Origin of the sequence: Novosphingobium sp. (assembly GCF_049240505.1) — a bacterium.
Classification (GTDB): Bacteria; Pseudomonadota; Alphaproteobacteria; order Sphingomonadales; family Sphingomonadaceae; genus Novosphingobium.
Window position 1 is genome coordinate 1 of record NZ_JBMLSM010000087.1, and the last position, 49,191, is coordinate 49,191.

The window sequence follows — 49,191 nt, forward strand, 5'->3', positions numbered from 1 at the left end:
GGCCGATCTCGATACGCTGCTGGCCAAGGCGGACTTCATCACGTTGCACACCCCGCTGACCGATCAGACCCGCAACATCCTCAGCCGCGAAAACATTGCCAAGACCAAGAAGGGCGTGCGCATCGTCAACTGCGCGCGTGGTGGTCTGATCGATGAAGCCGCGCTCAAGGATGCGCTGGATTCGGGCCAGGTGGCAGGCGCCGCGCTCGACGTGTTCGAAACCGAGCCCGCCAAGGCATCGCCGCTGTTCGGCACGCCGAACTTCATCTGCACCCCGCACCTCGGCGCGTCGACCAACGAAGCACAGGTCAATGTCGCGCTGCAGGTGGCCGAACAGATGGCCGACTACCTCGTCACCGGCGGCGTCACCAACGCGCTCAACATGCCTTCGCTTTCGGCCGAAGAAGCGCCGAAGCTGAAGCCCTACATGGCGCTGGCGGAAAAGCTGGGCAGCCTCGTCGGCCAGCTCGCGCACGACAATCTGACCAAGATCGCCATCGAAGTTGAAGGTGCCGCAGCACAGCTCAACCAGAAGCCGATCACCGCCGCCGTCCTCGCTGGCCTGATGAAGCAGTATTCGCAGACCGTGAACATGGTCAACGCGCCGTTCCTCGCCAAGGAGCGCGGGCTTGACGTGCGCGAAGTACGCCATGATCGCGAAGGCGAATATCGCACGCTGGTGCGCGTCACGGTCAGCACCTCGCAGGGCGAACGCTCGGTTGCGGGCACGCTGTTCGGCAACGGCCAGCCGCGTCTGGTCGAAATCTTCGGCATCGGCATCGAAGCCGACCTTGATGGCGACATGCTCTACATCGTCAACTCCGACGCGCCCGGCTTCATCGGCCGCATCGGTACGCTTCTGGGCGAAAACAGCATCAACATCGGCACGTTCCACCTTGGCCGCCGCGAAGCCGGTGGCGAAGCCGTGCTGCTGCTCTCGCTCGACAACCCGGTTCCGCAGGACGTGCTCAAGCAGGCCTGCGAAATTCAGGGTGTCCGCGTGGTCAAGGCGCTCAAGTTCGCCTGATCCGCAGCCCAAGCGCAAAACGAAGGGCGGGTGCAGCAATGCGCCCGCCCTTTTCATATCTCCCTTCGTCATTGCGAGCGTAGCGAAGCAATCCAGAGCGGTTTGCGGTAGCGCTCTGGATTGCTTCGTCAGCTTCGCCTCCTCGCAATGACGAGGTTCAAAAGTGGCGAGGTGCCACAGGGGTTCGACATTTCCCATCCGTGCAGCTAAGCGCCCACCCATGACCGACGTCGATTCCAGCCTCCTGCCCGAAGGCCTCGAAGACCGCCTGCCTGCCGAGGCAGCGACCACCACGCGCGTGATGCGCAGCCTTCAGGATGTGATGCACGGCCACGGCTATGATCGCGTGCTGCCGCCGATGATCGAGTTCGAAAAGAGCCTCGCCGCGCGCATGGCGGGCATCCAGTCACGCCGCATGTTCCGCTTCACCGATCCGTCCAGCTTGCGGATGATGGGCCTGCGATCAGATCACACCCCGCAGATCGGCCGCATCGCGCAGACGCGCCTTGCCGAAGCCGCGCGCCCCTTGCGCCTGATGTATGCAGGGCAAGTCCTCACCATCAAGAGCGACGGGCTGAACCCCGCGCGTGAAAAGCTGCAGTGCGGTGCCGAACTGATCGGTGCAGACAACCTTGCGGCGGCAACCGAAAGCGTGTCGCTCGCAGTAGAGGCCCTGCAGGCCGCAGGCGCACGCGGCGTCAGCGTCGATTTCACCCTGCCCGATCTGGTCGATACGCTGGCCGCCAAGGCCTTCCCGCTAGACCCCGCCCAGATCGAAGCAGTCCGCCGCGAACTCGATACCAAGGACGCAGGGGGCCTGCGCGATGTGGGCGGCGAGGCTTACGTGCCCCTGCTCTACGCCACCGGCGAATTTGAAAGCGCCATCGAAAAGCTCTTCGCCATCGATGCTGGTGGAGCCTTGGCCAGCCGCATCACCGCCTTGCGCGAAATCGCCGCCAGCCTCAATGGCACCGCCCGCCTGACGCTCGACCCCAGCGAACGCCACGGCTTCGAATACCAGACCTGGTTCGGCTTCACCCTCTATGCCGAAGGCGTGCGCGGCCCCGTAGGCCGCGGCGGCACCTATCGCATCGCCGGTGCCGGAGAAGGCGAAGCCGCCACCGGCTTCTCGCTCTACCCCGACGCCCTGATCGACCTTCTCTCGGCGAGCGAGACGCCAGAAGACCGCGTGTTCCTCCCGCTGGGCCACAACCGCGAGGAGGCAGCACGGCTGCGTTCGATAGGCTGGCGCACGGTTGCGGCGCTCAGTGATGCGGACAGCGCGGAGGCGCTGGGCTGCACGCATGTGTTGGGGGCTAGCGGGCCTGAGTTGGCCAAACTTCCATAGCTGCTAATGTGTTTGTGAGTTAAATCGGACGCAGTTCGCGAGCAAATCAGTATGGTTCACCGTTTGGCGTACCGTTCAAGGAAGTCAATAATCTCATCCATGTTTGGATCACGCGGCGGAACTCCGGGAATCTCATAAACGAGCGTGTCCACTGCATTGCGATCATCGGCAAAAATTTTGTGCACCCCACATGTGAATGCTTCATCTACCTGTGGACACTCGGAACGATAAAACAGCATTTCGCGGGCATAGACTTGGACCGCATAATTGAGTTCGTCAGCTTCCGCCTTGTTTGCGACGAAGGTCACAAGCCGGGGCTCGACAGTATAGCCTCTAGGTCGAGTAAACAGCACACTCATCCAAGGCGTAAGTGGCACAAGCATCTTGGGATGGTGCCAGTGATCACCCTGCACCGTGAGATTGTGAAAAAAACCGTCGCCAAAGATGAATTCTCGCTCCGGCGAGAAAATCACCATCGCTTTGCCGCGACCACCAAGATTCCTCACAGCATTTCGTAGCGTGCGTTGGATATTGGCTCCGATTAGCGCATTTCGCTCCCGCTCCGGGAGCGGTCCGCGGTGTTCTTCAGCCAAGGCGACACCCTGCTCACGATGCTTAGGGCTGCGCGCTGCTAGCGAAATAAGGCATTCGATCATTGTTGCAAATTGCTGATCCTCAACGGGGACGGGGACAATACGCGAGCCGACCGACCGTTCAAACGGTGGACTGCATCGATCTAGAGAATTGAGCCAATCAATGATCATAGGGAAGTTGTTGTCAGCATTCTGGAATTCGGCTTCAAAGCTCGTGTCCCAAACACTTCCTACCGTGGGCTCGTCACCCAACTTTATCGCATGGCCATTTCCGATGACGCCGAAATTTTTCGGGACGGAGCGGCGAACTTTGCCGCTCGGCAAAAGCCAGTGCACTCCCCCCTCACCGTCAGCCCAATACTGCGACACACATTCCGGCCACCAGTGGTGTCGTTCAGATTTCAACTTGGCCATCGCAATAGGGTGCCTTTCAAACTTGGCTTTGGGAAGAGCTTGATCAGCAAGTGCACGATAAGGAATTGAGACATAGCCAGATGATGGCCCAATCTTATCTATTTAGAACTGAAAGCTGCCGTTCCTAAATCCACCTAAATCCAGCCCAAACACCCATCGCCCGCAGGTCGAAAGCATTCATCTCGATCCACCCAAACCTATCCCCCAAACACCCCCTTCAACCAAGCATCCATAACCGGCGTCGCAGCATAGTCCGGCTCGCCCAGCTTGCGGTTGATCTCGGCATGGCCCTGCAGGCCCTTGCCCGGAAAGCTGCCCACTTCCACGCTCGATCCGCCGCGCTTCAGCGCCGCCGCCAGCTCGTTCGCCTGCGCCACGCCATCCTCGCGCTGCACATGCAGCAACAAAAAGCGCGGCGCATTTGGCGCGGCGGCGTGGAGCGTGGGCGAAAGCGCCTTCTGCCGCGCCGGATCGGTGCCGAAGGCCTGTTTGTAGGTGTCCATCATGAACCGCCCCGATTGCGCCATCTGCTTGGGCACGTCATAGGCCGCGCCGTCATTGGGCATCACGCCATCGATATCGGCAAACGATAGCCCCGCCTTGCGCAGGTATTGCTCGTCAGTGCCCACCAGCGCCACCAGATGCGCGCCCGCGCTGTGGCCGGTGATGACCACGCGGCTGCGGTCGATCCCCAGCGTGTCAGCCCGCGCCAGCACGAAGGCCAGCGCCTGCGCCACATCGCTGGCCTGCTGCTCGACCGTGGCTTCCGGCACCAGCCGGTAGTTGATCGAGGCGAAGGCATAGCCCTGGCCCACCAGATGCCCCGGCAGAGCATTGCCCATCGCGGTGTCCTTCGACCCGCGCTTCCACCCGCCGCCGTGGACATAGAGCACCAGCGGGACTTTCGGTTTTGGAGCGATGTCGATGGTGGCCGGCACCCACAGGTCCAGCACTTGCGCCGGATCGCTGCCATAGCTCAGCGTCTGCGCCCCCGGCGCGCGTCGCTGCTGCCCCTCGCCCTGCGCGCGCTGCTCCATGCGCTTGGCTATCCGTTCGCGCAGCCGCCCGCCAGATTGCGCATCAGCCACGCCCGCAGAAAGCACCGCCACGCCCAGCAGCGCGGCCCAGACCATCTTCGCCATAAGATCACCTCACCGTCCCTGACCTCGCCCAAAATCTGCGCGCGGCCAGCTTTATGGACGGTGAACTGATGGCGTCAGAACCCGAAACGCACGCTCAGCCGGAAATCGCGCCCGAACAGCGGGGCCACATCCTTCAGAAAACTGGTGTGCCGCCGCGCTTCCACGTCGAAGATATTGTTGGCCTGCAGCATCAGCGTGGTCTGCGAATGCATGCCGAACGGCTTCCATGAAACGCTGGCATTGACCATCGTCCAGGCGGGCGTTTCCGTCTCGAACGTGGTGATGCGGCGCTGCGCGGTGGCGTGCTCCACTTCCACGCGCCCGCCGATCACGCCGCCGCTGGCCTCCACGCCGCCCAGAAAGCGCAATGGCGGAATGCGCGGAACCGGCCCGCCCCCTGCACCCAGCACGTCGGCGCGGGTATAATCCACCAGTCCGGTCAGTTCCACGCGCGTGTCGCCCAATTGCGCCAGCGTCACCGCGCCTTCGGCCTCGAAGCCATAGAACCGCGCATCGGCCTGATTGTACTGGAACACCGGCAGTTCATCCGCCTCTGCACCTGTCGGGCTGAGGAAGATGTAATTGTCGAACCGGTTGATGTAGCCCGAAAGCTCCACCCGCCAGCCCGCGCCGCGCCCGCGCAGCACCGCTTCTGCGCCAAGCTGGCGTTCCTTGCGGAAATCGGGATTGCCGATCTCCACCGCGCGCGTTGCGGCGTGGGCACCGTTGGCAAACATTTCCTCTGCCGCAGGCGCGCGTTCGCTGCGCGCGCCGCTCAACGCCAGCCGGAAGCCGCCGCCCAGATCCACCGAACCGCCCAGCGATACCGACAGCGAATCGAACGTCCGCTCCCGCCCGATCACGTCGGATTTCACATTGGTGTGTTCATAGCGCGCGCCCGCTTCCAGCCGCGCCACGCCCAGATCGAACTCCTGCAGCGTGAACAGGCCGAACTGCCGCGTCTCGTTGGCGGGGATATAGGCCTCTTCGCCCACCGCGTTGAAATTGCGGCTGAAATACTGAACGCCGCTTGCGCCCTGCCAACCACCCTGCGCCGCCTGCACCAGTTCGGCGCGCGCTTCCCAGCTCTTGTTGAAAAAGCTCGTGCCGATCTCGCCCGTCGATTCGATTTCGTCGTGCCGATAACTGGCCCAGCCGCCGCGCAGCTTCAGTTCCTTGAACGCGCCGCCCAGCGGCACCGCCCCGCGCACATCGACGCGCGTCTGGCGCATGTTCAGCGTGATGTCCTCATGCCCATGCCCGTCTTCGTGCCCGTGACCGTCTTCGTGGTCATGATCACCCTCGGCCAGCGCAGTCGCCTCTTCCTCTTCGTGATCGTGGTCATGCCCCACATCAAGGCTGTTCGGAATGCCATAGCGGTTTTCCAGATGGCTGACCGCAAACCCGAAATTCGCCCCGTTCTGACCGATCCAGCCCAGACCGCCTGCCACATCCCAGCGCCGCGCCGCCGTGTTCTCCAGCCGCCCGCGCGCCTGCGCCTCCTCGGCCACTTCACCGCCTTCTTCCGCCGCTTCCTCGCGCAGATGGTCGCTGAACACTAAGCCTCCGGTGCGATAGTCGCCCGATTCGAAGAAGCTGCCATCCAGATGCGCCACGAACCCGCCACCCAGCGGCGCGTTGACCGATGCCGCAACACTGCGCTCTTCCGCCGCCGATGCCAGCCCTGCCACGGCATCGACGTGCGGCCCGGCTTCCGGCACTTCCAACGGAATGCGCAGATCGCGCATGTTCACCACGCCACCAATCGCGCCAGAACCGTAAAGCAAGGCTGCCGGCCCGCGCAGAATCTCGATCCTGTCCGCCAGCAGCGGGTTCACCGCCACCGCATGATCGACCGAGGTGTTCGAAACGTCGAAGCTGCCGATCCCGTCGGTCAGCACGCGCACCCGTTCGGCATCCAGCCCGCGCAGGATCGGGCGCGAGGCATTGGGACCGAAGAACGTGGCCGAAACCCCCGGCTGCCGGGCCAAAGTCTCGCCAATGGTGGAGCGCTGCTCAAGCTGAAGATCATCGCCCTGCAACACGGTAACAGCGGTCGCCACCACCTGCCGGTCGCGCTGATAGGGCGCGGAAACGACGATTTCAGGCGATGGCAAACTATGCCCATCCCCCGCCTTCACAGCACCTTGCGCCTCGGACGCCTCATCAGCTTCTGCAGCAAACGTCAGGGGCGCCAGAGCCATGACACCAACGGCCGATCCGGCGAGCAAAGCGAACAAACGCATGAAATCCTGTCCTTTCGGAAACCACCATGCCGCGCGCGACAGCGCTGCGGGCTTGCCGGGGCTGATAACGGCAATCCTTAAAGGTGACAAGATATCATAACAAAAAGGGTGACACTGCCGACCGCTGCCAGATTGACCTTGGCCAACCATTGCGTTTACGGCCTGAACGACAGCGGGGGCGCAGACTTGACCAAGACAGATGATATGGGCGCGGTGCAGTCGTTTTCAGCCATGAAAGCTGCGGCCTTCCCGACAATTGTTCTGGCAGCGCTCGCGTGGATAATGGCCAGCGGCGCCACTGGCAGTAAAAGCCTTACCCTCTTTTACGTGCTCCATCAGGATCGCTGGCTGATTACCGCAAGCGCCATCATTCTTTTGATCGCAAGCGCCTGGAAGCTTCGCAGACCGGCCCCGCTTCCCGCCTCACGCTCTATCCTGATTGCCGTGGCGGTCGCGATGGCCGTCGCAGCGTTTGTCGGTCACTACGCCATCCTTTCGGGCCACGATGTCAGCCGCGATGAACAGATGGCCAGCTTCGATGCGACGGTCTTTGCATCCGGCCAGCTTTTCGCGCGCCTGCCCACGCTGTGGCGTGATCATGCAGACGCCCTGAACACCATCTTCATGTATCCCGCAGATCATCGTGCTGGCTGGATATCCAGCTACCTGCCGATGAACGCGCTGCTGCGGGCCGGGTTTGGCCTGCTGGGCAACCCTTATCTGGCAGGGGCTTTGTGGACCCTGCTCGGTGCGGTGGCGCTCTGGAATATCGCCCGAAGGATTTGGCCGGAAAAGCCCGAGGCGGCCACTGTCGCCCTGCTGCTCTACCTTGGTTCGGGCCAGATCCTGATTACCGGCATGACCGCCTATGCCATGCCAGCGCATCTCGCGCTCAATCTCGTCTGGCTATCGGCCTATCTCAGGCGCAGTTTGCGCGGTGATATTGCCGCGCTGGCGGTCGGTTTCGTCGCGATCGGGCTTCATCAACCCTTGATGCACCCGATGTTCGCCGCGCCTATCCTGTTCCTGCTGGTGCTGGAACGCTCATGGGGTCGCGCAGGGTTCTATGCCGTCGGCTATGCGCTGGCTGGCCTGTTCTGGCTCTATTGGCCGAACGTGGCATGGCAGATGCTTCAGGCCGGTCCAGATGCCGTCCGCCCTGCCGGTGTCGATTACGTCACCCGGCTTACCGAAACAGTGAAGCAGAACGGGATGATCGGGATACCGTTGATGGAAGCGAACCTGCTGCGCTTCTTCGCGTGGCAGCACCTGCTCCTTCCTGCGCTGCTGGTGCTGGGCCTCCCCGTTCTGCGCCGGGATCGGCTCGCCGCTGCCCTCGGCGCAGGCTGCCTGCTGACATTCATGGTGATGCTGATCATCCTGCCCTATCAGGGCCACGGGTTCGGATATCGCTATCTGCATGGCCTGATCGGCAACGCCATTCTTCTGGCGGTCTACGGGTGGAACAGCATCGACCGGGAAAAAGACCACTGGCGTGGCCTGATGACAGTCACCACGGCCGCAACGCTCTGCGTGCTTGCACCCATGCAACTGTCGATGGCCCAAGCCTTCTACCGCCCCTGGGCAGACGTATCCCACCGGATCGACCGGATCGATGCAGACTACGCCGTGATCGGTGACCACGACGTGTCGTTCGCCCGCGATCTGGTGCTGAATGCTCCTAATCTCGGCAATCGCCCTATCCGCCTCGTGCGCGAAGCGATCAGGCCGGATCTTGTCCGCAGCCTGTGTGCGTCAAAACCGCGCGTCGCATTCGTCGGCGCACAAACCCTCGCCCCGATCGCACATTACTTTGGCGAAACCGACAGCCGGTCTGCTGCGCAGAACAGCGCAATTCTGGCCCGCTCCATGCAACGCGCGGGATGCCGGATCACCGTGGCAGACTAGCCCATCACACTTTTTGTTAACCATTCCTGCCTACGAATTTCCCAATCCAAACGGTGGGGAATGCGTAATGGAAATGCTCCGAGCCTCGGCCTTCGATACCCGCGAGGCCACACCCGACGTCTCCATCGTCATGCCCTGCCTGAACGAAACGCAATCGCTACCCCACTGCATTGCCAATGCCCGCGATGCGCTGGATCGGATTGCCCTGCGCTATGGCCTCAGCGGCGAGATCGTGATTGCCGACAACGGCTCGACTGACGGCAGCCAGAGCCTGGCTCGCTCGCTTGGCGCCCGCGTCGTAAACGTGTCGCGCAAAGGCTATGGTGCAGCGATCATCGGCGGCTTCGATGAAGCCTATGGCCGGTTCCTCGTCATGGGCGATTGCGACGGCAGTTACGACTTTACCGACAGTGTGGCGATGATCGGTCGCCTGCTTGATGGCGCTGAGTTGTGCATGGGGTCGCGCTTCAAGGGCGGCATCGCGCCGGGCGCAATGCCGTGGAAAAACCGCTATATCGGCAATCCGGTGTTGACCGGCATCCTCAACCTGTTCTTCCGCACCGGCATCAGCGATGCCCACTGCGGTTTGCGCGCCATCCGTGCCGACGCCTATCGCACGCTTGGCCTCGACAGTTCCGGCATGGAATTCGCCAGCGAAATGGTGATCAAGGCCAGCCTCAAGGGCCTCCGCACTGCCGAAGTGCCCGCCACCCTCTCCCGCGATCTGCGCGACCGCGCCCCGCATCTGCGCCCTTGGCGTGACGGCTGGCGGCACCTGCGTTATCTGTTCATGCTCAGCCCCACTTGGGCGTTCGGGGTGCCCGCTCTTGCCCTCATGGGCGTCGGCACGCTGATCCTGCTGATTGCCGCACTTCACGCATTTGGCGTTCTTCAAGGCGAAGCGCGTTTCGGCACGAGTTGGACGATCCTCTCCACCTTTATGGTCACCACCGGCCACTTCGCCGCGCTGATGGCGCTGGCGACACACCTCTACGGTGTCAAAGCGGGCTTTCGCCGGATGCGACCATTGATCCGGAAGCTGGAAAACGTTCTCACGTTGGAAACGGCCTTGCTGTCAGGCGTTGGACTGATGTTGCTCTCGGCCTTGTCTCTCATGGGGGTGGGTATCTGGTGGGGTGCCCACGGATTCGCCGCCCTTCCCACCAATCTTCCCTTGCTTGCAGCGATCGGTTTAGGCGTAATCGGGTTCCAGAACGCGCTGGGCGGCGTCTTGATAGCAGTCATCGGTGGACATGAAACCCGTCTCACCGCACACAGCACCTCACAACCGGAAGCGGTTTTTCCGCTGAGCATCGCTGCATGAAGACTTGGCTGTCCGTCATCGTTCCCGTTCACAACGGAGAACACTTTCTGGAGGCAGCACTTGCCTCCGCAGCATCTGAATGCGCCGCATCCGAATACGGCCAAGGCATCGAATTCCTGATCTACGATTCCAGCGACGATGACGGAGCCTGCCACCAGATCGCAGAACGCTATTCGCGCCTTCTACCCTTGCGCTATCTTGCTTCCCACGATTGCAAACCGTGGACTGCGAAAACAAACCGGGGCGTAGTAGCAGCGCGTGGAACACACGTTGCCATGTTGCATCAGGACGACCTGTGGCTGCCCGGCCATCTGGCTGCTCTGCGATCATCGCTCGATCGCGCACCAACCGCTGCGCTTTCCATCGCGCCGTCGCGCTTCGTCGATGGCAGAGGCAACGATATCGGTCAGTGGAAACTGCCCTTTAATCAAGGAATTCGCGCAGGTTCTGCCTTGGCCGAAAAACTCATCGTCCAGAATACCATCGCCATTCCCAGTCCCATGATCCGCAGGGACGCATGGCTTGCAGTCGGCGGAATGGATGAAACGCTATGGTATACTGCGGATTGGGACATCTATCTCAAGCTCGCGTTTCAGGACGATGTGGATGTTAGGCCCGAAGTAACCACCAGTTTCCGCCTCCACGGCTCATCGTTGACGATGACCGGTCGACACGATGGCGAAGCGTTCGCACGTCAGCATGAAATCGTTCTGGCAAGGCACCTCCCCGCTCTCTCTTCTGGCAGCCGCATAAGACAGGAACCGCTTGCACGCGCGTCAGCCCGTCTCAATTGCACGCTTGCTTCGCTGTCAGCGCGCGACCGCGCCGATTTTCCGGCACTGCTCAGGGCGCTGTGGAACGTCGGCCCGGCCCGACTGAGACAATTGGTCCGCGATACCCGCATCATCGACCGCGTCCTGCCACGTCTACGACTGAACTTGGCGGGAGAGCTCTAAAGTGGCACTGGGAGCACGGATCCGTGCCGCTTTCGGTACATATGAGCCGCAGATCCTGCATTTGGCCCGCTATGGCAGCGGTTCAGTCCTGTGTGCCGTAGTGAGCAACACAGTCCTGATCGTTTGTGACATGCGGCATTATCCACTGGTCGTAGGCGTTATGCTGTCCCTGCTGGGTGGCAGCAGCACGGGCTATCTCTGGCACACAAACGTCAGCTTCAAGACCTCCGCAAGTTCGCGATCATTCCTGCAATTCATGGGAGGCGCGATAATCGGCCTGCCATTTGCATGGGCACTCTTGTGGCTGTTCCGTGAATGTTGGGTATGGCCCATGTGGCTTGCCGGGCTGACCACTACGATTATCCTGTTTGCCTACCACTACTGCAACGCATTTTTGGCAATGAGCGGCAACCGCATTCGCTCAATCCTGTCGCGAAGATAACGGCCCAACCGCCCGCCTCTTCCCCACCGGCTTCCACGGCTGTCCGATCCGCGCCTCGAACCGGTCGCGCAGCGCCCAGACCCAGCCGATGCGGCGTTCGGCAATGCCGGGCAGGCTCAACAGGTCGCCGCCCAGCCACGGCAGGAACGGGTTGCGCCGCGAATAGGACCAGATTTCCACCCGCTCGCCGGGCCGAACGGCAAGGCCGCGTGCATGGAAGCCCACCGTATCGGCCACCACCAGCGTGTTCGCGGGCACCGCAAGCCCTTCGGGTTCGGGCAGGTTCATCGCCTTCAGGTCGTCAGCACTGACTCGTGGTGATCCGCGTGCCGAAAGACGATCGATCGCCTGTGGGTCGGCAAGGCTGCGCTGGTGTTCCCACGCCAGCCGCTCGGGCGTAAAGCGGTGCGATCCGCGCACATAGGTGAACGGACCTTCGTCCGCCGCCACATCGTTCAGGAAAAGCCACGACTTCAACGACGAATGAAAGCTGTCTGCATGGATCGTCTCCTGCGGGTCCGGCTCGTTGCCGTCCACATGGCTGACGATGGTCTGGACATAATGCAGCGGTGTCGTGCGAAAACCCGCAACATAGTGCAGCAAGGCCACGATATCGGGCCGCGCCAGCAATTGCCCCAGCGCCGGAATCGCCGCCAGCATTGCCGGATCAATCGCCATGCGCCGGGTGATGGCATCGCCCTGCCGCATCTCGCGTGCAGGCGCTTCATGGCGCAGAATCGCCTCACGCAGAGCCGGAAAGTCCTGAGGCGGCACAATATCGCGAATCGCCACAAAGCCATCGCGGTCAAACGCCTCGCGCCAATCCGCCCGCACCCGCCGCGCCAATCGCCGCCTGCGCCACCGGTTCATGGCATCGGCCAGCCGCACCCGCCCCACATGCAGCCCGCGCTGATTGAGCCGCCGCGAACCGATCAACGGATTGTCGAGAAAACTCTTCGCCCCGGTAAGCAGTTGCAATGCCCAGATCGGAGCAAACGCAACTCTGGCAATACCACGTCTGGCAGCATTCATCGCCAAGCCAAACTCCCGGCCAATCCCATCTGCTCCCGCATGGTTGCGAACTAGGCCTGCTTCACCACAGCGTCAATTGCCAGAAGCCGTGCCACCAGCGGCTCGAACTGGTCCAGCGGCAGCGCGTTCGGTCCGTCGGACATGGCCTTGTCGGGATCGGGATGCGTTTCCATGAACACGCCTGCGACTCCTGCCGCTACGGCCGCCCGCGCCAGCAAGGGCACATATTCGCGCTGTCCGCCAGAACGCTCGCCCAGACCGCCCGGTTGCTGAACCGAATGCGTGGCATCGAAAATCACCGGGCAGCCGGTTTCGGCCATGATCGCAAGGCCCCGCATGTCGGAAACAAGCGTGTTGTATCCGAACGATGTGCCACGATCGCACAGCATGAAAGCATCGGGATCATGGCCCGCTGCCACTGCCGCATTGCGCGCCTTGGCGGCAACTTGCCGCATATCGGCAGGCGCCATGAACTGCGCTTTCTTGATGTTCACGGGCTTGCCCGATGCCGCCACCGCAGCGATGAAATCGGTCTGGCGCGCAAGGAAGGCAGGCGTCTGAAGCACGTCAACCGCCTGCGCCACCGCTTGCACCTGCTCGCGTTCATGAACATCGGTCAACACGCGCAGGCCCGTCTCAGTGCGGACCTTCTCCAGAATGCGAAGACCTTCATCCATTCCCGGCCCCCGGAACGATTTGTCGGATGAACGGTTCGCCTTGTCGAACGAACTCTTGAAAATCAGCGTAAGCCCAAGTCTTTGACTTATCTTTGACAATCGCTCGGCAACTGACAACGTGTGATGCTCGCTCTCGATCACGCAAGGACCGGCAATGATGAAAAGCGGCGTGTCGCCACCAATTTTTCGTCCAAACAGGAGCATTTTTGATCCTATTGCAGTGCAAAACGGTTGGTATTCGCCCGGCCAGTGAACTAAAGCCCTGACGATAATTCGGGCGCTCCCATTGGCTTAGTTTCGGGCATCACGCAATCGGCAGGCATTCAGCAACCTTGCTCTCCGATTAATCGCCCATACATCAAAACGAATGGATACGCCGTCTTATGGCCGCTACGAACGTAAAGATGAACGCTGATTTCTTTGCGTCGGGTTTCACCCATTCTGCGCTCAAAACGGTTGAAACCGAAATTCAGGGCTTGCAGGCTTTACAAGCCGCACTGGAAAAGCCTGCGTTCCGCAACGCGCTTGACCGGGCGATTCTGGCGATGGCACGCACAAAGGGCCGCGTCATCGTCAGCGGCATGGGGAAAAGCGGCCTTGTCGGTCGCAAGATTGCAGCCACCTTGCGCTCCACCGGAACGCAGGCACTCTTTCTTCATCCCGGTGAAGCCAGCCACGGCGATCTCGGCCTTGTTTCCGAAGACGATGTGGTGTTCGCAATCACCTGGTCGGGTGAAACCAGCGAGTTGCAGGATATATTTCACTACTGCAACCGCTTCGGCGTGACGCTGATCGTGGCAACCGCATGGCCCGAAAGCACGGCTGCACAAGCGGCCGATATCTGCCTTGCACTGCCCCTCGTCCGGGAAGCCTGTCCGAACGATCTTGCCCCCACTACGTCCACCACGCTACAGATCGTGCTCGGAGACATGCTCGCCGTTGCCTTGATCGAGGCACGCGGGTTCAGCCCTTCGGATTTCCGGGTGTTTCATCCCGGCGGAAAGCTCGGTGCACAACTTCTCGCCGTCAGCCACATCATGGGGACCGACGGCGCGATCCCCAAGGTCGGACGCGATGCCACGCTCAGTCTCGCCACGATCGAGATGAGCCGCAAACGCTATGGTGCCACGGCTGTCGTGGATGAAGACGAACGCCTGATCGGCGTGTTCACCGATGGCGATCTGCGGCGCTGCATCGCGGTTCACGACCTGCAGGACCGTATCGAACAGCACATGTCGCCTAACCCCATCGTCGTCACGCCGGATACGCTGTGCACCGATGCCTTACGAATCATGAACGAAAACGCCGTCTCGGTGGTCTTTGTCGTAGACGGTCAAACGCTGGCCGGTGTGGTGCATATGCACGACATCGTAAGGGCGGGGATTGTCTGATAGCGGACCATCCGCCAAGACTGCTGCAATGGACGTTTCCCAGGATCTGATTGTTGTCCCGGCCCGCTACGCTTCCAGCAGGTTGCCGGGAAAGCCGCTTATGGCCCTTGCCGGGCGCTCCCTACTCGAACGGGTTGTCGCCAATGCGCGGATCGCCGCTGCAGAAGCTGGCAACTGCTCGGTCATTGTCGCAACTGACGATGCGCGCATCGCCGATCATGCGGCCAGCCTCGGCGTTGATTGCGCACTGACAGCAACACATCTCGATTCCGGCACGGTCCGCGCGCAGTCGGCAGCACGGCAATTGTCCACTCCACCAGCACGCGTGATCAACCTCCAAGGTGATGCGCCGTTCATACCGCCGTCGATCATTGCGGATATGCTGCGGGAATTGCGCGCTTCTGCTGCCGATGTCGTCACTCCGGTGTTCCAACTCGGCTGGGATCGGCTGGATCGCCTGCGTGACCACAAACGCACTGCCCCGTTCAGCGGCACTACCTGCATTCGCGCAACCGACGGCCGCGCTCTGTGGTTCTCGAAGGCCATCATTCCCGCGCTGCGTGGTGAAGCGGCCTTACGCGATGTCTCACCGATGTCGCCAGTGTGGCAGCATCTGGGTCTCTACGGATATACGCTTGCCGCGCTCGACTGGTTCGCCGCCGCGCCACCCGGTCACTACGAAGCGCTGGAAAGCCTAGAACAACTGCGCTTCCTCGAAAGCGGCTGGCGCATCCAGACGATTGGAGTCGAAGTGCCTGAACACCTGCTGTCAGGCATCGACACGCCGCAGGATCTTGCGCGCGCCGAAGAAGCCATTACCCGCTTCGGCGATCCTTTCCCGGCCTGAAGCAGAACAACATGCTCGTCATCGTCCGCCACGGCAACACGTTCAACGCCGGGGAACCGCCCCGCCGCATTGGCGCGCGCACCGATCTGCCGCTGACCGCCGCTGGCATTGCCCAGGCACAAGAGCTGGGAAAACTGTTCCGCGCCCAAGGCCTGATTTTTGCCCGCGCGCTCGTCTCCCCTCTCCTGCGCACGCGCCAGACGGTTGACGCCATCCTCGCCATGCAGCCCTCGCCCCCGCAGATCGAGCCTGCCGACTTCCTGCGCGAAATCGATCATGGCCCGGACGAAAACAGGACCGAGGATGAAGTGATCGCGCGCATAGGTAAGGCCACGCTCGATGCGTGGGACACCACCGGCGTGCCCCCGGCAGAATGGACCGTCGATGCAGACGCTCGCATCGCCGCCTGGCACGCCCTGCTCACAACTCTCCAACCCGCCAGCGCCCCCACGCTCCTCGTTACCAGCAACGGTGCCGCGCGCTTCGCACTCAAAGCCATGCCAAATGCCAACCCACCCAGCCTGAAATTGCGCACCGGCAGTTACGGCGTGATCCGGCGCGCGGCTGACGGCACTCTGGCCGCGCCCCTGTGGGACCACCGCCCATGACGCCGCCTCCGTTTCTACGCGCCCCCGCCTTTCCCCAGCACCGCGCGCAAATAACTGCAGCGGCAGACGCGCCCACGCCTCTTCCCGCCGATGCGCTGGACCAGTTGCGCCACGCCCGCGTCGGCGGCGAATTCTGGAGCGAAGCCGCCCCCTGGTCCGCACTCGAATGCTCAGGCCACCTCACCGCTGCTGGCACGGACGAGCGCGTGGCCATCGCCGCAGTTCTCGACCTCCCCGTCACCGTCCTGACCCCCGGCCCCTACGGCAAGCCGGGCGATGACCTCCATGCCTTGCGCGCCCGCCTCACCAGCCTGCTCGCCTCGGCTCGCTACATCGATCCTTTCACCGGCGCGGATAGCTCGTTCACCGCCACGATCGCGCTGCTCGGCCAATGGCGGCGCGAGATCGAGGCCAACCGCACCATCGCCGTCGCCAGCGGCATGGCATGGTGGAAGCGCGACGAGATTCGCCGCTTCCTCTGGGTGCCTGAACGCGATGTGCGCTTTGTCCGCAAAGCCGCGCGCGCACTCGCCGTCGCACGCAAGGCAAATGGCGCGCTTGCAGTCTGGCCTTCGCGCGTCTCACCTGCGCTCCTCGCTGCTGCGCACGCGCAAGAAACGGGCATCGTCCGTGTGGAGGATGGTTTCGTTCGCTCGGTCGGGCTTGGCAGCAATCTGGTGCCGCCTGCATCGGTCGTGGTCGATACGCGCGGCATCCATTTCGATCCGGCCACCCCCAGCGACCTCGAACACATCCTCGCCACAACCGCCTTCACCACGGCGCTGACCGATCGCGCCCAGGCCCTGCGCCAGATGATCGTCATCGCGGGCATCAGCAAATATGCCGCGCAAACCGCAGCCCCGCTCCCGCCCCGCGATCCAAAGCGCAAGCGCGTGCTCGTCCCTGCGCAAGTGGAAGACGATATGTCCGTCCTTGCAGGCGGCGGAGGCCTCACCTCGAACCTTGAACTGCTGCGCCGCGTCCGCGCGCTGGAACCCGATGCCGAAATCTGGTTCCGCCCCCACCCCGATGTCGATGCAGGGCACCGCAAGGGCGCCGTCCCCGATACCGAAGCGCTGCGCTATGCCGATGCCGTGATGCGTGGCGGCGGCATGGCCCCGCTGCTTGATGTGGTCGATGCTGTCCACGTCCTCACCTCGCTCACCGGTTTCGAAGCGCTGATGCGCGGCGCAGAAGTCACCTGCCACGGCACGCCATTCTACGCAGGCTGGGGCCTCACCCGCGATCTTGGCGCGGTGCCCGAGCGCCGCCGCCGCTGCCTTTCGCTCGATGAACTCGTGGCTGGCGTGCTCATCCTCTATCCGCGCTATCTCGATCCCGTCACCGGCCTGCCCTGCCCGCCCGAAGTGCTCGTAGCGCGCATAGCGGCATCACAGGCCACCAACCGCCTCGGCTGGGTCGCCCCCTTGCGCCGCTGGCAGGGCCGGTTGATGACGCGGCTGAGAGCGTTTGCCCGATGACCGTGATTCTCGACATCTCGCGCCTGATCTCCCGCATCCGCCACTCCACCCCTTCGGGTGTGGATCGCGTGGAAATGGCCTACGCACGCGGATTGCTCAGGCTCTATGGCGAAGACCTTGCTTTTGCCGCGGTCCATCCCGCAGGGCGCTACGGACGGCTCGATCGTGCCGTCGCACTGTCCTATCTCGATGAACTCGAACGCCGCTGGTCGCGCGAAGACGGGCGCGTAGGCCAGCGCTCCATCCCTTCGATCCTACCGTGGATGGTGCGCCTGCTACCGCAACGTCCGCCCAAAGCTACCAGCCGACCAGTCTACGTTCAGGTATCGCCCCATCACCTCACCAACCGCGCCCAGGTCGAAAGGATTCTCGCGAACGAGAATGCCCGCTTCCTGTGTATGGTCCACGATCTCATCCCGATCGAATACCCCGAATATGCCCGCCCCAACGGGGCAGACCTGCATCACCGACGGATGGAAACCGTCGTCGCTTGCGCCGACGCCGTGATCGTCAATTCGGCCGCCACAGGCAGATCGCTGCAACCGTGGCTGGACCGGAACGGCCGCACCGTTGCCGTCCATGTCGGCCTGCTCGGCACAGAAAGCATTGCCCCCGCAAGCGCCGCCGAACCGCTGCCGAATCGGCCCTTCTTCGTCTGTCTCGGCACCATCGAGCCGCGCAAGAATCACCTCTTGCTGCTGAACCTCTGGCGGCAATTTGCCGAAACCATGCCCACTGCCGAAATCCCCGCTCTTGTCGTGATTGGCCGACGCGGTTGGGAGAACGAACAGGTTCTCGACATGCTCGATCGCTGCCCGACGCTGAAAGAATCCGTCGTCGAAATCGCGGGTTGTTCTGACCAGCGCCTCGGCACGCTTTTGCGCCAAGCCCGTGCATTGCTCATGCCGTCCTTCACCGAAGGCTTCGGTATGCCGATTGCCGAAGCGCTGTCCGTGGGCACCCCTGTCATCTGCAGCAATATTGCCGCACATCACGAAGTTGGTGCGGCAGCGCCCGACTATGCCGATCCGCTCGACGGCCCACGCTGGCGCGCTCTGATAACCGATTTTACGCAAAAAGGGCCGCATTGGCAGGCACAAATGGCACGCCTTCCCGCATGGCACGCGCCCAATTGGGAAGATCACATGCAGGTCGCGGCCAAAGCAATCGCTGCCTTGGCACAGTCATAGGACAGACACTTTCCGGTTCAGGAAACTGCCCGCGCGCCCCTTTGCCACTTGCCCGCCATCGGTTTGTGCATGGCCGTTCCGCACGATTTACAATGCCCGGAATAGCCCCAGGCCTCATGCCGAACCCTTTTCCTGTCCGGGCGATGATGGCCGAACAGACAACGCAAGCTGATCATGAACACGCCCCCGCGCGAATCTGCAGCTGCGTTTTATATCGGTTTTGGAGTGAATTTGGGAATAACAGATGTTGTATGAAAGCTGACATTCGCCGCACAAACACAACAAGGGTGGCGGTCGTACCGTGTCAGCACTGAACATCGGCTTCGCAGCAGGCACACGCCAACCGCTGCTAAGTCATCCCTGCGCGACTGGTGCTTTCAGCGAATCGACCCGCGTTCCCAGCATACGGTCCAGCACCAGCCCCGAGATCGCGTAGTTCCCCTCGTTCACGCCAAAATGATGGCGCATGTGATGCTTTTTGAACGGCAGCCAGACTTTGCTCTTCATCGGCCACTGGTGGCAGGCATAGTGCAGCATGTCGTAAATGACATAACCAATGATAAAGCCCACGAACGCCCAGGTTCCCGCCGCTCCGAACAGCGCAAGGAACACCAGCCACACCGAACCGGTAATCGGAATGCTGGCAACCGGCGGCATCAGATTGCGCAATGGATCATTCGGTTCCGCGTGGTGATTGCCGTGCATGATGAACACGAAACTTTGCAGCAACCGGTGGTCCGGCTTCCAATGGAAGACCCAGCGATGCATCCCGTATTCGAACACGAACCAGAACAACAAGCCACCAAGGCCCAGCAGCGACGCCTCTGCTCCGGTCACACTGGAACTGCTCCATGCCAGCCAGACCAGCAGGGGGATAAGCACCGCCCATGTCACAGCGAACCCCACCGGAGTGATCACCGTGCACCGTTCCAGCCAACGATTGTTAAAGAGCTGGATTTGCTGCGAGTGCGAAGTCGGTTCAACCATTGCGATCTTTCTGGACATCACTGCGCCTTGGCTGTCAATAAAGAAACAGTCCGCTAAAGGCGGCTCGCCGCAAATCCGGGCTGTGCTGTCGGCAACATTAAAAGTTGCTGAACTCACCGCACTGCACCGCAATGCAACAAGATCGCCAGTGTTCCGGTCCATCTGATTCCGGTTTTGCAGCAAACTATTGGCAATAAAGACTGCCCGGAGGAGAAATTCCAAAATGGATGTGATTTTGGGACACATCTTGATCTTGGGCGCATCAGGGGAACTTGGCACCGCACTCGCGCTCGAATGCGTGCCGTTCGCCACGAAGCTCACCTTATGGGGCCGCGATAACAACCGCCTTGCCCATACCGCTTCCCTGTGCCGAAGCGTCGGCGCCATTTGTGTAGAAACCCGGTCTGTCGATCTGTTCGACATTGATACGGCTCTGGTCGCGCTTGTCGCCAGCGACGATGACACGTCGGTCGATACGGCAATCTTCGCGTCCGGCCTTGGTGACATCCATCCGGCGAATGATGCGTTCGATGAACCCGAACTCGTATCGCGCCTTTACCGCGTAAACTGCGTGGCACCTTCGGCATTGGGTGCGGAACTCGCACGCCGCATGGCCGCGCGGCAGCCACGCCCGCACACCAACAGCCCGCGCGGAAGAATCGTGTTCGTCGGTTCGGCTGCTGCTTTTGCCTCCATGCCTTTCGCTGCCAGCTATGCTGCGTCCAAAGCTGGACTGGCACGATTCGCCGATGCTTTGCGCATCGCAATGCGCCCTCATGCAATCGGCGTAACGCTGATCTCGCCCGGCTTTATCGACACCGCAGCAGCGCGGCGCGTGCCCGGTCCCAAACCGTTCATCATCTCGCCCGAACATGCTGCGAAGGCCATTCTCACGGCGGCGCGGGCAGGCAAGGCTCATCTTATCCTGCCTTGGCCTTTTGCTTTGGCTCGCCTGATCGTGGGGGCCTTACCCCGCGCCATCCGCGATCGTTTGCTGCGCGCGATGGCACCTTGAAGCGCTGGAGCGCAAAATATCGAGAATGTGGTGGTGCAATTGGGCTGGCGTCAGGTCAAGGTCGCCCTCTTCGCCAACAATGGGCCTGCCGTCACGGCCAAACCGCAACAGCACGAACGGTGTATGCCGATCCCCAGCCGCGCCAGAAACGTCAGGCTCGCAAACGCCGGGTATACTCGGTCGGTGATCGCCAAAAAACACCAGCGTTGCAGGCCGCTGTAGCGCGGCCAGCCCATCCGCCAGCCTGCCCAGCATGGCATCGCTGTTGCCCAGCAGGCGCAAGTATTCGCCCGCCAGACCGTTGCCAGCCGTAACGGCTTTCCACGGCCCGTGATTCTCGATGGTCACCGCATAGATCAACGTCGCGCCCTGCGCGTGTTTCGCGATCTTCAGGATTTCGTCAGCCATCGCGGCGTCGGTCACATAGCGGCCCTCGCCTTCCGAAGGCGGGGCGAACCGGTCTTCCCCCACCAGTTCTGCAAAGCCGCCAGCAGCCATGATTTCGGCCCGATTGTAAAACCGCATGTCGTGCGGATGGACGAAGATCGAACGCCACCCGGCTTCCTTCAGTCGTGCGGGCAGGGCAAAGCTGCTTTCACCTTTTGCAGTCAGGAACGGGTCGAACCGGCGAAACCCCAGTTCTTCCTCGCTCCGTCCGAACAGCACCCCATATTCGGTCCGCATGGTATAGGCGCCAAAACCATGCACGTTCAACCTGCCCTGCGACCACGCCACCACCCGCGCGGCTGCAAGCGCCGGTAGTAAAGGTGCAGTATCACCAAACAACACTGCAGAATCACCGAAGGATTCGCACTGAATCAGGATCGCCAGTTCATCGTCCTGCGGCTTCCCCGGCAAGGGCAGCAGCGGGGCAGGATCAGCGCTTTTGCGCCAGCGCATCCAGTACAGGAAAACGGTCGCAATCAATCCGTGCCGCTGTACGTCACCTTCGCTGTCCGGCACTCGCGCTATGCCTGCCCACGGTTGCAGCTCAGGCGCACTCGTCAACAGGAGTACGCTGACAACCATGATCGCAAGGCCGGTCAGGTGCATATGCCACTCGCCAACGAAAACGGCCCACAGCAGCAGGGGAACAATGGGCGCCGCCATCGCCAGCAGTGCTTTCTGAACCCGCGACAAAGCCGAAAAGTAGAACTGCGGATGGCGGAACACTGCACCCAGCAGCGCAAGGTCGGAAAAGACCAGCGCCTCGCCCAACATCGCGCGTTTGGCGTTCGATATCATTGTAAACAGGCCGACCAGCGCCAACGCCAATCCTGCCGATGCCACCAAATTGCCGCTGATCGCCAGAAACAGCCCGAACGGCAATGCGGTCAGCAACCACAGCAGGCAAGTTCCGGCCGCGCTGCGCGGCGCTATCCGTTTGCCTCTACGCGGACGAGCAAGGGCATCGAGAATCACCGATCCGGCCAATAAAGCAATTATCGCAAGCACTTGCCAGGCCGGTGTCCGATGTTGGAAAGGCCACCGCATACCAATCGCAATCCATGCTGTCACCGGTCGGTCCACACCCATGCGGATGCAAAATGCTGTAGGAATTCTCCATCACGCCATCGACCCGCCCCCCGCTTCCCGGTAAGGCCACCGGAATGACACCCCCGAGCCGCTCCAAACGCCGCGTTCTGCTGCTCCAAGGCCTCATGGGCCCCCTCTTCCGCCGCCTAGGCCAGGGCCTGTCGAAAGCCGGGCACAGCGTGTACAAAGTCAACTTCAACGGCGGCGACCGCCTGTTCTGGCGCCTGCCCAACGGCATAGACTATCGCGGCACCCTCGAAGAATGGCCGGAGGCGTTGGCGCAGATCATCGCCGACAAGCAGATCACCGACGTCATGTTGTTTGGCGATTGCCGCGATCACCACATGATAGCCACGCGCGTCTGCCGCGAGCTCAAGATCCCCGTCCACGTTTTCGAGGAAGGATATATCCGGCCCGATTGGGTCACCTTCGAGCGTGACGGCGTCAACGGGCATTCGTCGCTACCGCGCGATCCGCAGTGGTACCTCGAAACCGCGGCCAAACTGCCGGCGGTGGAACAGCACCCGCCCGTACCCTCGACGTTCCGTCGCCGTGCGCTCGAAGGGCTGGCCTACAATTTCGCCGATGTATTCACGCGCTGGCACTACAAGAACTGGAACAATCATCGCCCTTGGCACCCCTTGGTGGAAGGCATGGGCTGGCTGCGCAAGCTGCGCCGCGGCAAGGAGCGCGAAGCGCAAGGGGCGGCGCTGCTGCAGCGACTGCGAGACAGCAGCGCGCGGTACTTCCTGTTTCCGCTGCAGCTCGATTCGGATGCGCAGATCCGGTTGCACTCACCGTTCGCCGGCATTGCCGAGGCGACCAAGGTGGTGATCGCCTCGTTCGCCGCGCACGCGCCAAAGGACACGCGGCTTGTGATCAAGGAGCACCCGCTGGATAACGGCGTGCGCGACTGGGAACTCGTCTCTCGCGATCTGGCCGAGCGCTACGGCGTGGCCGACCGGGTGGACTACCTGCCGAGCGGCGACATCGTGCCGGTGGCGCAGACCTCGCTCGGCATGGTCACGATCAACAGCACGAGCGGGACACTCGGCCTGTCGATGGGCATTCCCGCCGTGGTGCTGGGAACGGCAATCTACGACATCGCAGGGATCACCTGTCAGGACGGGCTGGATGCGTTCTGGCAGCAGCCAACCGCGCCAGATCCATCCATTTTCGCCGCTTTCAGGCGTGCTTTGATCGAGCGATGCCTTATCCCGGGCGGGTTCTTCTCGAAAGATGGTCTCGACTCGGTCGTGGGCCATGCAATTGCGCGATTTGGGGGGAATACGACGAGCCATAGATAGCGGGCCGGGCTCACCGCGAGGGGGATGAATGAGTGCGCTTGCCGAGAAGTTCATCATAGACGTTGCCCAAAGCAATCATCAGTGCGCTGTTTGTGCCGCTCCGGCCGAACCATGGGATGACGTCGACGGCTTTCCCTTCACTGAATGCCCAAGCTGTGGATCCATCGCAATTGCCGCCGAGTTCATGTCAAAGGTCGACATGGGGGAAAGCCTGCGACATTACGACCACGACTACTGGCAAAACGAGATACGTTCGGCAAAGGAGCGATGCTGGGGAGGGAGTGTCGCGCGCGCGGCGGAAGCCATTCTGCTCTGCCGCCGCCCTGTTGACGCCTTTGTGGACCTGGGGTGTGGGTCAGGCGACCTGCTCGATTCCCTGAGCTTCTATTTGCCCGCATCCCGAAACAAGCTGTTTGGCGTCGAGATGTTTCCGCCCAACTATCACAGCACACACCCCGGCTTCATCAAATCCGGCATCGCCGAAGTCGACCGCGAGTTCGATTGCGGAGTCTACATCGAAGTGATCGAGCATTTAACCCCCGCCATGCTGGACAGCTTCGTGGCGGGCCTTGCGAAATGCGCGCTGCCAAACTCGTTTTTCATCTTCAACACTGGCCTCGCGCCCTATGTGAACAATGAAGACAAGGGGTACATCGACCCGATCAGGCGGGGCCATATCGTGTCGTATGGCTGGAATGCAATCGAACGGATCTATGGCAGACACGGCTTCGCCATCCGGCGTCTTGGCAATCGCGACTGGGCCTTTGGCGCCGAATATTCGCCCGATCACCAGATGACGATCGGCGAACGCACATGGCTCCCGCTGGCGGAGAATGGGCGGATGCTCGACGATCCCATAACAGGGTCAGTAACGGCCATTCTTGCCCGCGAATCCATGCGGGCTTACGAATAGCCGCATTAGCTTGAGCCATTCCAAACCGACTGACCGCCTTGGCTACGCCTCTTTCAAACGCGAGGCGAAGGCGAGAATATCGGCAACGGCCTCAGGACTTAAGCTGTCTCCTGGAAGAGGATGGTAGGCCAAGCGATGGCCGGCAGCTTCGCATATCCCTGCGTGCCAAAGGTTGAGCCGGTCAGGGAGCATAAGAACACCAAGAACAGCTCCGGGGTTTGTCAGCATGATTGAGTGGAGCGCGCTGCCATCTTCCCCGATTATGACCTTCGCATCGGCGAAATGATGCGCCTGCCCGGCAAGGTCTAGCTTTTCAGGATGAAGAATGGTGAAGCCCAGCGAGCGCATACCTTCCTCAAGCGCCTCGTACTCGGACAGCTTGCGGTCACCTTGCCAATTCCGCCTACTTACGAACACACAGTCTGCGTCAATCGCCGCCTTTGTGCAGTTCAAATGGTTGAAGTGGGCGCGCAGGTGATCCCAGGCCAAGCTATTGATCGGCTGAGCCATGGCGAACCCGCATTTCACTCCGGAAAGACGAAACAGCCGCGAATGAGAGACTGCCTTCAAAGCGTAAGCATCGGCGCTTCCGATCTGAACCGCCTCAAGAAGGACATTCATCCAGTCGGTAAGGTGGTCGAACACATAGCGAGTACCGGACGGAATATCTGCAAAGCGGCCAAGATAAAGCTGCGGAACGAAGTCCAGAATCCAATGGCCGAAAATGCCATAGCCGGGAGATTTCATCAGGACGACGTCATTGTCTTCCCGTTCGGGAGAGCCAAAGTCAGCCCAGAACGCATCCGGACCATCCCATCGCTCAAATCCAACGCCGCTGTTCTCAAGCCACCAGTTGAAGTAATCGCGACTCCAATTTACAGAATGCCCAAGAAAGACGTTGGCATTCTCTACGTCAGCAATAAGTCCATCACGCCCGATTGACCACATTCCGTCAAAAGTGAAAATGCCGCACGGAGCGATATCGCGCGACTGGTCGGACATGTCGGCATAAGAACGAAAAAGCCGTTCATTATACTCATCTTGCAAAACAAAAAGTTCACGCTGAGTACGGATTTTCCAATTCCGCATAAGCTTGCGATAATTGATGCGCGCGAACGAACGGATGATCGAAAGGTCGCGCTGATAATCGTCTGGTATGACCCCGCTCACGAGGCAGTCGACGTTTACAATTGTATATTTCTGCAACATTTTTCACCAACTGCATCGGCGTGCGCGTCAGGGCTGAGCCGAACGCATGTATTCGTCATGAGATTCCTGGGCCTCGACAAGCGTCGGGTAGTGCGTAAGCACACCTTTGCGCAGGACGGATCCTCTTTCGCAATGATCATAGAGGAAGCGCGCATCGTGCGACACGATGATGAAAGCGCGGTCTGCCCGCTTACCAAACAGTTCTTCCTGACATCGCGCTTGGAAGCGCGCGTCACCGACGGCAAAGACTTCGTCGAGCAGGTAACAATCGAATTCGATCAGCATCGAAATGGCAAAAGCCAGACGAGCCCGCATGCCCGACGAATAGGTCTTGATCGGCTCGCGCAAGTATTTCCCAAGCTGGGCAAAATCGTCGACAAACTCGAGTGCATCCCGCCAGTCGCGGCCGTATATGCGACAAATGAAGCGCACGTTATCGACGCCGGTCAGGCTTCCCTGAAAAGCGCCCGAGAATGCGAGCGGCCATGAAATCTTCATTCGAGTATCGACTGTGCCACGCGTGGGCAACTCGATCCCGCTGATTATACGGATGAGTGTCGACTTGCCCGCACCGTTACCACCGATAATTGCGATGCGCTCGCCGACGCGAACGTCAAGATTGACGTCGGTCAGAACCTGCGTGTCGCCATGACCAGTTCGATAAACCTTGTCGACATGCTCCAGCCTGATCATTCCGGGATAACCTCGCGGCTCAATTGCCGTTCGATGGAAAGACCTAGGATTGTCAAAACGAAGTTCCAGGTTGCAAGATACATCACGTCATAATGTGCGACGATCTTGCTGCCAAAGAAGCCCTCACGGATCATCTCGGTGCAGTGCACCATCGGAATGAGCAGCATTTTCTCCCTGACCGCTGGCGGGAGCGCATCAGCGACAAAGGCCGCGCCTGACAGCGGGAAGAGAATGTAGGCCAGAGGGTGCCACAGCTTTTCGACCAGTTCGGACTTTTCGCCCACTGCGCCGAGAAACAACGCCAAGCCCATCCCGAACCACGCAGTCATCATCCAGGCGCCGCAAAGTTCGAGCACATCTTCGGGCGGATCCATATAGCCGGTCAAGCAGAACAGCACGGTCAAGAAGAAAAACGACGATGTGACGCTGATGAATTCGAGAAAAAGACGGGAAAGAAACAGGTCGATCACGCGAACATTGCGATGGTACATAAGGGACAAGTTGGACGAAACCGCCATGACCACGCGGTTCGGCATATTTCTCCACAAAAGGATGGTAGAATAGCCCGTCAGTGCAAATGCCATGATTGGAAGATTGGAACCATGGTTGGCGCCGATCATGTACCACAGCACGGTGATGCCCACCGTGAAGAGCATCGGCTCGACATAAAGCCAAAACAAACCGATATTGTGCCGACCGTAGCGCGTCAGGACCTCGCGAAGCATGAGCGCGCGAATGACCCGCACCTGTATGACAACCGAGCGCCAGAACGATTGCGGAATTGGTGGCGGCAGCGCGTCCATCTTCAGTCCCGATGTTCTAGTAGGGCGGCCAAAAGCATGCGGAAAATTGCGTAGGCGAACAAGCTTGCGACGAAAGTCGCGATCATCCCACGCCACCGCTTCGGCTCGAGCGGCGAGTCCGGCAGGTTCGGCGAGACGATGCGTTCGACATAGGCCTGCTTGCGCAACGCTTCGTTGCGGGCCTGTTCGAGCGACCCGAGGGCGCTTGCCAGCTGCTTTTCGGCAACCGTGCTTTCTACCAGCAGACGCTGGTAGCGCACTGCCGTGCCCGCAAGCGACTTAGAACTTCCGGCGACCTGGCCCATCTGGTCGGCGATCTCGCGGTTAAGCGAACCGATCTTGGTCTGGAGCACCTCGATCTGGGGGTTCTGGGGGGTGTAGGTGCGCAGCTGGATCAGCTGCGTCTTGGTTGCGATCAGTTCATCCTGCAGCTTCGAGACCATCTGCAATTGCACCGCTGCCTGCTTTTCGGGATCGACCACGCCGGCCTGGTTGCGATAGGCAGCGAGCGCGACGGCGGCCGCGGTAGCTTGGCTGCGCGCGGTATCGACTTCGGCCTCGGCGTAGCGGACAAGATCCTTGCGCCCACGCTCGTTCAGCTTGTTGACCGTCGTCTCGGCCATGGTGAGCAGTTGCTCGTTGATGCGGCGCGCATCTTCGGGATTGTAGGCGCGGACAGTGAGCGTGCTGATCGAAGTGGCGGCATCGGTCTCAACCGTCACCTTGCCCTGGAAGTACTTGTAAAGGCTTTCGAACGAATCGAAATAGCCCATCGGCCCGAACCGGTTGAAGATCGAGACGTTGTCCGAACCGTAAGCCTTGCGGAAGGCGCCGTTGCGATCCAGTTCGCGCAAGGCATCGCGCGATTGCACGAAGCTCTTGGCGGCATAGACTTCATCACCGGATGTCGTGAAGCCGGCAGTCTTGAGAATGACACCAATACCCGATGGCGCGGGCTTATCAGGACTGCGCACGACGAAGCGCGATTCCGAAATGTAGATGTCGGACGCAACGAAACCGAAATACAGGATGCCGAGCAAGGTCGGGATCACCACGGTTACTACCGCAAGCGTGCCGATCTTCGAAAATGCAGAACGAACCATGGGAAAGAGAGCATTCCTTTTTGCGTCACGCCGACTTGGCCACCGGAGGAACGGGAGCGGCAATGGGCCATCGGCACCGGATTTGCAATGCCTAGGCGACCGGCTGCTGCGCGCCATTGAGACTGCCGATGACCGCAGTCGCCGCACATAGCCGCGACACGATGACTCTACGTCGAATTCTTGAACCGAAACGGGTTGAACTGATCAAGGACGAGCAACACAATTCCGCGATTTACGTTGAGCCCATGTCTGATGGGACTTAAGAGCCCTCACAAAGACTTGAAGGATCTGTGACAACGTGCCCAATGCCCTGAAATGCTTCGACCGGACCATCGCGCGGACTGGCAAATCATCGCCATCGACCGGGAAGATTGCACGAATCGTGCTGCTCGCGGGCCTGATGGCAACTGCCAGCGCCTGCACATCGCTCGGTGCATCCGGCCCTTCGGGCAGTGCGGTGCGCAAATCGGCCGATCAGCCTGTCGGTGATGCGCGCATTCGCATCGTCCCCCTGACCGACGCCGTTGCGCGTCGCGTGCTGGCATCGCGCGCAGCAAGCTCGTTTTCGGAAACGCTGGGAGAAGGTGTCGCAGTGGGCAACATCGTTGGCAAGGGCGATGTCCTTGACATTTCGGTCTGGGAATCGCCCCCGGCAGTGCTGTTTGGCTCGTCGGCAGTCGAAGCGCGCCTGAGTTCTGCAGGCTCGCTGCGCAGCACGGCTATCCCAGAGCAGATGGTGGACGATGCCGGACGGATCATCGTGCCGTTCGTCGGCCAGGTCATGGCCGCGGGGCGCAGTACGCGTGCGATCGAGGCCGAGATCGTGTCGCGGCTTGCCGGAAAGGCCCACGAACCGCAGGCGGTCGTGCGCGTGACCCGCAATGCCTCGGCCAACGTCACCGTGGTTGGCGATGTAGCCAGCAGCGCGCGGGTGCCGTTGACGGTACGCGGAGAACGTCTGCTCGACGTGATTGCCGGCGCAGGCGGCGTGCGGCAGCCGGTGGGCAAGACGACCATCCAAGTATCGCGCCGCGGCCAGACGTTCGCGATGCCCCTCGAAGCCATCATCCGGGATCCGCGCCAGAACGTGCGCATGCAGCCTGAAGATGTCATCACCGCATATTTCCAGCCCTACAGCTTCGTGGCGATGGGTGCGACCGGCGCGAATGCCGAAGTGCCCTTCGAAAGCACAGGCATCACGCTGGCACAGGCACTTGGACGCATCGGCGGCATTCGCGACGATCGCGCCAACCCCAAGGGTGTATTCATCTTCCGGCTGGAAGACCCGGCTGCACTCGACCCTGCGCTCGTCGCAGGATCACCCACTACGCCCGACGGCAAGATTCCGGTGATCTACAACGTCAACCTTGCCGATCCGGCAAGCTTCTTCGTCGCGCAGGGCTTTTCGATCCATAATGGGGACGTTGTCTATGCCTCGAGCGCACCTATAGCAGACCTGCAGAAGTTCGTGAACATCGTATCGTCGATGGCATTCTCGATCGTCGGCATTACCAACGTCGTGCAATAACATGCTTGCGGCTGGTCCCTGTCGCCGGGATCAGCCGGGTTCCGCAGCGGCAACCTGTCAGCCGCACTGATTTTGCACGTACGTAAAGAGTTCCGCATAGGCACAACTGATGTGGTAAAGTGAGCTACCTGGCGCCAGTTCCTCCAGCCAGCTTCCGTCTGCACAGAGCTTGTCCCGCCACAGGCCGGCAGTGGGTACAGCATAATACTGCTCAAGACCCCGAACAGCCTTTGCAACCTCGGTCGCTTCGGCTGAATCGCCGGTACGGGCAAGACGAGCGACCGCTACCTTGATACGTTCGGTCTGAGGCCAGAGCCTCGCGCGCGCATCGTAAAGCGTTCCATCGACCAGAACTTCGTTGACAGCCACGCCGCGGCAGCTGTCGATGCCAGTCCGGCGACCAAATTCGACAAGCCGATCGGCAATAGCCACGCCTTCGGACCAGCCGCCCCGGGCAAGCCGCTCGAACAGCCAGGCCCATTCAAAGCAATGCCCTGGCTCGGCAATCCTGCCCTTCTCGCCGTCAACGGGCGACCAGTCCTGTTCGAAGTATTCGAGCAGTGCGCCAGATCGCGGATCGACGAAGCGGGTGGCTGCGAGCGATCCGATCGCTCGCGCCAAATCACGAAACCGCTCGCGCCCGCTGGCGCCATGAAGGGCCAGCATTGCTTCGAACAAGTGCATGTGCGGGTTCTGACGACGGATGGAGGCATCCACGATCTCACCTTCGGTGAAACCGCCCTGCGTGTGGGACCATTGCACCTCGATCGCGTCTAGCAGCGCCTCGGCCGCATCGATCCATTCTATCCTGCCAAGTGCGCCAGCTGCTGTTCCCAAAGCGAAGAGCACGAACGCCTGATCATAGAGATCCGCACGGGCATCGAGCGGCCGTGCCTGCACATCAAGCTTGTGCACGAAGAAGCCGTCATCGCGGCGGGCGTGGGCTAGCAGGACTTCCACGGTCTCGGCGACGAGTTCACGCCATGGCCCCGACCAGCCCATTGCCCCGATGGCACAGAAGGAGAAGATATGCCGCGCCTGAACGAAAGTGCGAAAGTAGGACGAGTCCGGCTCGCCAGCCAAGGTCATCCGCTCGGCAAAAAGTCCGCTCTGGGTTCGTCCGCTCGCGGCCCAGAGTGGCGCGGCGGTGCCGCATAACCATGACGTGGCACGGTCTGAAAGCGCGGCAAGTTCGGTCTGTGCCGCTTGGGATGTCATCATGGTCATGCAATCAATCTCTGACTCAGCGGTTGGAAGGATGTTTCAGCAGGGGCGCCACGAACTCGTAAAGGTCGTCGCCCAGGAAGTGATGCGCGGCAACACCGGCGGCTTGCGCTGCCTCAAGATCGCTCGGTTGGTCACCGACCAGCAAGCTTGCACTCTTGTTTACCGGCCAGTGCGACATCAGATCGTCCAGCATTCCCGGGTTTGGTTTGCGCCAAGGGTGGAGTTGCCGATAAGCAGCGAGGCTCGCGTCGGGATGGAACGGACAATAACGCCAGTCGTCGATCGTCGCGCCCTGTGCTCGCAACACCTGCGCCATGCTATCGTGCAACAAAAGCACATCGTCCTCTGCGTAAAATCCCCGCGCCACCCCTGCCTGGTTCGTGACCACGAACACGTAGTAGCCCAAATCGTTGGCACGGCGGATTGCCTTGGCCGCACCATCCATCCAGCGCACCCGGTCGATCGAACCGACGTAATTGTCGTCTTGATTGATCACGCCATCGCGATCGAGAAACAGGGCTGGCCGGCAGCGCTGCTTCGGGATGGTCGATTGCGCTTCCTCGTAAGTTTCGGGAATGCCTATATCGAGAAAGAAACCGTTGTAACGCCGAGCGCGTAGCGCATCTTTCGCAACCAGGGCTGGCAAGAGGTCGTTTTCAATGGAGAACTTGCCGGTAAACCCGGCAAGGTCGCTGTGCCGGAGCACGTAGACGCCGCCGTTGATCAGGGCCGGGCGCATACCGAGCCCGCGGGGGACTATTCCGCTGACTCGCCCATCTTCCTCGACATGGAGGCTTTCGTAGCGATTCGCCTCCGGCACCTCACGCACCGCGATGGCAGCCTGATCGCCTGCAGTTTCAACAAGGTCGATCCAGTTGAAGTCAAACCACGTATCGCCATTGAGCAGGACGAATTGCGGATCGAGTTGGTCCTGCGCGTGGACCAATGCGCCCCCGGTTCCCAACGGCTCCGGTTCAACCGAGACGGTTACGGAGCAGCGCCCGCCCAAACGCTCTTGCAACGCTTCGACGTAGCTGCTGACAACCTCGGCGCGAAACCCGGCGAGAAACAGAAGCTTGGTGAACCCTCGCCGCACCGCCTCCGTCACCAGCACGTCGATGAACGGTTGCCCACCGACAGGCAGCAGCGGCTTGGGCGTCCTGCGCGTCAGTTCGCCAAGACGCGTGCCAAGGCCACCGAGAAGGATGACACACTGCCGGACATCGCCCGTTCCTGTCATCGGACCGGCCACGCTTCTGCGCCTTCGAAGACGAGTTTGACCGCACTCGCCTGCCCACCGTGCTCGTTAAGCTTGCGGATCAGGTGATAACGGCGTTCAGGATCTGCCAACAGCATGATGAAGCCGCCGCCGCCCGCTCCTGAAACCTTGCCGGCGTAGGCGCCGTTTTTGATGGCAACTTCGAGCAGATCGTCGACGGTGGAGTTGGTTATCGAAGATGCGGTGCGCTTTTTGGCCAACCAGGATCGCTTGAGCACATCTGCCATACCCCGAATGTCGCCCGACAGGATGCTGACTTTCATCTCGTCGGCCTGCACCTTCAGTTCGTGCATCGCAGCAAGCGTCTCGTCATTGAAGACCTGCAGTCCTCCGACCTGATCCTTGATGATTGTGGCGGATTCACGCGATTGACCGCTGAAGCAGATTACAAGCGAGGATTCGAATTCGTTGAGATGCTCGCGCCTCAGTCGCAGCGGATTGACGATGACACCTGCCGCATCCTTCAGGAATTCGATGAAATTGAAGCCACCAAAAGCTGCGGCGTATTGATCCTGCATCCCCCCCAGCAAGCCAAGCTGAATGCGCTCGATCTCGAAAGCCAAGCGCGCCACTTCGTAAGGACCCAGCGGCAATTGCATGGCCAGGACGAACGCCTCGATCAGGGCAACTGTCAACGCAGACGAAGCACCCAGCCCCGAACCTGCCGGCACGTCGATCGTCGTCGTGATCGAGAGCGGCAGACCGACACCATCATTGTAGGTGTCCATCATGTGACGATAGACTGCCCGGTGCAAGCACAGCCCTTCGCGAATCTCGAAAGAGGTGCCGCAAGCCAGTGTCTCCTCGGCGTTGAGATCGTCTGCCTTGAATACGATCCGCCGATCATCACGTATCGCCAAGTGCGCATAGGCATAGCGATCGATGGTGGCATTCAGAACCACGCCGCCGTGCCGTTCGGCATAGGCTGCAAGATCGGTCCCTCCACCGCCAAGACCGAGCCTCAGCGGCGCGCGGGAACGAACGTTCTCGAAATGAAGCTTCATGGAAATCCTGCTAGGTAAGGGCAGCGATGATCATAGAACGTCGCGGAAGAATTGCGTCATGGCGTGCTGCGAGTAATGAGACTGGACAAAGTCCAGCGCGGCAAGCGCCCGTTGCCGCGCTTCGTCCCAGACTGCGGCTTCCTTGACGAGGTTGGCAAACTGCTTCGCATCGTCGCCGACGAAAAGAAATCTGCCGGTCTGGTCCAACCCCTGCGCACCGACCGTCGTGGTGACGACCGGCACCCCGCGAGCAATGGCCTCGACGACCTTGCCCTTCACTCCCGCCCCATAGCGAAGAGGGGCGACGACGACGTCCGCACGCTTGTAAAGCGACAGCAATTCCTCGTCGCTGACGAAACCGAGTACATTGATGTCGCCTGCAGCGAGCCCGCGAATATCCTCGCCAGCCTTGGACCCCACGATGTCGAGATGAAACGCAAACTCCTCGCTTCGCATGATTGGGGCGATGTCGTTGCAGAACCATTTGATGCCATCGACGTTCGGCGTGTGGCCAAATCCGCCGACGAACAGAAGACGAAGCATGCCGCTGCCAGCCGAGCGCTCCAAGACACGCGCCCGCGCCTCGGAAATCTCTTCGTCCAGATAGCGATAGGCAGGGATCGCCAGGGACCGCGTTCCCGACCGCACCAGACCGGCCATGATGTCGGCCTCTTCTTGGCTGGGGTAGAGCACGACCTGCGAGGCGTTGCAGACCTCGAGTTCGTCCGCGCGCATTCTGGCAATTTCTGGCGCTGCCGGATCGGTACCTTCGAGCAAGGCTTGCGCTTCCATGCGGCGGAAATGGACGTCGTGTCCATAATAGACAAGTTTGGCGGAACCTGCCGCGCGTGCTTGCGCAACGTAGTCCTTGGCGATGTGCGGCCGGCTCAGCAGGATCACGTCGTACAGACCGGCGCGATCGCGCAGGAAGCTTGCAAAGCCGTTGCGGTAGGCAACACCAAAGACGACCTCGACACCAAGCTCCTGCAGCTTGGGTGTATAGTCCGGATCTCGCCAGAGGTTGTCGGGCCAGAACGTGACAGCCCAATTGTCATCGAGCAAGGTCTTGATGAAGTCGAACATCGTGCGCGACCCAGCGTCACGATCAAACTGGGGCACGTAGTGATCGACGATCAAGATGTGCCGCTTGGCGAAAGACCTGTCGCGCGCGCGCAGAACATTTTCGGCGTTGGGAAAATGGTCGCGTTCGAGCACGGGGGTCCAGCGGTCCAGCAGCCGCTGCTGGTTGGCGACCTGATAGGCCTTTATGCCCGAAGTGACATCACGGCCGTGGCTGCGGCCCTCATGATGGATCACTTCGGACAGGGGGTTGTACAAGGTGCGGTACCCCGCCTCCCGCAGACGGAACGCAAGATCGGAATCTTCGCAGTATGCCGGCGTAAAGGCAGGGTCGAAGCCGCCCAGCTCGTACCACACCGCGGTCGGCACGGCTATCGATGCGCCCGAGATGTAATCCGCATCCTTGAGATAATTGAACTCCGGCGCGCGGGCGTTCTGACCGCGTCCGAAGTTCCAGGCCGACCCATCACGCCAGAAGATGCCGCCTGCCTCTTGCAGTGTACCGTCCCAGTTGACCAGCTTCGAGCCGACCAGCCCGACGCGCTTGCGCTGCGAAAACGGAGCCAGCAGTCCGTCGAGCCAGCCCGGCAGGACCAACGTGTCGTTGTTCAGCAGCACTACAAATTTGCCGCGGGCCAGCTTCGCAGCTTCGTTGCAGTTGCCGAGGAAGCCAAGGTTCTGGGGCTGGCGCAGGTAGCGGACCACATCGCCGATTCCGGCAACGAGTGCAGGCGTCGCATCGGTTGAGCCATCGTCCGCAACGATGACCTCGTAAGCATGGTCGCTCGCATGCTCGAGAACGCTGACAAGACACAGAAGCGTATCGACGACGTTGTTGTAGACCGGGACGATGATCGAAGCGACCGGCGTCCGGTTCTGCTCGTACAACGCAGCCGACAGCGCCTTCACGCGATCGACAAGAGCGGCACAGGCCGGCGATGCTGCGAAACCGGTCTGGTCATCGGCGTAGGCTGCCATGACGGAATAGAGGTACCAATACAGCGGGTACTTTTCGTTGCCATAGCCTTCGATGAAGAAGTCTCGCAGGGATTGCGGCGGCCAGAAATCGTTCAGCGGCGCCGGGGGCCAAATGCCGTGTGCGCCGCTGGCAGCATTGCCTTCGCCCTCGGGCATTTCGGGCGGTTCGGTCGTCAGCAGGAAATCGAACAGGCTGCTGTTCCGGCTCTCTGCCGGCAACAGGCTGGTCCAGCGCGAGTCGAGCGATCGCAGCGGCGGCTCGCGGCCTTCGCCCTTGCCATGCACCACGAAATGCGTGAGCGGCTCCCATCCAGCCTCGTGGACGTCTGGGTAACAATCGAGATAGGCGCGGGGATCGAACAGCGGATTTGGCCAGCGTCCTTCGCGCCAGCCGCATTCGAGGTAGTGATCGAGAGGATTGCGCCCGCCCGACCGCAAGACGTCCGGGTTTTGATGCAGATACCAGTCGTTCCGAAAATAGGGGTGCGGATCACACCCCTCACGCCAACCATGGCGCAGGTAGTGCTCGAGTGCCGACATGCTATCGCTTGCAATGTCGGGACGCGCGCGCAGATAATGGTCGACATCGAACAGCGGATGAGGCGAAACGCGGTGAAGCGTGGTGTCAGCGAGATATCGCGCCAGCGTGAGACGACCCGCACCAGGGACTTGTTGCCTGATCCAATCGCCATCGAAAACCGAAGTTGCAAGAGGCGTCACGGGCAGCCCGATTGCCTTCTGGAACTTGTATTTAGCCTTGAGCGGCTTGACCCTGGTAGCCGGGGCTGCTTCCCGGACAGCAAGTCCAGCAACGTGAAGAGCGGACCGCACTCGGCGGTGGGCAAGGATGAAATTGCGCCGCACGGGATCGGCGGCGTCGCCACGGGATTGCCCGGGGCGTTCCACGCTCCCGCTCGCATGGTGGCCAGCAGAAAGTTGTGCACGCAGCAAGACTACGGCGCGCTGCTCATCCTTGAGTGTCTGCTGAGTTCGCTCCAATTCAGCCGCAGTGGAGGACGCAATGGCTTCGGCATCGACAAGGCGCTTGTCGGCCTTGGCCAGGCGCGCCTCAAGTTGCGTCTTTGCATTGCGGAATTCAGCCAACTCCGCTTGCACCTTCCTCGTTGTCTCCTGGCTTTTCGTCAACTCTCCCTCAAGACTTTCCGCAAGGCGCGTCTTTGCGGAAAGGCGCTCTTCGGCAGTATCGAGCAGTGCCCGGCTGCGCTCGGCGGCAGCTTCGGCCGCCGCGCTGACAGTGCGAAGCGTTTCTTCCTTGCGCTGCGCGTCTTCGGTGGCCGCCTTGAGCGCTGCGGCAAGTTCTCGCTCCTTCCGCCCCGCCTCGGCGAGCGATGCTCGTTGCAGCACGACCTGCTCGTTTAGCGAAAAGAGACCCTCGATCAGCGAAGGCATATCCTGCCCGACTGCGCTGCCCAGCGTGCGACCCAACAGGCGTGAAAGCGTGGCCGACTGTTCTTCGGCTTTTTGCGCGATGCTCTCGCGCTGGCTCTCGAGCGATGCCGCAGCCAAAGCTGCAACGGAGCGAAGATCGTCGACCCGTTGCGCCAGTGCGGAGCGATCCCGCTCAAGTTCTTCGCGCCCCGCTTCCACCTCGGATACGCGCGCGCGCAGATCTTCATCTTCCTGATGAAGCTGCGAAGCCCAAGACATGATCTTCTCATGCTCGAGCCAGAGGTCATCAGCCCGGTTGTAGTAGATGCTCGACCGGCTTTCAGGAAGTTCGACCGCTGCATCCGAACAGGCGGCAAGGACATACTCGGCATCTTCCAGCCAAAGTTCGCCACTGCTTACGCCGGGCACTGAACCTTGACCCATCGACCCTTCGAAGATTCGGGCTGCACCAAGATTGCTGACCTCGACCGGGCGGTCGATATCATACCCCACGGACAGGAGCGCCATGCGCGTACCGGTCATGTGCACGTGTGAGAAGTGCCGCGCCAACAGCGCACGGAACTGCGGAATGTCCATCTCGGACACGTGAAACCGGTTTGGCTCCTTATGGCGATTGTACACCGGCTTGTTGGGGGTCGACACCACAAAGGTGCCACCCGGCTTCAGGACGCGCCTGGCCTCCGTAAGCAGCGCATCGTGATCGTCGACATGCTCGATCATTTCATTGGCGATGACCACATCGAACGTGCCGGCCTCGAAGGGCAGATCGTAACAGTCCGCAATCAGGTACTTTGCACCGGTCTGCCCATAACGCTTCTTAGCCTCGCGAATCGCTCCGGCATCGATGTCGACACCGGTCACCTCAGCGCCGTTCATGGCAAGAAGCGCTGTGCCGTATCCCGTTCCACATGCCAGATCGAGGGCCCGCCGACCCGACACCCGGTCCAAGCTTAAAGCATAGCGGTGTACGTGTTCGTATGAGATTCGGCCGCCAGATTGGGCCGGATCGAACCGCTCTAATTCAATGGACATCAATGAGTTTTCCGGAATGGTGCCGAGGTCTTGCAGTGCATTGCTGCGAACGCGAAAGGGAATAGTGGCTGCAACTACAGCGGTCCAGACCACACATTCGATCTTCAACCACTTCGGCGCTGTTTAACGAGCGTTGCCAGGGTTCGCCATCGCCCGCGCCAAAACAGGTGCCGCACAAGTTCGCGATATTCGCGCCGGCCTAAAAGGCCGGGCTCGAGCCCTGAGAGCAGAACGCGAAACTCCTGATCGGTCAATAGCCGGACGAGATTGAAGATACCATGGAAACCGAATTCCGCACCGGTAGGCGCGGTCCGTTCAAAGGCAAATCGCCGTGCGATTTGTTCAGGTGCAAATCGCAATCCTGCCCCGTCTTCCAGTTCTGCGCGATGCCTTCGACAGATGAACGTGTCTTCTGGCTCATCAGCATTATGCGGAAGGTTGGCGGTGGCTTCAAGCAGACGTCGCGAACGCAGCGAAAATCCACCATTCCCGACATTTCTCCCGTCGCTGAACTGTGGCCAGAGGGCTCCGATGTAATCGTACTCGGTAAATTGCGGCTGCCATTGTTCCGGCCTCAGCACGAAGCCGTCCCATTGGATCAGCAGGGCGAACGGCGTCGCGACATAATCGCGTAATTCGCGCTGGATGAAATTCGAATAGTCCTGTCGAGAGTGCAGCGGCGAGATCGTGTACCATTCGATGGACGCAGGGAGGTTGGCGGGCTTTGTGTCGCTCAACAATCGCACCGCGCCGAAACGAATGCCGCTCATGGTCGTGACGAGCGCCGCCACCGTGGCATCAAGCGCGACGCTCGTAACCGCGATCAGGGTGACGTCCGGCAGGTGCAAGGTCAGAACCTCAGCAGACATTGTTCCGACGACCGCGAGAACAGCGGCGAATAATGCGGGTCCGTGAAATCTGCCGACTGCCACCGCTGTTTGAAGTGCGACAATTCGCCGTCAAACCGTGCCCGGTTCTCAGGCTTCATGTCATCGCCGCGAGAGACGGACTCATGATGGATCAGGCGGGCAGCGGGGGTGAAGATATTTGCCAGCCCAAGCCCGCGAAGTTTCAGACACAGATCCACATCGTTGAAGGCTACGGCGAAAGCCTGTTCATCCAGCCCGCCAACGGCATTGAAATGAGCACGACTAACAATGAGGCAGGCACCAGTTACGGCAGCAACCGACCGCGTCGCCTGATGCCATGCTCCATGACTCGGATCGTCCGGCCGGGCAAACCGTGCGACATGTCCTGCCGCATCGCCAATCCCGATCGCAACTCCGGCGTGCTGAATGCGGCCATCAGGATAAGTCAGGAGAGGTCCTACTGCACCAATGCCGGGCTGCACGGCAAATTTGACTAGCGTCGTGAGCCAATCGCCGTCTGTCGCCTCGATATCATTGTTGAGCAGGCAAAGGTAGTCGCCGTCTGCGTGTCCGACGCCAAAATTGTTTAGCGCGGAATAATTGAAGGGTCTGTCATCTTTCAGCACCACGGTATCGTTCCGGCCTGCAGCCTCTGCAAGAATGCGAAGGGCGGCGGCATCGGTGGTGCCGTTGTCGATGATGATGCGCTGGAGCAATCCGGGGTAATCCAGCCGGTCGAGACTTGCCATGCAACCCGCGAGGTGGCCCGGCTGGTCCTTCGTGGGAACGATGATGGATACCGAAGGCCAGTTTGCGGGCGCCACAGGGACGATAGGCAGGAATGGCCCCTGGCCAGACGCGATCTGCTCGACCGCTGGCATACAATGCTCCGCGACGATTGTTGGCCACTCCGAAGGGGAGATTGGCCCCTCTTGCATCATCCAATGCGTTCCCACCCCGGCTACATGACGCGGACTATTTGCGTTGCCGAAGGCAAGCCTGTTCTGTATCGCCGCCACCGCAAACCTGTCGAGCGGCAGGTCCAGGCATGCATCCGGAAGCTTCGCAATTTCCGCGATATTGATCGCCGAGGCACCACCCAGGGTATCGCGCGACAAGTGCAGCCAAGGGTCCCAAGCACCCCGCAACCACGGTTCTTCGCGGCGTCCGCCATTCATCACGTCGACGTCCCAGAAAAGTATGGCCGTCTGCGATCTTTCAGCCTTGTCGAAATTACGCATTAGCAACGGCAACGATGCTGCCACTATGTCGCCAGCGCGCAAGGGGATGAACCAGGCGCAATTTTGCACGTCGGCGGGCACCGCACTGACAACGTCGCGAAAGGTCGTCAATCCGGTGCCCGGTGAATGTGGAGTCTTCCCCCGCCTCGAAATGCGGCAAACTTGCGCCTGATCGCCGAATGCAGCTTGCACGCTGGCTTCGCTGCTGGCCGCTGCGCAGCCACCATCATCGCCTTCCAAAATTGCGCAGACGATACAGCAGGGATCAGGCTGGGAGATTTCTCCTGCACTTGGGGAAAGAACGCGGCGTTCGGCCGAGGCGATCCAGTTCCGGTAATAATCGCGATGGTCTGCGGCCAGCCGGTTCAGGCCATTCCATCCGCGCAGCCGCTTTCCTCCGGCGATCGTGAGAAGCTTGGCAAGGGCGCGCACAGGATCGACCAGAAGCGCCATTCGCGCAACGAGTGAGAGTTCTTTCCAACTGCGCCATGGGCGGTTGCGCGGAAATGGCAGGCTAGCCGTCTTCATCGACCGGCTCTATCGCCGTGGGAGGCCGTGAGAGGCAAGTGCTGCTACGCACTCATTCGCAAATTTCGTGCGCGTCCGCGGATTGGTGGGGCGGCGCAATCAGCAGTGTGGTGCCTTGCACGCTGGTTTCGTGCTCGACAAAAGCGGCGTCGAACGCACACTCTCCCGGTTCCACAGTTGCCTTGCCAACTTCGATTGCCCTCGTGATCGGCACGATCAGCGACGGGCTAGGGCTGTCTTCTCGCAGTTTGGCAATTGCGTGGTCACCGGCCAGCAAGGCGAGTTTGAAGAAGGGGCCAGACACCAACTGTGCTGATCCGGCCAGATCAAACTGTCGGCGCAGGGACGATGCATGCACATCACCCTTGGCCACAGCCACGCCTTTGTGGAGGTGCAATTCCCTCGGGCGGCCGTAATCGTAAAGCCGATAGGTTATGTCGCTGTTCTGCTGGATTTCGACCAAAGTGATTCCCGCGCCGATGGCGTGGACGGTCCCTGCCGGAATATAGAAAAAATCCCCGCGCTGCACCGGGTACCATTCCATCAGGTGCTCGATTGTGCCATCGAGCGCCGCTGCGCGCATGCGGTCAGCCTCGATTGGCGCCTTGAAGCCGATGCCCAGCGTCGCCCCCGGTTCGGCATCGAGCACCAGCCAGCATTCTTCCTTGCCACGGTCGCTTTCGCCCAGTTCGCGGGCTTGCGCATCACTGGGGTGAACCTGCACCGACAGCTTTTCGCTGGTGAAAATGTATTTCACCAGGATATCGGGCATCTCAGGTGGCGGTTCGAACCAGATCTCGCCTATGCGCTGGCCTTCCGGCGCCGTGAACGGGGCTGGCAGGACATCCTTGCCCCAAGGCTTCTCGACCATGCACTTCGACAGCAATTTCACTGGTTAATGGCTCCGGACAGTTTGCCGACCCCCTGTGCGCCTTCAGGGGTGCAAACCAGCACTTCGTCCCCATCGACCACGATGATCAGATTGGAAGCACCGACCACCGAAACACGCGGCCCATCGCTGACCACCAGAACGTTGCTGCAGTCGCGCAATTCCGCCTCGCCATTCACCGCATTTCCCGATTCATCGCAGTTCAGGGCTTCGTGCAGCGCCTGCCAGTTGCCGATGTCAGACCACGCCATGATAGCCGGAACCATTGCAGCACGATCGGTGTTTTCCATCACCGCATAGTCAACGGATTCGCTCGGCACCGTGGCGAAAGCTGCCGCATCTGGATAAAAACGCGGACCATCGCGGCGCCCCGCGGCGACTGCCGCGCGCACCGCTTCAAGAATGGCAGGCCGATGGCGCCCAAGCTCTTCAAGGAAGGTGCCAACACGAAACGCAAAGATTCCGCCGTTCCATGCGTATTCGCCACTCGACAGAAACTCCATCGCACGCGCCAGATCGGGCTTTTCGACGAAGCGCTCCACCCGGAACGCGCCCGAACCGTCAATTGTCTGGCCCTGTTTGAGGTAGCCGAAGCCCGTTTCCGGTGCTGTGGGAACGATGCCGAAAGAAACCAGCCAACCTTCGGTTGCCAGCGCAGCCGCTGTCTTCGCAGCGGCGCGGAAGGCATCACAATCACCGATATGGTGATCGCTGGGGCAAACCAGCATCACGGAATCTTCAGGCAGCGACAGTGCGGCAAGAGCGATCGCGGCTGCCGTGTTGCGGCCTTCAGGCTCGACAATGATCACGGTGCTATCGCGATCGGGCAACTGTTCTTCGACATGGGCCAGATGCGAGGCACCGGTGACGACCATCGGTGAGGCAAAGCCCTGCTCGCGGGTGCAGCGCAGCACCGTGGCGGTAAAAAGGGTAGTTTCGCCCACAAGCGGCAGGAATGGCTTGGGCTTCTGCTTGCGTGATCGTGGCCAGAGCCGCGTTCCACTTCCACCGCACAATACTACAGGAACGATGTCGATCATTTTCAGCCCACGTGAAAGTATCTGTAACGGACTTCGGCATACACATGCTGCATGTGCACACGCGCGGTCAGCACTAGGGGAATTATCGCATCAATGCCAGCAACTCCGAAACGGATTGAGTTGCAAATCCCACTGCGCTGTCCGAAATTCCGTAAGGTACAAGCAATTGGCCGCCCACCATCAGCGCCCCGCAGGTATAGACCACATTAGGCACATAGCCGAAACGGTCGGTATCAATGGCGGTGAGAATTGGCTTCGAGGTGCGCGCGATAACTTTTGACGGGTCATCCCGGTCCAGCAACGCGCAACCCACCGCATAACGCCGCATCGCGCCGACGCCGTGCGTCAACAGCAACCACCCCTCATCGGTCAGGATCGGACTGCCGCAGTTGCCGATCTGTACGAACTCCCAAGGGAACTCCGGTTCCATCAGCAGCACGCCTTCGTCGTCCCATCGCTCCAGATCGTCGGACGTCAGGAGGTAAAGGTTCTTGCCATCCTGGCGCCCGACCATGCAATAGCGTCCGCCGATCTTCTGCGGGAACAGCGCCATGCCCTTGTTGCGGCCCGCGCGACCCAGAATGGGTTCGAGCAGGAAGCGCCGAAAATCGCGGGTACGCAGCAGCTCCGAGCGGATCGCCGATCCCGAATAAGCCGTATAGGTGCCGATCCATTCATAGTCGCCATCGCCATGATCGAACCGAACGAGACGCAGATCCTCAAGCCCGCCTGCCTGTTTTTCAGTGACGGGAAAGATCACGCTGTTGGTCAGACTGCTGTCTGCGTGGCGGTGCAAGGTTACCGCGCAGTCACCTGCGCGGCACGCGGCGAGGCTATCGTCAGGCAGCATCGACGTGGCAAAGTGGCTTTGCGGCCAGAGGTCGAACGTGCCATCAGGCTTGGCGATACCTTCGCGGAACACGATTGAACTGATGTGTCCTTCGCCTACCGCACGCAGGCTCATCACGAAGCGGACCGCCCCCTCGTTCATGCCCGACTGGTCAGGATGCGGGACGATGCTGGGATTCATCAAGGCCGCCGCCGCATAGGTGTATTCATGGCAGAAATAGGCCCCGATCAGCCGCTTTCGCGCTGGCGAGATCGGCGATCCGTGCAGGCCCAGCATGGCCTCGATCTCTGCATAGCGTTCCTCGAACAGCTTTTCGGTCTGCCAATGCCGTTCCTCGAAATCGCGCAGAACTTCGGCATATTCGCTGGCCGCCTGATCTTCGGTCAGTGCTACGATATCGGCCACGAGTTTTGCAGCGCGCGCGCGATCGCCGCCCATCCCTTGCCAGCCAAGATGAAACGGACGCAGCACGACCCGCGAGGGATCGGCGTGAAGCCTTTGTTCAAGTATTCGCAAGTTTGTGCATACCCTTGCTCATTATCGCACCGGTGTGGTCACTGGTGACGTTCTCGACTGACAGAGTGCCCAACGGATCTCGTTCATCCAATCCTTCGCGCAGGCCGCACATTGCATAGTGCGCCAGTTGGAACGCAAGGATCGATTCGGCCCCACAGTTGAGATTTACACCTTGTGGCGTGACCCCATCACGACACCGCCCACTGACAATGTCGGCCAGCATAACGCCGCGATCATTTCCGCCAAGGAACCAGCGATAGGCTGTTTCGGCATGAGCAAGCCACGCCGGGTCTGCTGTTACGTGCCACGCCGTTGCTGCTGCATCGACAGCAGCCCACGCCTCCAGCGGCTGTTGGTCGAACGGGAGAACTTCGTGGCTTCTTCCGAATGTGTCCGAACCAACCGGGCGGAAATGGCCTTGGGCCGAAACCTGCTGACGGGCAATGAAGCGCAAACTGGAAAGTCCGTTTGCGATCCAGTCCTGTCGGTTCAACCATGCGCCTGCGCCGATCAAAGCCTGCGACATGCGAGGATTATCATAGCCCAACACGGCTTCGAACCATGCCCAATCGGGACGCCGCGCTTCGGACAGCAGGGCATCGAGAACCTCACCACCGCTCTCAAGCACGCTTTTTGCCTCGGGATGCGCTGTGTCGAAATGAAGCGCCTCCAGGCACCCCAGCATTGCGAAGGCGATGGTGCGAGGCGATTCCATTTCCGACACCGGCTGCAGCGCTATATCGAACCACTGTCGCGCCCAGTGCCGCAACCCCTCATCAGGGGCATGACCTATTGCATGGCCCAATGCCCACAACGCGCGACCATTGCTGTCCTGCGACCCCACGTCCTCGCACCATGTCCGGTCAAAGTTCATGAAGTTGCGGAAAGCACGCGCTTCAGGATTCCAGGCGTGCTGGACAAATGCGGCGTAGACCGTGGCCCAGCGCTGCCGCTCTGCTAATGGTACGGCATCTGCCGTGCCCATCAACATCAGCGCCCGCACGTTGTCGTCAAGGCAATAGCCATGCCGCCGGTCGGGAACCACGCCGATGGCGTGCTGTAACATGCCGGTCGCATCGCTCATCGCAACCACGCCTGCGAAGCCGGGAACGGCCAACAGCGGCATATTGTTAGCCGGGGTGACGATCACACTTTCAACCAGATCGCGAGCAGCCGCCGCAAAGCACGGCCAGATTGTCTCGCGCCCCTTTTCCCAAGCGCGACGTTGCACGGCCTGAAGGCGAATAGGATCATCGAGCAGGCGATTGACCGCATCCGCGATCACATCCGCCCGCCGCGGATCGATAAGCACACCAACGCCATCTGCCAGCAATTCCCGCGCATGAACGTAGGGCGTCGACACGACAGCCTTGCCCAACGCCACCGCATAGCTGAGCGTGCCGGATGTGGATTGCTGCAGGTTGGGGTACGGAGTCAGGTAGATGTCGCAAGCTTCCAGCTGATCGAGCAACTCGTCCGTGTCGAGGAAGCGGTTCTCCCATATGACATGGCGCGCGACGCCCAGCTTGTCAGCAAGTACCTGTAACCCTTCACGATACCGCTCACCTTCTGCGGCCATGAGATTGGGATGAGTCGCACCAACGATGCGATAGAGCACATCGGAATGGTGCTCCACGATAGCGGGGAGCGCTTCGATGACCGTTTCCAACCCCTTGCCGGGGCCAAGCAGGCCGAAAGTCATCATCACCCTCTTGCCCGACAGGCCGAGTTGCGCCTTGTGCGCATCAACCCTGCCGAAAGGCCGATCCGGCGCGCCATGCGCGATAACCGCAACACGATCAGGCCCAACGCCATAGAGCCGCTGCAAAAGGTCTTTGGAATGGAGGGACATCACCATGATGCGCGAGGCACGCCGCACCAGATGATCGACAATCGCGCGTTGCCTGGGCGACGGCGCCTCCAGAACGGTATGCAGGGTCACGATCAGCGGTGCAGCCACGCGATCAACCAGATCAAGAACCAGATCGCCGCAATCGCCGCCGAATATGCCATACTCGTGCTGAAGCCAGACCGCATCCACACCGTCTTCATTGATGCGCCGGGCAGCAACGCGATAATCCTCCGCACGGTCGGCGCGGATCACACCGCGATGCCCGTGATATTCGAGCGGGGCCTGCGGATCATCGACCACATGCACATCCACCGTGATATCGGGATGATGGACGCCAAGCTGCTCGAACACATCTGTTGTAAAGGTGGCGATGCCGCACTTGCGCGGAGCGAAGCCACCGATCAGCGCAATGCGACGCGGATTACCGGCACCGTCCCTGCGGAAGAACTGAAGGATCGATCCGGAAGAAGGGCGCTCACTACGCCCGGATTGCGCGAGATTTCTGCCATCAGGACCGCGGCCGTTAAAGTCGTTAGGCGTCATGCGAAAGGGTTTCCCGAAATGGGCAGGCCAACCGTGTGGCTGGTCGTGTACGCTCGCTGAATGAACGCTGGCGAGGCCATCGGGTTGCATTGCAGCGCAACAAAAACAGCAATGTTTGCTTACAGCCCATCGCAAATGCGTGGCATTTCATCGCGTTGATGCCACGACGAACCCTTTACCAACATTTGCGCTGCAATATCAGGGGGCGAACCAGCGTTGCTCCCAGCCATAGCTCGACGCCACCGGATTGCCGTCGGCGTCGGTGGCGGGTCGGAACCGAAAGCGCTCCTTCGCCAGCTTGCAGGTTATGGCATCAGCTTCTGGCACACCGCTGGCGCGCCAGATCCTGCAGTCGGAAACGCGCCCGTCAGCCTCCACCGTCAGAAGGATGACCACGCGCTTGCCGATGCGGGCCTGCTGACTGGCGGCAGGGTAATCGCGGGTGGAGCGGATATCGCCTGCGATCTTTTCCGCTTTCCGTGCAAGTCCCCCGCCCGCACCATTGCCGCTGGCGCCGCTGCCCGTACCGGCGCCTTCGCCTCCGCCACCAGTGCCTTGCCCCTGTGCCGCAGCGCCAGACCGGTCAGCAGTGCCGGTGGCAGCAACCGGCGGCGCGGGCATGGGCTTGGCCGGGACACGCGCTTTTGCCACGACAGGTTTTGCCACAGCCTTCTTGCCTTCTTCACCCGAAGCGCCCGCCGGATCAGGCGCGGTCGGAATGGGCTTGGGCTTTTCCAGCGGAACATCGAACGTCTGCGTGGTGAACCGCTCGTCAGCCGTGATGGGGAACACCGGCACCCCACCGAAGCCATGAACCACGCCCCAAAGTACCAGAAGATGCAGAACCACTGCCAGCCCGGTTGCAGCCACGCGATTGCGGCCAGAGCCGGTCTGGTCGGCATACCGCTGCGAATCGGAACCTTGATCACCCACCATTCCAGCATAACGCAGATCGCATTGCTTCTGCGCCACAGGAATGATCTGCCTCGGATGCGTCAGGCTTCCAGCAGACTATCCCGGCGCGCAAGGCTTACCAATTTGAGGCCGTGCGATGCTGCCTGTTCGACGGCCAGTGTCGAGGCTGCGGATATCGTGGCCAGCAGCGGCACACCCGCGATGACGGCTTTCTGGACAAGTTCGAAGCTGCACCGCGCGGTCAGCAAAACGAAATGCGCTGCAGGATCGAGTCTCTCGCGCGCTGCCGCGCCCAGCAGCTTGTCGAACGCATTGTGCCGCCCGACATCCTCTCGCACCAACCGTATAGTGCCATCGGGCGCGCAGAGTGCGGCGGCGTGTGCCGCACGGGTTTCCGCCCCCAGCACCTGATGATCGCCCAGCGCATCTACAGCGCGGAACAGCGCAGCCGGTTCGACTTCCAGCCTGGCGCTGACCGGCGACAGCGGGCGCATGACCTGCTCCAGACTTTCAATCCCGCATAGCCCGCAACTGCCTTCGGCCAGCCTTAGCCGCGCCCTTTCCAGCAACGGCCCTGCGCCCGACGCGGCAAGCTGCACCCGCAACATCCACCCGCCTGCCTCAACTGGTGCAGCAAAGGCTGAAACGAACTCAACCGGCGACGAAATCAGTTGCTCGGAAAGACAGAAGCCCAGCGCGTAATCTTCAAGATCGGTGGGCGTGGCCATCATCACGGCGTAACCCACGCCATTGATCTCGATAGCGACCGGCGCTTCTTCGATCAGTGACCGTTCGATCTGCTGCAATGGCCGCCCGTCGGCAAAATGTTCGCGAAACGAAAAGCCGCGCGCACCCTCAACCGGCATCGGAGCCGTGCACGGCAGGATCGGTGGCGCGGGTCTGTGGGGGCGGTATCCGCCCCTCGGCAATCCGCGCCATCGCTTGTTCGGCAACCGGATCAAGTCCGGCCCCCTGCTCTGCCAGCAACTGGTCGATCATGCGCGGTGTCCAGAATGCGACGATATGGTCCGCGACGGAAGCCACGGGCGCTTCGTCATGCCCCATGTTCCGCGCGATCTGGTTGGCCATGTAGGTCAGCTTGTCTGCCGTGTGCCCGCTCATTCGGCAGGCTCCATCGCGCTTCCGGCGATCCGGCGCGAACGTGTAGCCCGTGCCTCGTAGTCCTCCTGCCATTCCGATGGGCCGTTGCTGGGCGTAATCTGCACGGCGGTAACCTTGTATTCCGGGCAATTGGTCGCCCAATCGGAATAGTCGGTGGTGACGACATTGGCCTGCGTCGCAGGGTGGTGGAAGGTGGTGTAGACCACGCCCGGCGCCACGCGATCGGTCACCGTTGCGCGCAGCGTTGTCTCGCCCGAACGGCTGGCCAGTTTCACCCAGTCGCCCGACTTCAGGCCGCGATTTTCGGCATCGGTCGGGTGAATTTCCAGAACGTCTTCCGGGTGCCACACGGTGTTGGCGGTGCGCCGGGTCTGCGCGCCGACGTTGTATTGACTGAGGATGCGCCCCGTCGTGAGCAGCAGCGGGAAGCGCGGGCCGGTGCGTTCGTCAGTGGGCACGTAGTCCGTTACAACGAATTTGCCCTTGCCCCGCACGAAGCCATCAATGTGCATGATCGGGCTGCCATCGGGCGCCGCGTCGGTCACCGGCCATTGGAGCGAACCTTCAGCATCGAGCCGTGCATAGTTCACGCCTGCAAAGGTCGGCGTAAGGCGTGAAATCTCGTCCATGATCTCTGACGGATGCGTGTAGTTCCAGTCCAGCCCCACAGCGCGGGCCAGTTCCTGCGTGACTTGCCAGTCTTCATAGCCGTTCAACGGCTCCATCACCTTGCGCACCGGCTGGATGCGACGTTCGGCGTTGGTGAACGTGCCGTTCTTTTCAAGGAACGTCGATCCCGGCAGGAAGACGTGCGCGTAGTTCGCCGTCTCATTCAGGAAAAGGTCGTGGACGATCACGCATTCCATCGCAGCAAGCCCCGCTGCGACATGCTTCGTGTCCGGGTCGGACTGGAGAATATCCTCACCCTGAATATAGATCGCCTTGAACTCGCCATCGGTGGCGGCATCAAGCATGTTGGGGATGCGCAGGCCCGGTTCAGGGTCGATCGGCACGCCCCATTCGCCTTCGAACAGCTCACGTGTGGCGGCATCGGAAACGTGGCGATAACCTGAAAGTTCGTGCGGGAAGCTGCCCA

The 49,191-nt window shown here is 61.0% G+C and carries 40 protein-coding genes; 15 read left to right on the forward strand and 25 right to left on the reverse strand.

The window, feature by feature from the left end; genetic code table 11:
• Positions 1-1,027 (forward strand): NAD(P)-dependent oxidoreductase (locus ACOVQ0_RS06830; protein WP_421881928.1); only part of this gene is annotated, 1,027 nt, incomplete at its 5' end.
• Positions 1,028-1,247: 220 nt separating this feature from the next.
• Positions 1,248-2,375: an ATP phosphoribosyltransferase regulatory subunit gene (locus ACOVQ0_RS06835; RefSeq protein WP_421881931.1), complete on the forward strand. Its 1,128-nt coding sequence runs from the start codon at positions 1,248-1,250 to the stop codon at positions 2,373-2,375.
• A 56-nt stretch (positions 2,376-2,431) separates the two neighbouring features.
• On the opposite strand, the gene ACOVQ0_RS06840 is transcribed toward ACOVQ0_RS06835, so the two are convergent.
• The 3 genes from ACOVQ0_RS06840 to ACOVQ0_RS06850 all read right to left on the reverse strand — a co-directional run bounded on the left by ACOVQ0_RS06840 (position 2,432) and on the right by ACOVQ0_RS06850 (position 6,770).
• Complete coding sequence (locus ACOVQ0_RS06840) at positions 2,432-3,382, reverse strand: hypothetical protein (RefSeq protein ID WP_421881934.1); 951 nt, start codon at positions 3,380-3,382, stop codon at positions 2,432-2,434.
• Between the two features lie 197 nt (positions 3,383-3,579).
• The gene (locus ACOVQ0_RS06845) at positions 3,580-4,524 is read right to left on the reverse strand and encodes an alpha/beta hydrolase (RefSeq protein ID WP_421881936.1); all 945 of its coding nucleotides are present in this window, start codon (positions 4,522-4,524) and stop codon (positions 3,580-3,582) included.
• A gap of 74 nt (positions 4,525-4,598) precedes the next feature.
• Entirely contained in the window at positions 4,599-6,770 is a 2,172-nt protein-coding gene (locus tag ACOVQ0_RS06850; RefSeq protein ID WP_421881939.1) for a TonB-dependent receptor, read from the reverse strand.
• 186 nt (positions 6,771-6,956) lie between these two features.
• Between ACOVQ0_RS06850 and ACOVQ0_RS06855 the strand changes: the two genes are divergently transcribed.
• The 4 genes from ACOVQ0_RS06855 to ACOVQ0_RS06870 all read left to right on the forward strand — a co-directional run bounded on the left by ACOVQ0_RS06855 (position 6,957) and on the right by ACOVQ0_RS06870 (position 11,400).
• The gene (locus tag ACOVQ0_RS06855; RefSeq protein ID WP_421881943.1) at positions 6,957-8,678 is read left to right on the forward strand and encodes a hypothetical protein; all 1,722 of its coding nucleotides are present in this window, start codon (positions 6,957-6,959) and stop codon (positions 8,676-8,678) included.
• 73 nt (positions 8,679-8,751) lie between these two features.
• A complete protein-coding gene (locus tag ACOVQ0_RS06860) occupies positions 8,752-10,002 on the forward strand; it encodes a glycosyltransferase family 2 protein (RefSeq protein WP_421881946.1) in 1,251 nt (416 codons plus the stop codon).
• Positions 9,999-10,958, forward strand: a complete 960-nt coding sequence (locus tag ACOVQ0_RS06865) for a glycosyltransferase (protein ID WP_421881948.1) — start codon at positions 9,999-10,001, stop codon at positions 10,956-10,958. The genes ACOVQ0_RS06860 and ACOVQ0_RS06865 overlap by 4 nt, the downstream gene beginning before the upstream one ends.
• A 1-nt stretch (position 10,959) precedes the next feature.
• Positions 10,960-11,400, forward strand: a complete 441-nt coding sequence (locus tag ACOVQ0_RS06870) for a GtrA family protein (RefSeq protein WP_421881950.1) — start codon at positions 10,960-10,962, stop codon at positions 11,398-11,400.
• Here the strand turns inward: ACOVQ0_RS06870 and ACOVQ0_RS06875 are convergent.
• On the reverse strand, positions 11,380-12,432 hold the full coding sequence (locus tag ACOVQ0_RS06875) for a phytanoyl-CoA dioxygenase family protein (protein WP_421881952.1): 1,053 nt from the start codon (positions 12,430-12,432) through the stop codon (positions 11,380-11,382). The genes ACOVQ0_RS06870 and ACOVQ0_RS06875 overlap by 21 nt on opposite strands.
• A 50-nt stretch (positions 12,433-12,482) precedes the next feature.
• A complete protein-coding gene (kdsA, locus tag ACOVQ0_RS06880) occupies positions 12,483-13,313 on the reverse strand; it encodes a 3-deoxy-8-phosphooctulonate synthase (protein WP_421881955.1) in 831 nt (276 codons plus the stop codon).
• 179 nt (positions 13,314-13,492) lie between these two features.
• Between kdsA and ACOVQ0_RS06885 the strand changes: the two genes are divergently transcribed.
• From ACOVQ0_RS06885 to ACOVQ0_RS06905, 5 genes are read left to right on the forward strand one after another with little or no spacing between them, the layout of a single operon-like run.
• A complete protein-coding gene (locus ACOVQ0_RS06885; RefSeq protein ID WP_421881958.1) occupies positions 13,493-14,500 on the forward strand; it encodes a KpsF/GutQ family sugar-phosphate isomerase in 1,008 nt (335 codons plus the stop codon).
• Between the two features lie 28 nt (positions 14,501-14,528).
• Entirely contained in the window at positions 14,529-15,347 is an 819-nt protein-coding gene (locus ACOVQ0_RS06890; RefSeq protein WP_421881961.1) for a 3-deoxy-manno-octulosonate cytidylyltransferase family protein, read from the forward strand.
• 11 nt (positions 15,348-15,358) lie between these two features.
• A complete protein-coding gene (locus tag ACOVQ0_RS06895; RefSeq protein WP_421881964.1) occupies positions 15,359-15,955 on the forward strand; it encodes a histidine phosphatase family protein in 597 nt (198 codons plus the stop codon).
• Positions 15,952-17,436, forward strand: coding sequence for a beta-3-deoxy-D-manno-oct-2-ulosonic acid transferase (locus tag ACOVQ0_RS06900; protein ID WP_421881967.1), 1,485 nt, complete (start codon positions 15,952-15,954; stop codon positions 17,434-17,436). The genes ACOVQ0_RS06895 and ACOVQ0_RS06900 overlap by 4 nt, the downstream gene beginning before the upstream one ends.
• Positions 17,433-18,626 carry a glycosyltransferase family 4 protein gene (locus ACOVQ0_RS06905; RefSeq protein ID WP_421881970.1) on the forward strand — a complete coding sequence of 398 codons (1,194 nt, stop codon included), beginning with the start codon at positions 17,433-17,435 and terminating at the stop codon, positions 18,624-18,626. Before ACOVQ0_RS06900 ends, ACOVQ0_RS06905 begins: the two co-directional genes overlap by 4 nt.
• Before the next feature lie 354 nt (positions 18,627-18,980).
• Here ACOVQ0_RS06905 and ACOVQ0_RS06910 read toward each other — a convergent pair whose 3' ends face one another.
• Entirely contained in the window at positions 18,981-19,925 is a 945-nt protein-coding gene (locus ACOVQ0_RS06910) for a sterol desaturase family protein (RefSeq protein ID WP_421881973.1), read from the reverse strand.
• Between ACOVQ0_RS06910 and ACOVQ0_RS06915 the strand changes: the two genes are divergently transcribed.
• Positions 19,912-20,628 (forward strand): SDR family NAD(P)-dependent oxidoreductase, encoded by a 717-nt coding sequence (locus ACOVQ0_RS06915; RefSeq protein ID WP_421881977.1) that lies wholly within the window; start codon positions 19,912-19,914, stop codon positions 20,626-20,628. The two genes, ACOVQ0_RS06910 and ACOVQ0_RS06915, sit on opposite strands and share 14 nt — an antisense overlap.
• Here ACOVQ0_RS06915 and ACOVQ0_RS06920 read toward each other — a convergent pair.
• The gene (locus tag ACOVQ0_RS06920) at positions 20,581-22,050 is read right to left on the reverse strand and encodes an LTA synthase family protein (protein WP_421881980.1); all 1,470 of its coding nucleotides are present in this window, start codon (positions 22,048-22,050) and stop codon (positions 20,581-20,583) included. The genes ACOVQ0_RS06915 and ACOVQ0_RS06920 overlap by 48 nt on opposite strands.
• 188 nt (positions 22,051-22,238) lie before the next feature.
• Between ACOVQ0_RS06920 and ACOVQ0_RS06925 the strand changes: the two genes are divergently transcribed.
• Positions 22,239-23,471, forward strand: a complete 1,233-nt coding sequence (locus ACOVQ0_RS06925) for a capsule biosynthesis protein (protein ID WP_421881983.1) — start codon at positions 22,239-22,241, stop codon at positions 23,469-23,471.
• 28 nt (positions 23,472-23,499) lie between these two features.
• Positions 23,500-24,384, forward strand: a complete 885-nt coding sequence (locus ACOVQ0_RS06930) for a hypothetical protein (protein ID WP_421881986.1) — start codon at positions 23,500-23,502, stop codon at positions 24,382-24,384.
• Between the two features lie 42 nt (positions 24,385-24,426).
• Here the strand turns inward: ACOVQ0_RS06930 and ACOVQ0_RS06935 are convergent, their stop codons facing one another.
• From ACOVQ0_RS06935 to ACOVQ0_RS06950, 4 genes are all read right to left on the reverse strand, one after another.
• The gene (locus ACOVQ0_RS06935) at positions 24,427-25,554 is read right to left on the reverse strand and encodes a glycosyltransferase family 61 protein (protein ID WP_421881989.1); all 1,128 of its coding nucleotides are present in this window, start codon (positions 25,552-25,554) and stop codon (positions 24,427-24,429) included.
• Between the two features lie 66 nt (positions 25,555-25,620).
• Positions 25,621-26,286: an ABC transporter ATP-binding protein gene (locus ACOVQ0_RS06940; RefSeq protein ID WP_421881992.1), complete on the reverse strand. Its 666-nt coding sequence runs from the start codon at positions 26,284-26,286 to the stop codon at positions 25,621-25,623.
• On the reverse strand, positions 26,283-27,089 hold the full coding sequence (locus ACOVQ0_RS06945) for an ABC transporter permease (protein WP_421881995.1): 807 nt from the start codon (positions 27,087-27,089) through the stop codon (positions 26,283-26,285). Before ACOVQ0_RS06945 ends, ACOVQ0_RS06940 begins: the two co-directional genes overlap by 4 nt.
• Positions 27,090-27,091: 2 nt before the next feature.
• The gene (locus ACOVQ0_RS06950) at positions 27,092-28,255 is read right to left on the reverse strand and encodes a hypothetical protein (protein WP_421881998.1); all 1,164 of its coding nucleotides are present in this window, start codon (positions 28,253-28,255) and stop codon (positions 27,092-27,094) included.
• Between the two features lie 235 nt (positions 28,256-28,490).
• Between ACOVQ0_RS06950 and ACOVQ0_RS06955 the strand changes: the two genes are divergently transcribed.
• Entirely contained in the window at positions 28,491-29,720 is a 1,230-nt protein-coding gene (locus ACOVQ0_RS06955; protein ID WP_421882001.1) for a polysaccharide biosynthesis/export family protein, read from the forward strand.
• Positions 29,721-29,777: 57 nt separating this feature from the next.
• Here ACOVQ0_RS06955 and ACOVQ0_RS06960 read toward each other — a convergent pair whose 3' ends face one another.
• The 14 genes from ACOVQ0_RS06960 to ACOVQ0_RS07025 form a co-directional block, all read right to left on the reverse strand.
• Positions 29,778-30,941 (reverse strand): AGE family epimerase/isomerase, encoded by a 1,164-nt coding sequence (locus ACOVQ0_RS06960; RefSeq protein ID WP_421882004.1) that lies wholly within the window; start codon positions 30,939-30,941, stop codon positions 29,778-29,780.
• A 22-nt stretch (positions 30,942-30,963) separates the two neighbouring features.
• The gene (locus tag ACOVQ0_RS06965) at positions 30,964-32,199 is read right to left on the reverse strand and encodes an HAD-IIIA family hydrolase (RefSeq protein ID WP_421882007.1); all 1,236 of its coding nucleotides are present in this window, start codon (positions 32,197-32,199) and stop codon (positions 30,964-30,966) included.
• A complete protein-coding gene (locus tag ACOVQ0_RS06970) occupies positions 32,184-33,230 on the reverse strand; it encodes a dehydrogenase (RefSeq protein ID WP_421882010.1) in 1,047 nt (348 codons plus the stop codon). The genes ACOVQ0_RS06965 and ACOVQ0_RS06970 overlap by 16 nt, the downstream gene beginning before the upstream one ends.
• Positions 33,231-33,260: 30 nt before the next feature.
• Positions 33,261-37,838, reverse strand: a complete 4,578-nt coding sequence (locus tag ACOVQ0_RS06975) for a methyltransferase domain-containing protein (RefSeq protein ID WP_421882013.1) — start codon at positions 37,836-37,838, stop codon at positions 33,261-33,263.
• Complete coding sequence (locus tag ACOVQ0_RS06980) at positions 37,835-38,599, reverse strand: DUF5672 family protein (protein WP_421882016.1); 765 nt, start codon at positions 38,597-38,599, stop codon at positions 37,835-37,837. Before ACOVQ0_RS06980 ends, ACOVQ0_RS06975 begins: the two co-directional genes overlap by 4 nt.
• Positions 38,581-40,293, reverse strand: coding sequence for a glycosyltransferase family 2 protein (locus ACOVQ0_RS06985; protein ID WP_421882019.1), 1,713 nt, complete (start codon positions 40,291-40,293; stop codon positions 38,581-38,583). Before ACOVQ0_RS06985 ends, ACOVQ0_RS06980 begins: the two co-directional genes overlap by 19 nt.
• 127 nt (positions 40,294-40,420) lie before the next feature.
• The gene (locus tag ACOVQ0_RS06990; protein WP_421882022.1) at positions 40,421-41,260 is read right to left on the reverse strand and encodes a class I mannose-6-phosphate isomerase; all 840 of its coding nucleotides are present in this window, start codon (positions 41,258-41,260) and stop codon (positions 40,421-40,423) included.
• On the reverse strand, positions 41,257-42,297 hold the full coding sequence (locus ACOVQ0_RS06995; RefSeq protein ID WP_421882025.1) for a mannose-1-phosphate guanylyltransferase: 1,041 nt from the start codon (positions 42,295-42,297) through the stop codon (positions 41,257-41,259). Before ACOVQ0_RS06995 ends, ACOVQ0_RS06990 begins: the two co-directional genes overlap by 4 nt.
• Positions 42,298-42,379: 82 nt before the next feature.
• On the reverse strand, positions 42,380-43,585 hold the full coding sequence (locus ACOVQ0_RS07000; RefSeq protein WP_421882057.1) for a glycoside hydrolase family 130 protein: 1,206 nt from the start codon (positions 43,583-43,585) through the stop codon (positions 42,380-42,382).
• Between the two features lie 64 nt (positions 43,586-43,649).
• Complete coding sequence (locus ACOVQ0_RS07005; RefSeq protein WP_421882029.1) at positions 43,650-46,058, reverse strand: glycosyltransferase family 4 protein; 2,409 nt, start codon at positions 46,056-46,058, stop codon at positions 43,650-43,652.
• Positions 46,059-46,256: 198 nt separating this feature from the next.
• Positions 46,257-46,994: a TonB family protein gene (locus ACOVQ0_RS07010; protein WP_421882032.1), complete on the reverse strand. Its 738-nt coding sequence runs from the start codon at positions 46,992-46,994 to the stop codon at positions 46,257-46,259.
• Between the two features lie 59 nt (positions 46,995-47,053).
• A complete protein-coding gene (fdhD, locus tag ACOVQ0_RS07015; protein ID WP_421882034.1) occupies positions 47,054-47,839 on the reverse strand; it encodes a formate dehydrogenase accessory sulfurtransferase FdhD in 786 nt (261 codons plus the stop codon).
• Entirely contained in the window at positions 47,829-48,095 is a 267-nt protein-coding gene (locus tag ACOVQ0_RS07020) for a formate dehydrogenase subunit delta (protein WP_421882037.1), read from the reverse strand. The genes fdhD and ACOVQ0_RS07020 overlap by 11 nt, the downstream gene beginning before the upstream one ends.
• A partial coding sequence (locus ACOVQ0_RS07025) for a molybdopterin oxidoreductase family protein (protein WP_421882040.1) occupies positions 48,092-49,191 on the reverse strand: 1,100 nt, incomplete at its 5' end. The genes ACOVQ0_RS07020 and ACOVQ0_RS07025, both read right to left, overlap by 4 nt.

Excerpts from the sequence above, each read along its gene's own strand:
- kdsA (WP_421881955.1), bottom strand. The coding sequence starts at position 13,313 with ATGCTCCTGTTTGGACGAAAAATTGGTGGCGACACGCCGCTTTTCATC.
- ACOVQ0_RS06845 (WP_421881936.1), bottom strand. The coding sequence starts at position 4,524 with ATGGCGAAGATGGTCTGGGCCGCGCTGCTGGGCGTGGCGGTGCTTTCT.
- ACOVQ0_RS06960 (WP_421882004.1), bottom strand. The coding sequence starts at position 30,941 with ATGATGACATCCCAAGCGGCACAGACCGAACTTGCCGCGCTTTCAGAC.
- ACOVQ0_RS06850 (WP_421881939.1), bottom strand. The coding sequence starts at position 6,770 with ATGCGTTTGTTCGCTTTGCTCGCCGGATCGGCCGTTGGTGTCATGGCT.
- ACOVQ0_RS06885 (WP_421881958.1), top strand. The coding sequence starts at position 13,493 with ATGGCCGCTACGAACGTAAAGATGAACGCTGATTTCTTTGCGTCGGGT.
- ACOVQ0_RS06985 (WP_421882019.1), bottom strand. The coding sequence starts at position 40,293 with ATGGCGCTTCTGGTCGATCCTGTGCGCGCCCTTGCCAAGCTTCTCACG.
- ACOVQ0_RS07010 (WP_421882032.1), bottom strand. The coding sequence starts at position 46,994 with ATGGTGGGTGATCAAGGTTCCGATTCGCAGCGGTATGCCGACCAGACC.
- ACOVQ0_RS06865 (WP_421881948.1), top strand. The coding sequence starts at position 9,999 with ATGAAGACTTGGCTGTCCGTCATCGTTCCCGTTCACAACGGAGAACAC.
- ACOVQ0_RS06970 (WP_421882010.1), bottom strand. The coding sequence starts at position 33,230 with ATGAAGCTTCATTTCGAGAACGTTCGTTCCCGCGCGCCGCTGAGGCTC.
- ACOVQ0_RS07000 (WP_421882057.1), bottom strand. The coding sequence starts at position 43,585 with ATGGGCGGCGATCGCGCGCGCGCTGCAAAACTCGTGGCCGATATCGTA.
- ACOVQ0_RS07020 (WP_421882037.1), bottom strand. The coding sequence starts at position 48,095 with ATGAGCGGGCACACGGCAGACAAGCTGACCTACATGGCCAACCAGATC.
- ACOVQ0_RS06835 (WP_421881931.1), top strand. The coding sequence starts at position 1,248 with ATGACCGACGTCGATTCCAGCCTCCTGCCCGAAGGCCTCGAAGACCGC.
- ACOVQ0_RS06995 (WP_421882025.1), bottom strand. The coding sequence starts at position 42,297 with ATGATCGACATCGTTCCTGTAGTATTGTGCGGTGGAAGTGGAACGCGG.
- ACOVQ0_RS06940 (WP_421881992.1), bottom strand. The coding sequence starts at position 26,286 with ATGATCAGGCTGGAGCATGTCGACAAGGTTTATCGAACTGGTCATGGC.
- ACOVQ0_RS06945 (WP_421881995.1), bottom strand. The coding sequence starts at position 27,089 with ATGGACGCGCTGCCGCCACCAATTCCGCAATCGTTCTGGCGCTCGGTT.
- ACOVQ0_RS06905 (WP_421881970.1), top strand. The coding sequence starts at position 17,433 with ATGACCGTGATTCTCGACATCTCGCGCCTGATCTCCCGCATCCGCCAC.
- ACOVQ0_RS06930 (WP_421881986.1), top strand. The coding sequence starts at position 23,500 with ATGAGTGCGCTTGCCGAGAAGTTCATCATAGACGTTGCCCAAAGCAAT.
- ACOVQ0_RS06925 (WP_421881983.1), top strand. The coding sequence starts at position 22,239 with ATGACACCCCCGAGCCGCTCCAAACGCCGCGTTCTGCTGCTCCAAGGC.
- fdhD (WP_421882034.1), bottom strand. The coding sequence starts at position 47,839 with ATGCCGGTTGAGGGTGCGCGCGGCTTTTCGTTTCGCGAACATTTTGCC.
- ACOVQ0_RS07005 (WP_421882029.1), bottom strand. The coding sequence starts at position 46,058 with ATGACGCCTAACGACTTTAACGGCCGCGGTCCTGATGGCAGAAATCTC.
- ACOVQ0_RS06860 (WP_421881946.1), top strand. The coding sequence starts at position 8,752 with ATGCTCCGAGCCTCGGCCTTCGATACCCGCGAGGCCACACCCGACGTC.
- ACOVQ0_RS06890 (WP_421881961.1), top strand. The coding sequence starts at position 14,529 with ATGGACGTTTCCCAGGATCTGATTGTTGTCCCGGCCCGCTACGCTTCC.
- ACOVQ0_RS06895 (WP_421881964.1), top strand. The coding sequence starts at position 15,359 with ATGCTCGTCATCGTCCGCCACGGCAACACGTTCAACGCCGGGGAACCG.
- ACOVQ0_RS06875 (WP_421881952.1), bottom strand. The coding sequence starts at position 12,432 with ATGAATGCTGCCAGACGTGGTATTGCCAGAGTTGCGTTTGCTCCGATC.
- ACOVQ0_RS06840 (WP_421881934.1), bottom strand. The coding sequence starts at position 3,382 with ATGGCCAAGTTGAAATCTGAACGACACCACTGGTGGCCGGAATGTGTG.
- ACOVQ0_RS06980 (WP_421882016.1), bottom strand. The coding sequence starts at position 38,599 with ATGTCTGCTGAGGTTCTGACCTTGCACCTGCCGGACGTCACCCTGATC.
- ACOVQ0_RS06900 (WP_421881967.1), top strand. The coding sequence starts at position 15,952 with ATGACGCCGCCTCCGTTTCTACGCGCCCCCGCCTTTCCCCAGCACCGC.